Raw genomic sequence first — 57,671 nt, 5'->3', positions numbered from 1 at the left:
ATGCAGTTGGAAGGGCAGCGGGAATTCCAGGGGGGAGCAACCCGGGAAACGCCGTTGCTTACAGTGCCGTTGTTTCATGCGACGGGGCTCAATAGCGGCTTCCTGGTTCCAGCATCACTGGGCCATAAGGTCGTGATGATGCGCAAGTGGAATCGCGATGCGGCACTGCAATTGATCCATGATGAGCGCATTACCAATATATCCAGCGTTCCCGCTATCCTCATGGATTTACTGTCCAGCCCGGATTTCAATAGTTACGACACCTCGTCGTTGATCCGGGTCGCCTCTGCAGGCGCGGCCACACCAAGCGGACTGCCAGAGTTGATTCGCACACGCCTGGGAGAGCCCAACCGGTCTACCGGTTATGCCATGACCGAAACGCTGGCCGTGGCGACGACCATGAGTGGCTGTGTGTATGATCTCAAACCTGACAGTGCCGGCATCCTATCGCCGATCATGGAAATGCGCTTCGCTTCAACTGGAGGCGACGTCCTGCCCCCCGGTCAGCCGGGTGAAATCCAGATGCGAGGCATTACCTGCACCACCGGTTACTGGCGAAGCCCCGAGGCGACAGCCGATGTAATGACGGGGGATGGTTGGTTGAAGTCGGGTGATATCGGCTATCTCGACGAGGATGGATTCCTCCACGTGACCGGCCGCATCAAGGAAATTGTTATTCGTGGTGGCGAAAACATTTTCCCCGGTGAGATCGAGAGTGTCGCGTACCAGCACCCTGCGGTGAAAGAAGTGGTGGTATTCGGTGTTGATGATGTCGCAATGGGCGAGGAGCTGGTAATGGTTTGCTACTGCCAGGAGGCTCTCCAGCATGCCGAGGTAGAACTGCGCGAGTTCCTGGGGTTACATCTGGCGGGCTACAAGGTACCTCGGCATATCGTATTTTCGCGGGACCCGCTACCCCGTAACGCCAGTGAAAAGCTTCACAAGCTAAAAGTGAGAGAGCGATTTATTGCTGGAAACGTATGATGCACGCTGCCCGGCTAGTATCGAGACTCATGGAAATTGCTCAACAGAACATGTGTGAATGGTTTTAGCGGCAGATACACTCAACAATCAATAATGCAACTTAGTCAGAAAACTATCTGGCACAGGAGTAATAAAAATGAACGTGACGTATATCGGATTGGGAAATATGGGCGGTCAGCAGGCAACGCAAATCGCCAAAAACAATTTTAACCTGACGGTGTTTGATGTCTTTGCGGAGGCGATGGAAAAATTTTCCGGAATAGCACGGCTGGCTTCCTCCCCGGGAGATGCGGCCAAAGGTGCCGACGTACTGGAAATTTGCGTTCGCGACGACCAGCAGGTGCTGGATACGCTGTTTGGTAGCACCGGTGCTGCCGAACACCTCCCGCAAGGCAGTATCGTCATAGTTCACAGCACGATCCGGCTGGATACAGTGAAAGATATCTCTGAGCGATTGGCGTCCAAGGGAATTCAATTCATGGACGCTCCAGTGTCACGGACCCGGGAGGATGAAGAAGGTCGTTTTGTGTTCACCATGACCGGTGGCGACCCGGCGCTGACCGAGAAGGTGAGGCCCGTTCTTGAGACCTTCTCCACTGATATCCTGAATGTCGGACCCATCGGTGCGGGAATGGCCACGAAAATCTCCAATAACCTGGTCACCTGGGTGCAGTTTATGGTGGGTAGCCAGGCAGTAAAACTCGCGAGCCACTTCGGTGTTCCGTTCGCCTCGCTGAATGCGGTGATGAAGGCAAACGGCAATATGACGCCATCGATGGAGGCCCTGTTGACCGGGCAGCAGGCTGTCAAACCGGGGGATAACCCGGAATTTGATGCCTACATGGCAAGTCAGGCCGGTATCGGTGAAAAGGATCTCCAGGTGGCCGTTGAGTGCGGTGAACTGGCAGGGTTGAACATGGCGATGGCTCTTCAAGCGCGGGAACTTGTCCGGCCAGTATTTGAGCGTCACGACGGCTAAACGTAGTGTCGGCAACAATCGTACTGGGATACTGGCGGGGGTAACGCGTCAGCACGGATGGGAACTGTCGGGTTGCTAGTCCTGTCAGATCGAGATTTGGGGAGGTATTTGTGAGTTATATAGAAGGCAAGGTAGTTCTTGTCACTGGCGCAGCCGGTGGATTCGGCAAACTGGTAGCGGAGAAAGTGGCCGCGCTGGGCGCGCGAGTAGTGCTCTCCGATGTCAATGAAGCGCAACTGGAGATCGCTTGTAGCGGCATCAATGAGGCGGGCGGCGAGGCCCTGGCGGTCCGGGCCGATGTAACCAGCACCTCAGAGATGAAGGCTTTGATTGATACTGCAGTGGAAAAGTATGGGGCCGTTGACGTACTGGTCAACAACGCCGGCGTCATGCCCCTGGCTTTTTATGCCGACCATGAAACGGCGTCAACGGCCTGGGACCGCTGTATCGATATCAACTTCAAGGGAGTTCTGCACGGGATTTCTGCCGTCTACGACCAGATGATCAAGCAGGGTAGTGGACATATCATCAACATGTCGTCCATTTACGGTAATTATCCGGTCAAGGGCGCCGCAGTTTACGGCGCGACCAAGGCGGCGGTGAACTTCCTGTCGGAGTCACTGCGCCAGGAAGCTCAGGGGCGGATCAAGGTCACCACCGTTCGCCCCACAGGTATTCCGACCACGGGTATCAGCGGCGGCATCGTTAATTTTGATGCAGGTGGCGGGATTCTCGGCGATAACGCTGTAGAGGTCGGCGAGCGCTTCGGCAAACTTTTCGATGGCAGCGCACCCGACAGCTGGAGCTCGGTGGACAATATCGAGTACTTCATCCTCGCCCCCGAGTTGCTGGCAGACCAGGTTGTGTACGCCATCAACCAGCCGCTCGGTGTATCGATTGGCGACATTACGGTGAGAGCCAGTGGTGATATGTACAACGTTTGACTTACTGCCTTATCTACATTCCGGCCGGCTCAATGCGCTATTAGCCGCGGATACAAGCTCGGCTATTTCAAAACAGTAAAGGTGAGATATGGATTCTCGGTTTGAAGGTAAAGTTGCCCTGGTCACAGGTGCAGGTGGCTTCGTCGGCGGCGCAACGGCTCGAATGCTGGCAGGTGAGGGCGCCCGCGTTATCTATACCGATCTGCGTGAAGTCCCCCCGATTCCCGAGGTTGAAGAAAAGGGTGGGCGTTTCGTGTGTCACAATGTAGCGGAGGAAGCCGCCTGGGTGGCGCTGATTGAGCAGGTCTCCAGGGACTACGGTCAGCTGGATCTGGTGACGAATATCGCTGCAATCTGCAACACCGTATCGCTTCCAGATGATACCGTTGAAAACTGGCGAATCACCCATCAGGTGAATGCAGAGAGCGTTTTTCTGTCGGCGAAACACGCGCTCCCTTTGCTCGAACAATCAGGTGGGGGCGCCATCATCAATGTGTCGTCGATAGCGGCCATGCGGGGAAGCCCGCTCACTCCAGCCTACGCAGCCAGCAAAGCTGCCGTCATGTCGCTCACCCAGAGTATCGCGGTTCACTGTGCCGACGCCGGTAACTCAGTGCGCTGCAATAGCGTACATCCCGGGGCTATTGATCCCCCCATGTTTCGTCAGGGCCTGGACGCTGAAACCCGAATGCAACTTACAGCGGAGTTTCGGGAAACCCATGGACGCTGGATGTGCCAGCCTGAGGATATCGCAAGGAGCATTCTGTTCCTCGGGTCGGATGACGCCTGCCACATCAATGGAGTTGCGCTTCCGGTAGATAACTCCGCGACTGCGTCGCTCCCCTACTGAGCAGTGGGCAGGAATCTTCCTGCCCAGGTTTCAGGCGCCAGAAGGCTACGCGGTCAACGTATCGTATAACGCCCTGCCATGAGCGGCAGGTTGCCGTAATGCTTGATGCCCGGGGATTTTTCCTGGCAGAGATAGGGAATGGCGTGAAGTACGTTCATCGCTGTGATGATAAATGAGTGCTCAGTGGACTTGCGTGGGTTGCCTGTGGGATCGTTGAAATGGTCGGCTTGTTCAAAAGTCAGACGCATTGAAGGTTCCCCATCCACCGTAATCCGCCACTGGGTTGAGTTACTGATATCGTCTGCTGAAAACCAGCCATCGCCGAGGTCGTAGGTACACCACCAGTTGAGGCGAACAATGAGCCTGTCCTGCCCGTCTACCACGCCGGTGAAGGTAGAGCGTACTCCGCCCACGGTGCCCGGTGGGATCTCCACCGAATCAATGCGACCACCGCCGGGTGATACGAAATGCTCGATATCGGCGCGGATTTCATCCAGTTCGAGTTTCAGAGCATCGGCGGTCAGAGCCACGGTCTGGTTGAAAAAGTCGGGCATCATCTCGTCGAACCATGGATGCTTGTTGGCCTTAACATCCTCGAGAGTGCGGCCTATACCCAGCATGTCGCGAATCAGTTCCGGCGATTCACCCACATCATGGAAGTCGACAAATTCTTCTACCGTGATTTTGTTTATCCCCAGTGCAAGATTACTCATGGCGATAGGGGCAACACACTGGACGAATCCGGGGCTGATGCCGCCACCGAAAACACAGGTGTTTCCCTTTTTGCAGGCTGCCTCAAGGCGTTCCACCACCTCGTCGCCGAGATACTTTGGATAAAGAAGCCCTGGCGTCAGTACTACGTGTTTTCCGGATTCAAGCATTGGGCAGACCAGGTCCAGGTCTGGCCACAAGCCCATGAAGGATACCGCGTCGGCTTCAATGGCCAGGATTTCCTCAAGGGAGTCGGTTGCGGTCACTCCGAGGTTGCCTATACCCGCCAATTCTCCTGCGTCCAAACCCACCTTCTCTGCGCTGTGTACCAGCATACCTACCAGTTCCAGTTCAGGGTGATTAGCCATAGCGCGAATGGCGATTTTACCCGTGGTGCCTGAGGCGTATTGAATGACCCGAATCTTGCCCATGAAGTTCTCCGATTGGATTTTTATGGATACAGCGGTGTAGCGGAGCGAATCTGTCGTACCAGTTATTCTAAACTGCGACTCTTGTAGAGAGTGTTCGGTCGAGTTCAGAAATCCAGCCTCAGCACGGGGGTGTTCCCAACTTGGTGATGGCATCGGTTTTCTGGGAGCCTTCGCCTGCGATAGAGCCTGCCTCGCAGATTAGTTTCCCGAAACCTTTGATCGGTCGTTTCTAAAAGAGAAACTGGACTAGATCATCTCACGGTAGCCGGGAGTAGTTGGAAGCCTTTGTCTGTGAGGAGCAAGCTGAGACTGCCACCTGAAGCCGTGGCAGGCGTTGTTGTGACGTTGCAACCTTCATTCCGGTTCAGGTGAGTCGACGCAAACAATGAGCTGAAACAACAGCCGGGCCTCCTCCAGCTTGGAAAAGATAGGGTAGGTGGGGTCGATGGCCCAGTTGGTCGTCATTGTGGTCAGGGTGCCAACGATCATGGTGGCCAGGATTTCAGGTGAGCATTCCGTTCGGGCGTCCCCCTTTTCCTGACCCGCTGCGATCATTCGTGCGAATGCGCCGATTGCGTCGCTGCTGATCTTCCCCTGCTGTTGCGGGTCGCTGGTAAACCGCGCGGGTGCCGAAATCATCAGCTGGCGGTCGACCTCCTGGTAGGCCGCAAAGCGTGTCTCGATATATTCAATCATTCCATCGAGCTGCTGTCGTGTCGTGGCATGCCCCTCCATGAGCATGGCCAGCATGGGTTCCGCCTGGCTGTACAGGCGGGAAATGCCAAGCTCTCCGATCACCGCCTGTTTGTTAGGGAAGTGGCTGTAGAAGGTGCGGCGGGCGACATCGGCTGCTTCGCAGATCATTTCAATACTGGTCGCCTCGATGCCATTCTCACTGAAGAGCAAGTACGCGGCATTTTCGATACGGGAGCGGGTTTCGAGCTTCCGCCTCTCATGACGATCAACCGGGGGAGTCTGTGTATTCATAGCACGCTATCCGAAAGTCGGTTTGTTACATTGCATACCTACTGCAATGTAATATGAATTTTTTGCAATGTTGTTGTGTTCTCCAGTTGATTAAACTACATTGTATACAACTGTGCAATTATGCGCGGTTGAGCAGTATGGATAGCTTAACTGCCTGAATTACTACTACGACTATAAAGAGAGTGTTGCTGTTATGTCCGATCGTCTCATCGTGGTGTCGTCCGACTGCCACGCAGGGCTCCATATCTCCGATTACAAGCCCTATGTCGAATCCAGGTACCAGGACCTGCTGGACGTGGCGGTGCCCGCCCAGGTGGAAATGATGCAGAAAGCCGAGGAGAGCTTCCTGATCAAGGAAATCAACGACGCCTGGCGTGCCCCCATTCAGCAGCAACTGACCGGTGCCTGGGACTACCAGGAGCGGCTGCGTATGCTGGCGGGAGATGGCATTGCTGCGGAAATCATTTTCCCCGATGGCATCACCGAAATGAATACCCCGCCCTTCGGAGCGGGGCTCGGCCTGTCCCCGCGAGACGCGGTTCCCGAGTTGCAGTGGGCGGGTGCCATGGCCCACAACCGCTGGCTGGCGGAGTTCTGCGCCAATGATCCTGCGCGCCATGTGGGCGTTGCGTCGATACCTCTGCTATTCGACGTGCAGCAGGCCGTTGAAGCGGTGCGCTGGTGTGTGGACAACGGCCTTACCTCGGTGATGATTCCGACCCTGTGGGAGGACTATGCGCCTTACCACGACCGTAAGTATGACCCGTTCTGGGAGGTTTGCGAGGACCTCGGTGTCGTGATCCATTTGCATTCCGGCCCGGCCCCTAACACGGAATATTTCGGCAAGAATTTTCCCGCTGAAGATCGCAGCGATGAACTGCCGGGGGCGATGGGCGTATTTACCTCCGAGGTGACCTGGTGGTTGTACCGCCCCCTGACCTTCATGATCTGGGGTGGCGTGTTCGAGCGCTATCCGAAGCTTAAAGTCGTGATTACCGAGGGCGGCACCCTGTATATGCTACCGCCCTGGCTGCGCCTGATGGACCACAACTACAGCGAGGTCCATTACTCGGCCAAGCTGGGTGATTTCCGCAGTCATCTCTCCCTGTCACCGAGTGAATACTTTGCGCGCAACGTGGCGATAGGCGCGTCGTGTGTACCACGCCGTGACCTCGATCTTCGCACTCAACTCGGTGACACCAAGCTGATGTGGGGTAGTGACTACCCGCACCCCGAAGGCACCTGGCCGCAGACCCCGGATTACTTCAAGGAGACCTTCAGCGGCTTTCCGGAAGACGACGGCCGCAAGATCCTGGGGGAAAACGCCGTTGAATGGTATGGGCTGGATCGTGCCAGGTTGCAGGAAGTGGCCAATGAAATTGGTCCCGACACTTCAATTTTCGCCTGAACCAGCATCGACAGGAGATCAATGATGACCCAGATTATCGAAGCCTGTGAATCGAAAACCAATACCACGCCGGACTTTCCCATGGGTTGGTTCTCTGTGGCGAGAAGCCAGGAACTCCAGGTGGGCGAAGTCCAGCGCGTGCACGCTTTCGATCGTGAGCTCGCCCTGTACCGAACCCGCAGTGGTGTCCCGGTTATCCAGGATGCATTCTGCCCCCACCTCGGTGCACATCTCGGGGTAGAAGGGCGGGTCGTGGGCGAGTCCCTGCGCTGCCCTTTCCATGGCTGGCGCTTTGACACCAGCGGCCAGTGCGTGGAGATTCCCTACTGCGAGGAAATTCCCGAGCGGGCCCGCATCAGGATGTGGCCCACCGCGGAAAAAAACAACGAGATCTATATCTGGTTTCATCCTGAGGGCAAGGATCCGCTGTGGGAAATACCGCACGTACCGGAACTTGAAAATGAGCAATGGACTGCGCCCCGGCATTCGCAGTTCGAGATTCCTATCCACATCCAGGATATCGCCGAAAACTCCTGTGATCCGGTGCATTTCCAGTACGTTCACCGCCAGCCCGGCGTTCCCGCTTCAGAGGTGACGATCGATGGGGACGGCCGCACGATGCACCTGCACGCAGATATGGAGCAGGCGGCCAACCCCAGTCACCTGCACTCCACAGTATTCCAGCCCGGGCTGGCCATCGTTAGAACCACCTATGGTCCCGGGGCGGAAATGGTCGTCTATAACAGCGCGCTGCCGATTGACCGTAACACCACGCTATTGCGCTGGCAGTTGTCGGTGAGGCGGGAGATTGAAGACCTGGCGGGTGACGACGTGATGAACGGGATCATCGAGGGGCTCAGCCAGGACTACCCGATCTGGTCCAACAAGGTGCACAAGCGCAAGCCGGTATTTTGCCGTGGCGATGGTCCCCTGGTGCAGTATCGCAAATGGGTGAGACAGTTTTATGTGGATGTGAGGGAGATCGATTGATGAAGGATTTTAGCGGCAAGGTAGCAGTTATCACTGGCGGCGCCAGCGGAGTGGGCCGTTCACTGGCTTTCGCCCTGGGGCGGCGCGGCGCAAAGATCGTGGTGGGCGATGTGGATGCCGCCGCGATGGAGCAGGTAGGTGACGATCTCGAGGCCGAGGGCATTGAGGCGCTGGTCGCCCACTGTGATGTCACCCAATTGGCGAGTAACGAAGCGCTGGCCGACGCCGCCGAGGAACGCTTTGGTGGTATCCAGCTGGTCTTCGCCAACGCGGGCATTGGTGCCGGCGAATCCGGCGCCATGTGGGATTACTCCGAGAAGGACTGGCAGTGGTGCCTGAACGTGAACCTGTGGGGTGTGATCAACGCGATCCGGGCCTTCATGCCGCGGCTGGTGACTCAGAGTGAAACGACCCACTTCGTGGTCACCGGGTCCGGCAACGGTGCGCTGCTGGTCTACCCGGATCAGCCGATCTACACCGCGACCAAAGCGGCCGTGCATACCATCACGGAAAATCTGCACTACCAGGTACAGGCGGGCAACCTGCCGGTGAAAGTCAGCGCCCTGTTCCCCGGGCCGCACATTGTGGATACCGGTCTGTTCAATTCGGGGCGGGTGCGGCCGCAAGCCTTGCAGAAGGAAACAGCAGGCAATGCTTCGGGTATCAGTTCGGTGGATGACATGAAGAAGATGGCGGCAGAGTTCGGCATTGAGCTAAAGACCACGCACCCGGACGAGGTAGCGGCGATGGCGATCGAGGGGCTGGAGCAGGATGCGTTCTGGTTGCTGAAAACGACACCGGAGACAGATGCGAAGGTTCGGGCGCGCTGCGACATGATTCTGGAGCGGAAGACGCCTGTTCCGGAACAGGTAGGAGGATAGCCGGCCAGGTCTTCGTGCCTGCCGCTGGCGCACTGACATTTTTTTCAGCCAAAAGAGCATAAAAAAGAGGAACACTATGAGCGACCAACCCACTAGCCCCCTGGGCAGCCCCGGCGACATCGTCAACTGGCCGATGCTGAAGATCACCTACCGCACCGACCCGGACAAGATTGCCGCACTGCTGCCGCCAGGAATTACGCCGGGCAAGGATCCCCACGTCAACCTCACCATCTACAACTTCCCGGTGCCGGATGTGCCGGAGTTCGGGATTGTAACTACGGTCAACGCGGACTACGACGGTATTGAGGGGGAGTACACACTGGGGTATGGCATCGACCAGGAGTCGGCCATCTTCATCAGTCAGGAGACTAACGGTCAGCCCAAATATCCCTGTACTACCGAATACTTTCGTCTCGGGCCACAGGTGACGGCGCGCTGTACCCACCAGGGCTATACCTTTGTCGAGTTCAAGGGGGTGTCCCAGGGCGAGAATATCCCCCAGGGCGAGTGGGAGCAGCACGAATGGTGGATCAAGGTCTCCCGTGCCGCCGGCGTCATGCCCGACCCTGCGCAGGGCTATGACTTCCCCCCCCATGTGGTGCATGTACGCAGCAAGTACGGCACGGCCTGGAAGGAAGATGTGCAGGGGGAACTGGTCCTTCGCGACAGCCCCTGGGATCCGTTGGCCAGTCGTCTGCCGATGAGGGAGCAGGTGTCAGCCCATTTGTGGTGGCCAATTTTCCTGGACCGGGAAATCACGCTCGCGGGCAAGCTGGATCCCGAGGGCTTTATGCCCTTCGCCGACACCATCTCCGGCTCCCGCTGGCCGGGCTTTCACGGTGGGCCGCCCAAGGGCTGAGTCAGCATCCCAGTGGTAGCGGGGCGGTGTAGCATGTCCCGCTACCCGGGGTTGTCGCAGTGCATTCCGGCCCCGCACTGGCCTGTCCCGCTCAGTGAGCAGAAAGAAACCTGTGGTGCGTTAACATAGTTGAGCTGGTGGCAGGCAGTCATCGGTGCGCTGGCGCGGGGCTTGTGGGAGGATAAATTATCCGGGGGTCCCGATAATCAGAAGGAGAGAAGCGCCCATGCCCGCGACTGCCACCGTTCCTGAAAGTCATCGCCACATACTGGAGACTGCCGTATTTGCCTACGTCAGTACTGTCCGCCACAAGGACCAGCTGATTTCCACCAACCCAGTGGGGTTCGACTGGGACGACGAAACTTTTCGCTTCAGTACGCTGAAAAGCCGCGTGAAGTACCGCAACATGCTGGCCGACCCGCGCCTGTCAGTCTGTGTAATGGACCCCGGCGCCCCAACTCGATACATCGAGCTCCGGGGGCACGCGGAATTGGAGGACGACCCCGAGGGGGCCCTGAACCAGAAAATCTTCCGCAAGAACATGGGCCGGGATTTTGACCTGGACGAACCCGATGCCGAGCGCGTTATTGTCACGCTGGTCTGCGAGCAGGTCTCGACCCCGCTGCTGTACGGTGGGCGCCTGGACCACATTGGCAGCTGAGGCCCAAACCCTCGTATTTACCGCCTGGCGCGTGCGAATACCTGTGCCGAATCCGCGTAAACACTGGTAGAATGGCAGCGTTGTTAAACCAATGTTTCTCTGGAGGCGTGCGTGGCACTGGATCTTGATCAGGCAGATATCGATGCAATGGGGCGGCAGGCGGCCAAAAGCAAAGCCACGCAAGACAGGATTATTAATGCCGTCATCGGCCTGATCAAGGAAAAGGGTTACGCCGCGGCCAGCTCCAGCCAGATCGCCAAACGCGCCGGGGTAACCTGGGGGGCCGTACAGCACCACTTCGGCGGCAAGGAAGAAATCCTCGAGGAAGTATTACAACGCTCCCACCTCAAGTTTCACGAGACCCTCAGTGCCAACCGTTTCACCACCGGCAGTGCGGAGCGGCGGGTGGCCAAGTACGTGGATGCCGCCTGGTATCACTACCAGGGCGAGGAGTACATGGCGACCATGGAAATCCTGCTGGCAACCCGGGGGCATGGCAAGGCGGGCAACGACCTGTCCATCAGCCGCAGCCGCAAGGCCCACCTCGACCTTGCCCGACGCATTTTTCATGACAGCGCCGCCAGTGATCGCATCTTTCAGGAAGTGATTTACCTGGTGCATTGCATGTTGACCGGTATCCTCATCGAGATGGCGCTGGAGCCCGAAAGCTTTGACCCCCGTCCGCACATCAAGCGACTCAAGATGATCGTGACGGATATGCTTTACAGCTGAAATCCCTCGCTGACCCTCCGGGTTTGACTATTAAGGCCAGCGCCCGGAAACCCTCTCTTTTCGCGTCACTACGTCCCCTTCGGCAGGGGGAAGGGACTATGATTGTGTGTAACGAATGCCCACACTTTTCCGGATGATGAACTCCCCAGGCGCTGCCCGTACTGGGGGATGAGAGGACAGGAGATACGCTGATGTCAGAGAAAGACACTCGCGCTATTCGCGCGCACAAGGCATCCATCGCCAATGCCATGGCGGGGAACAAGGAAGACTGGCTGGCTCTGTTCGCAGACGATGCGGTGGTGCACGACCCGGTGGGGCGCTCGCCGCACGATCCGGAGGGGGCCGGTTTTCGCGGCAAGGCGCGCATCTCCGAATTTTGGGACATGATGATCGGTCCCGGAAACCTCACCATCATTCCCCACAAGCGCTATCCCTGTGGCGAGGATGTCGTGGCCGTGGCCATGACGGCTGCGAACAATATCGAAGGCCTGAAAACCTTTATCGAGATGATCGCAACCTACGAGGTCAACGAGGCAGGCCAATTGCAAAGTCTCAAGGTGTACTGGGACGTTGACGCCCTGGCGGACCAGCTTCCGCCAGAACTACTTGGCTGATTGCGGCGCGATCAGGCCGTCCCGCCGTCCCGCATGGCTATCGTGATGCGCCGGAACCGGCCGTCGTCTATCTCGTAGGTGCCGGTCAGTTCCAGGGTCAGCGTCTCGCCGGCAGACAGTGAGGCACCCATAAAGTCGTCGACCTGGTCGCGTGCTGTCAGTTTGTCCGTGATATCCACCGTCGCCGTGTCACCCTCTATGACGATCCGGGTGGGCTCCATCCTGTCTTCGAATACTGTCACCAGGTATCGGTAAGTCTCCAGCACCGCATCTCGCCCTTGCATTACTCCCTGGGCGGAATGCAACTCGACGTCGGGGTGATAGAACGCGGAGAGCTTTTCCGGGTCCTCGCCGTTGTAGGTCTGGTAGTAACGCCGCATTAATGCCTCGGACATGGTCAACTCCCCAATTCGATCTATGATTCAGCAAGCCTGAACATAGTGTGCGACCGGGGGGGCCACAAGTGCCGCGGGGCTGGCATCGCCCCGTGAGGGTGGTGTTGCCTCGCCTGGTTCAATTTTCGGCGCCTGTCATAGCGCCAGCTGTAATGCCCTTTCCTGTCAGCAGGTGATTTGCGTCTCGCAGGATTGTGGGTACTATTCAGGCAATCACAATAATAAGGATAACAGCGGATGACAAAGAGACTGCTCGTTGCATTGTGCCTGCTGGTCTTCGCTGGCGCAGCACTGGCCCAGCAACGCCTGATCAGCAGCCTGGGGCGGATAGAGCCCGCCGGCGGCCTGATCCGGCTGGCGGGGCCGTCCGGCCTGAGTTCGGTACTGATGGAGCTGCGGGTCGACGAGGGTGATAGCGTCGAGGCCGGCCAGGTGCTCGCCGTGCTCAACGAGTACCCGGTGCGCCAGGCAGACCTGCGGCGCCTGCAGGCGGAGTTGGAAAACGCCCGCAGCCAGTTGGCCCGGGAAAAGGCCCTGGCGTCCAAGATGGCCTCCGCCGCCTCCAAACTGGAGGGCCTGGAACTCGAGGTGAAAGCGGCCCAGGCCGCCGTTAGCGCGGCCGAGGGCATGCTTGACCTGGCGCTGGTACGGGCGCCGATCAGTGGCCAGGTGCTGTATGTGCATACCCGCCCGGGCGAGCGGGTAGGGCCCGAGGGGGTGCTGGAACTGGGCGACACCAGCCGCATGTACGCCGTCGCCGAGGTCTACGAAACGGACATTCTCAACGTCAAGCCCGGGCAGCGCGCTTCGGTCCGCAGTCCGGCACTGGCCGAGCCGGTAGCGGGTACCGTGGAACGTATTGGCCTCAAGGTCGGCCGCATGGTTGTGCTGGGCATGGACCCGGTGGCCGAGGCCGATGCCCGGGTGATCGAGGTGGATATCCTGCTCGATGAGCCGGAGACCGTGCGCGCCCTGACCAACCTGCAGGTCGAAGTCGAGATCACTCCGGGATGATTTCGCCACTGAAAATCGCCTGGGCGCAGATCACCTTCCAGCGCCTGCGGCTACTGGCGGCCCTGTTGGGGGTAGCCTTCGCAGTGATCCTCGTTTTCGTCCAGCTGGGCTTCCAGCGCGCCCTGTACGACAGTTCCGTGCGCTGGCACACCGCCCTGGGCTACGACATCGCCTTGATCAGCCCGAAGGCGACCTACATCGTCAATCCGCCGGGGTTTCCCCGCAACCGGGTGTACCAGGCCCTGGGAGTGGCGGGTATCGCCTCGGTGACCCCGGTGTATATCGGCATCGCCGAGTGGCGCAATCCGCAGGACCCGCTGCAGGCGCGCAACATCTATGTGATGGGTTTCGACCCGAGCGACCGGGGTTTTGCACTGGCCGGCGATGAGCGCCAGATCGCCCGTCTGCGGATGCCCGACCGGGTACTGTTCGACCGCCTGTCGCGCCCGGAGTTTGGCCCGGTGGCGAACCAGTTGATATCGGGTCGCACGGTGACCACGGAGATCAACAACCGTGATGCGGAGGTGGTGGGCCTGTACGAGCTGGGCACTTCGTTTGGTATTGATGGCAGCATTGTCACCAGCGACCTCAACTTCCGCCGTATCTTTCCCGACCGCTCGGCTTCGCGGGTGGAGCTTGGGCTACTCAATATCGAGCCGGGTGCCGACCTGAAGGTGGTACAGGAGGCGGTGCGCTCGGCGTTGCCCGGTGATGTCCGTGTGCTGACGCGCGCCGAATTTATCCAGCACGAGGTGGATTACTGGAGCAACAGCACACCCATTGGCTACGTGTTCGGCATGGGCGTCGCCATGGGGTTGGCAGTGGGGCTCATCATTGTATACCAGATCCTGTTTTCCGATGTGCAGGACCACCTCAAGGAGTACGCCACCCTCAAGGCGATGGGCTACTCCCAGGGCTTTCTGTCGCGCATCGTGCTCAACGAGGCCGTGCTGCTGGCCCTGGTCGGGTTTGTGCCGGGCCTGCTGCTCAGCCTGCTGGTCTACACCCAAGCCAGTACCGCGACCAATCTGCCGGTGGAAATGACGCCTATACGGGTGGCCCTGGTGCTGGCGCTGACGGTCGGCATGTGCGCCTTTTCCGGGCTTCTGGCCCTGCGCAAACTGCGGGCGGCAGACCCGGCGGAGCTGTTCTGATGGCCACTTCGCAGCATCCGGTGCATGTAGCGGGCGTGTCCTACAGTTATCGCTCGGACCTTTCCCAGCGCCGTGTACTGCACGAGGTGAGCCTGGATATCCAGACGGGGGAGATCGTGATCCTCACCGGTCCTTCCGGTTCGGGCAAGACCACGCTGATTACCCTGATGGGTGCCCTGCGGGCCTGTCAGAGCGGCGAGCTGGAGGTGCTGGGCCACCAGCTACACGGCGCCCCCCAGCGGCGCCTGACCGAGGTGCGGCGCCAGGTGGGGTATATTTTCCAGCAGCACAACCTGCTCGACTGCCTGAGCGTGGCGGAAAATGTGGTCATGTCCCTGCAGCTGGCGGAGCCCCGTCTGTCACGCAAGGAAGCCCGCGAGCGGGTGGCCAGGGTGCTGGGGGAAGTCGGGCTGGAAGAGCATATCGATAAATCGCCGGCGGCCCTGTCGGGCGGGCAGAAACAGCGGGTGGGCATCGCCCGGGCGCTGGCCGCCAGGCCGCAGCTGATTCTCGCCGACGAACCCACCGCGTCACTGGACAAGGACTCCGGGCGCAATGTGATCGAGCTGATCCAGCGCCTGTGCCGCGAAGAGGGCACCAGCGTCGTGCTGGTCACCCACGACAACCGGATCCTGGACGCCGCCGACCGTATCCTGCACCTGGACGACGGCGAGATTCAGCCAGTCAGCCATGCGGTGGCATCCAGCGCCAGCCGGTTATTGCGCCTGCTGGATCGTCACGACCCGGCGGCGGCCCGCTACCTGTCGGCCTTTGCCTCGGCCCTGACCCGGGTAGCGATGGCCGACGCCCACTTTGACGAGGTGGAAGCCCGGGTGATACGCGACATTCTCAACCAGCAGTCGGGCCTGGCCGGGTCTGAAGTAGACCTTGTCATGGAGCTGGCCCAGAGCCAGGTGCGGGCGCGCTTCGCGGCCTCGGCCGACGGCGAGGGCTTTTCCGAGACCCAGTGCCAGCGCTTTGTCGACGCCATGTATGCGGTGGCGGAAGCAGACGGAGCCATCGGGGTCGAGGAAGAGGCCGAGATCCTGGCGGTGGCGCGAGAGCTTGGCTTCAGCGAGACCCTGCTGGCTCACCGGCGCGAAGCCCGGGCCTGACCGTTCCCGCTAGCGGCCGGCAGCGACATCCCATCCTGAGGGCCCCGCTCCCAGCACGCGGATGTCACCGATGTGGGCCCGATTGAGTTTGCTGCGGTGGCACATGCGCCACTCGCCCTGCTCACAGCGCCACTGGTCGTGATAATCCCCCAGGGTCGAGAAGGTCAGTTCGGCGAATTCGCCTGTTCCCTTGTGCAGGTCGCTGACATAGGCCCGGCTGCTGGCGGTCTCGCCATTCACCTCGATCAGCACATTGCCCAACAGGTGCTGGGTGGGGCCGCAATCGTCCAGGAATGAACGCATATTGGCCACCAGTTGCTCGCGTCCGCCCAGCTTGCCGGCGCCGAGATCTGCCGTGATGTCGGCGGTGGTGAGTTGCGTCAGCGCGCCCCAGTCACGGGCGTCCATGGCACGCGCGAAAGCGACCAGCGCGCGGTAGATGGCGCGTTCAGCCAGCAGGGTTTCCAGGGTCATTGTCGTTCTCCAGTCGGGTCGTCTCCCAAGGCTGGCCCGCGCGGGCGGTGCTGGCAAGATGCCGATGGGAAATGGAGCCGCGGTGTCTGCTATGACGCACCAGGTCCGCGATTTGTCGCCACCAGTGGCCACAATTCCAGCTCGATGCGTCGATTGGCAGTGCGGCCTTCCTCGGTGGCGTTGTCGGCCACCGGGTGGCTGTCGCCAAAGCCGCGTACCACCAGGCGCTGGGTGTCGACACCGTGGCGATTGAGGTAACGACCCACCGCCCGGGCACGCTCGCGCGACAGCTGCAGGTTGTAATTCGGGTCGCCCTGGTTGTCACTGTGTCCGGCGATGAGCACCAGGCTCAGGTCGTATTCGCGCAGCAGGCTGGCGAGTTCATCCAGGGTGGTCTGGATCGCGGGGGTCAGGCTCGCGCTGCCGGTGTCAAAACTGCCGGAGCCGGGCAGGACCAGGCGGATGTGGTCGGCTTCACGGCGCACCTGCAGGCCGCCATGCTGCAGGGTTTGCAGTTTGGCGGTCTGGACGTCGAGGTAATAGCCCACAGTATCGTCCGGCAGGGCCTTGTCGGCCTGCGCGGTGGCCCGGGCCAGCTGGCTGGCGACTTCTGCGTCACTGCTGGCGCTGGCCAGTCGGGGCTCGGCCGGGCGGCTGGTTGTGGCGCTTGACGTGCTACGTGAGTCCGCCTGGCCGCCGCGAGGGAGATCCAGGTTGCTGCAGCCGGCGAGTGTCACCAGGAGGGCGCCGGTGGCAGTGAGAAGGCGAACAGCGGCGAGGTGTTTCATTGCGGACAAGCGCGGGCTTCCTGTGGGGGGTATGGAACGGCGCCATTCTACGCCAAAAACCGGCTGCGGGTAGGCCCCTTTCGCCCGCCGCGTTCAGGCCGTTCCGCTGGCGCCCTGGTTGTCTTTCAGGTAGCGCCGGAAGGCCCGTGCCGGCAGGGGGCGACTGTAGAGATAGCCCTGGCCCAATTGCACCCCATTGGCGGCCAGCCACTGGGCCTGGTGTTCGGACTCGATGCCTTCGGCCACCATGTTCAGGTGCAGGGAATGGGCCATCTCGATGATATGCACGATGACCGAACTGGTGACCGCGTGGGTTTCGATGGCGTCGACGAAGGCCTTGTCGAGCTTCAGGGTATCGAGCTCAAAGCTTTCCAGGTAGGACAGGCTGGAATAGCCGGTGCCGAAGTCGTCCACTGCCAGCTGGTGGCCGCGCCGCCGCAGTTCGCTGAGCAACTGGCGGGAATCGTCGCTATCCACCAGGCCGCGCTCGGTGAGCTCCAGCTTGAGGGCGGAGGCCGGCAGGCCGGCACCCGACAGGGCGCTGTCCAGTGCGTTCAGCAGGCGGCTGTCCTCCAGGTCCTGGGGCGACAGGTTCAGGTTGATGGTAAAGCCCTCGTGTTCCCTGAGCAGGCGGCCCAGCTCGCTCACCACCTTCTCCAGCAGCATCAGGGTCAGGTCGGTAATCATGCGGCCGGATTCGGCCAGTGGAATGAACACCTCCGGGCTGATGTTTTCACCGCCGGCCCGCTGCCAGCGGGCGAGCGCCTCGGCGCCTGTGCAGCGGCCGCTTTTCAGGTCCACGATGGGCTGGTAGACCACATCGATGGCGCCGCTCTCGATGGCACTGCGCAACTCGGCGCCGAGGCTGAGATGGCGGCGGGAAACGCGCAGCACCACCAGCACCCAGAGCGCCGCCAGCAACAGGCCGAGCAGGGAAGCCGTCATCAGTGAGGGCAGGTAGCGCTTGACGAACTGGCCGGAGGGCTGCACCGCCACCACGTCCATCGGAAACACCGTGTCGAGGGAGAAGCGTGCCAGGATACGACCGGACTCCCCCGCGATGGTGAGGCCGGGTTTGAGGGTTTCCGGCGAGGGCAGGTCGGCGTCGGCGGGCACGCTGATCATGCGCAGTCCCTCCACCCAGAGCCCGGCCTGTTGCTCGAGCGGTGTGCCGGTGTCCAGCAACAGGCGGGGGTCGATGGCCACGTCGTGGTCGCCCAGGCGCATCAGGAACAGGGCGACGCCGCCCACTGTGGTATCGGGGCCGGGCCACCAGGCCACCACGCCGTTGTCATAGATGCGGCTGGCCGCTGGCGGCGTGAGTGCGGCGCCCTGCACAAAGCCGACGCCGCAGCGGCGCTCTGCCGCCTGCCAGTAGCCAATGGCGCGGATATAGGGGCGGGCGATAGCCTCGTCCTGCAACTGGGCGATGTGCCCGGCCGAGCAGCGCGGCAGCGTTGACTGGTTGAGGCTGTCCAGCAGTCCCCGGGCGTCCAGCAGGGCATCTTCCGCCCGGTGACCGAGGTGTTCGGCCACTGCGCCCAGGCGCTGCTCCTCCGCCACCACCGATTCGCGCCAGAGATACCAGCCCAGCACGGTGATAAGGGCAATGACGCCGGCCATGGCGGTCAGCAGGGCAATCAGGACGGCCCGCTCGCGGCGGGCGGTGGCGTGGTGGTGTGGTCGAGCCAAGTGGCGTGTTGTCCGGGGCAATGGAAGTGCCTACCTTAGTGCCCGGGGCGGCGCAGGACAATGCCGCTGTTCACCTAAAGTGGGAGGGCGGTCACAGCTCGGTGGCCCGATTCCAACTCCGGTGGGCCGCGATGGTAGACTGTTGAACCGACTGTTCATGGGGCTGTCTCCATCCGCAATTCACGTCACACCTTCCTGGGAGTATTGCTCTGGCTGGCGGCCCTGTGTGCGCCTGCGGCAGTAGCGGCCCCCGACGATCTTGGCGCTGAGCTGCAGGCGCTGGAGACCCTGGTCTGGCGCGACCCCTGGGCGGCCCGGGAGCGGCTGCAGGCGCTGGCACCCGGGGTGCCGCAGAGCGATGCCGGGATCAGGGCGCTCTACTACCAGCAGCTGGCCCTCGCCCTCCAGTACCTTTACCTGAATGAGGAATATGACGCCGCGGTGGCGGCGGGTCTGCAAGCCGTAAACGCGGATACGCCGCCTCACGTTCGCCTGTTCCTGGCGCTGTTCGACGCGGTCCGGGTGCGGCGGGAGGGGGATTACACCCGGGCGGCGGACATGATGCTGGCAGCCGCGTCGCGGGCGCGAGAGGTGAACGACCAGTTCCTCTACGTGTTCGCCCTCGCCGAACTCGGTTTCACCCAGGGCATGGCGGGCAAGAGTGAGCAGGCTTTCCCGCGCCTGCAGGCGGCTCACACCGCGGCGGTTGCTGCCCAGGACCGGTTCCTGTTGGCCCTGGTGAATGAATCCTACGGCTCGGTCTACGGTTACGTGGGCGAGTACGATCAGTCCATCACCTACTACCGCAAGGCACTGGAAGAGTACGCCGCCATTGGCTATTCCGTGTACGAGGCCGAGGCTACCTACGGCATCGCCATCTCCTACCGCTACGCCCGGCAGTGGGACAAGGCGCTGGAGATGTTTCGCCATTACCGCCAGCTCACCGAGGTCAATCACAGCGAGCACGGCCGCTACTCTTCCCTTTACGGCGAGGGCATGACCTACGCCGAGATGGGAGATTGCGCCCACGCCCTGCCGGTGATTGCCGAGGCCCTGGCGGCCGGCACCCCGGAGGATTTCAAGGCCGAACTCTACAAGCGCCAGGCGGTCTGCCTGGCGCGCGCCGGAGACGCCGAGGGCGCCGCAGCTGCCGTCGCCGCAGCGCGGGCGGTATTCGACAAACTGCAGGTGTTCGAGGGGACACACTGGGAGCTGGAAGTGGATCGCGCCGCTGCGGAGGTGGCTGCGGAGCTGGGTGACATGGCGCGCGCCTACGAGCTCATGCACCAATACCACGAGCAGATGATGACCCTGCAGCAGGAAAATGCCTCGGAGCGGCTGGTGACCCTGCGAGTCGAGATGGAGAATGCCCGCAAGGATCACGAAATCGCCCTGTTGCGGGAAGAGGCCCGCATCGATGCCCTGGAGTTGGAACAGCAACGCCGCAGCAACCAGTTGCAGCGCATGACCACTTTTTCCTGGATCGGTGTGACCGTAATGGTGCTGATTTTCCTCGCCTGGCAGATCCGCCACACCCGCCGCTTGCGGGAAATTTCCAGTCGCGACGCGCTGACCGGGCTGTACAACCGGCGTTTTATATTTCAGCGCCTGCAAGACCTCACCGCAGACCTGCCGCTGGACCGGGCCGAGTTGTCTATCGTTCTGGTGGATGTGGACGACTTCAAAATGATCAACGACTGCTATGGGCACCCGGTGGGCGACCGCATTCTGCAGGAGCTGGCCGCGCTCGGCGGCCGCCTGTTGCGGCCCGGTGACGAGATGGCGAGAGTGGGTGGGGAAGAGTTTCTCTGCCTGTTGCCACGCACCTCGGCAAACAATGCCCGGATGGTGGCCCAGCGCCTGCTGGAGAGCGTGCGTCACCACCACTTCGAGGTGCCCGGCCCGGGGCAACTCCAGGTTACCGTGAGCGTTGGGGTGGCCAGTTTTGGCGCGGGGTGCACGGACGCCGATAGTCTCTACGCGGCGGCCGACAGCGCCATGTACCGCGCCAAATCCGGCGGTAAAGACCAGCTCTACGCCTTCGCCTAGTCCTCTGTACCCTTGTCAGGCCATGGTGTCTGCTATAGACTGCTACCGGTGGCACAACATTGTGCCCGCTGTTGGAGTGGTGGTCAGCCGCCCTCCCTGCAAAGTAGAACGAGCGCTGATACACGCTGCGTTGTCAGTGCCGGTAACAGGAATAATAACGAATGTGGCAGTCTTTTCGCGTGGCGCTTTGCGCCGCCTTCCTGAGCCTTGTGGCGGCCTGTGGTGTACGGGACGAGGTCACTGTGTTGCACCTGGCACACACCCTCGACACCGGGCACACCGTGCACAAGGCCATGGTACATCTCGGCGAGCAACTGGAGCGCTACAGTGGGGGTACGATGCGTGTGGCCCTCTATCCTGGCGGCCAGCTGGGCAATGAACGCGAACTGATCGAACTGCTGCAGATCGGCAGCCTGGCCATGACCAAGGTGTCCGCCAGCCCGCTGGAAGGTTTCGTACCGCAGATGCAGGTATTCAACGTTCCCTACGTGTTTCGGGACCAGGCCCACTACCAGCAGGTGCTGGACTCCGCCGTCGGCCGCGAGCTGCTGGATGCACCACTGCCGGTGCGGCTCAAGGGCCTCGGTTACTACGATGCCGGCAGCCGCAGTTTTTACACCGTGAAGCAACCGGTAAACACACCGGACGACCTCGCCGGATTGAAAATTCGGGTGCAGGAGAGCAAGACGGCCCTGCGCATGGTGGGGGCCCTCGGCGGCTCGGCCACACCGATTGCCTGGGGTGAGCTGTACACCGCGCTGCAGCAGGGTGTAGTGGACGGCGCGGAGAACAACCCGCCGAGCTTCTTCCTCTCAGGTCACTACGAGATCTGCAAGTACTACACCCTCGATGAGCACACTGCAGTTCCCGACCTGCTGCTGATCGGCACGGTGGCCTGGAATTCACTGACCAGCGAGCAGCAGCAGTGGTTGCAGCGCGCGGTGGACGATTCGGTCACCTTCCAGCGCCAGCTATGGGCGCAGGACAGTGCCGCGGCGCTGGCCGCGGTGGAGGAAGCCGGGGTGGAAATCATCCGCCCGGACAAGGCCCTGTTCCGGGAGCGGGTGGCCGCCATGCAGGCGGGTTACCGGGGCACGCCCGTGGGTGACCTGATCGCGCGCATTGCGCAGGTGGGGAGGTAGTCGTGCTGGAGTTTGTCGATCGCCTGTTCCGCTGGTTGCTGTCTGCATTGATGGCCCTGCTGGTGGTGTCCGTCACCTGGCAGATCCTGTCCCGTTACCTGCTCTCCGAGCCCAGCTCCTGGACCGAGGAGCTGGCGCGCTTCCTGCTGGTGTGGATTGGCATCCTGGGCGCGAGTTACGCCTACAAAGTGAAGATGCACCTGGGCATCGACCTGCTCGCCCAGCGTCTGAGGGGAGGCAAGGCCTTCGCACTGGACGTGTTCGTCAACGCGGTCGTCGCCGGCTTTGCCCTCGCCGTCATGGTGGTGGGCGGCAGCAAGCTGGTGGCCATGACCTGGGAACTCAACCAGGTCTCGCCAGCGCTGGGCCTGCCCATGGCCTGGGTGTATACCGTGGTGCCCCTGAGCGGCGCACTGATTACGATCTACGCGGCAGAGAACTGCCTGCACGGCTGGCGCGAGTATCGCGACGGCAACACGCATGGCAGAGGGAGTGTCTGACAATGGTTGAACTGGCACTGGTCCTGACTTTTGTGCTGCTGCTGACGCTGGGTGTCCCGGTAGCCTTCTGTATTGGCGTGGCGACCATGCTGGCGATGCTGGTGTCGATTGACCCCGGCCCCGCATTGACCACCATTGCCCAGCGCATGGCGGGCGGTATCAACAGCTTTGCCCTGCTGGCGATTCCCCTTTTCATCCTGTCCGGCCTGTTAATGGGGCAGGGCGGCATCGCCCGGCGACTGATCAACTTTGCCAAGTGCCTGGTGGGCATGGTCCCCGGGGGACTGGCCTTTGTGAACGTGATTTCCTGCACCCTGTTCGGCGCCATTTCGGGCTCCGCGGTGGCGGCTACCTCGGCGGTGGGGGGGTTCATGGTGCCGGCCATGGACGAGGAAAAGTACGAGCGGGAATTCAGCGCGGCGATTACCGCCACCTCGGCCACCACCGGCCTGCTGATTCCCCCCAGCAACATACTCATCGTGTATGCAGTGGCCAGTGGCGGGGTGTCCATCGCAGCCCTGTTCCTGGGTGGCTACCTGCCTGGCATGCTGGTGGCTCTGTGCCTGATGGCAGTGTGCGCACTCTATGCCAAGCGTCGCAATATGCCGGCGGGTGGTACCGTCCCAGCGGCTGAAGTGCTGCGTCACACCCTGGCGGCGGCTCCCAGCCTGTTCCTCATCGTGCTGGTCATAGGCGGCATCATCGGCGGTATCTTTACCGCGACCGAGGCCGGGGCCATCGCTGTGTTGTATGCGCTGGGTCTGTCGGTGCTGGCGTACCGTGAAGTGGCCATTACCGAGTTGCCCGGCATCCTGCTGAAGGCGACGGAAACAACGGCTATCGTCATGCTGCTGGTCGGAACTTCCATGGCCATGTCCTGGCTTCTGGCCTTCCAGAACGTGCCGGTGCTGGTGGCCGAAGCGCTGCTGGGCTTCAGCGACAACCCGTTGATGATTCTGCTGATGATCAACCTGGTACTGCTACTGGTGGGTTCCTTCATGGACATGACCCCGGCGGTGCTGATATTCACCCCGATCTTCCTGCCGGTTGCGGTACAACTGGACATGTCGCCCCTGCACTTCGGTATCATGATGGTGCTCAACCTGTCCATCGGGTTGTGCACACCACCGGTTGGCAGTGTGCTGTTTGTCAGCTGTGCCATAGCCCGTACCTCCATTGCCCGCATTATCAAGCCGCTGATGCCCATGTATGCCGCGATGTTCGTCGCCCTGCTGCTGGTCACCTATGTGCCCTTTTTCAGTGAGGCGCTGCCGCGCTTCTTTGGTCTCTACGAATGAACGATTTGGTGAACAACAGGCCCCGTGTGGCCGCGATCGGCGAATGTATGCTGGAGCTTTCGGGCGTTCCGGGCCAGGGCGCGAGCCGCACCATGACCCTCGGGTACGGTGGCGATACCCTCAATACCGCGGTGTACATGGCGCGCCTGGGAATGGACGTTGACTATGTCACTGCCCTGGGCGATGACCAACACAGCCAGTGGATGCTGGACGCCTGGCAGGCGGAGGGGGTGGGTGTTTCCCTGGTGACGCGCCTGCCCGGGCGGGTGCCAGGGCTGTATATGATCGACACCGACCCCGACGGTGAACGCCATTTCAGTTACTGGCGCAGCGCGGCACCGGCCCGTGAATTATTCGACGACGATGCCCGGGTCGAGGCGCTGAGAGCCGCGCTGAGCGGGTATCGACTGGTCTACCTTTCCGGCATTACCTTGTCGCTATACCCGCCGGCGGCACAGGAGAAGCTGTTCGCGCTACTGGCCGGGTTGCGCCAGCGCGGAGTGAAGGTTGCCTTCGACGGCAATTACCGTCCCGCCGGCTGGCCCGACGGCGAAGCTGCCAGGCGGGCCTTCAGCCGGGCCTGTGAGACTTCGGATATGGTATTGCCCACGTTCGAGGACGAGCAGGCATTGTTCGGCGATGCCGGCCCGGGCGTTACCCTGGCCCGGATAGCGGCCGAGGGGGCAGGTGAAATTGTCCTGAAGCAGGGCCCTGCCGGCTGTCGCGTGAAAGATGCCGAAGGGGAGCAGGTGGTGGCGGCGCAGCGGGTTGAAACCGTGGTAGACACCACGGCGGCAGGTGACTCCTTCAATGCCGGCTACCTTGCGGGGCGATTGTCCGGCCTCGCGCCTGCCGACGCATCCCGGCAGGGGCATGCCCTGGCCGCCCGGGTCATCCAGGTTCGCGGCGCGATCCTGCCCCGGGAACAGATGCCGGATCCGGTAAATAGTGAGGCGGGCCAATGAAGCGAGCACACCGGAATTATGCCTTGTCCCGCCGTCACTTTTTGCACCTGGCTGTGGCGGGTGCTACAGGCGCGGCGCTGGCGGGTTGCACAGCGAGTACCGGGGCAGGGGTTGCCGCAGAAGCGGCGGACGGGTGGGCCCGGGCCCGGGAGATCAGTGAGACCATTGCCACCGCCACATTTCCGGACCGGGATTTCGATATCCGCGACTTCGGCGCCGAGGCGGGTGGTCAGGCCGACGCCACGGCAGCCATTACCCGTGCCATAGCCGCCTGCCACGAGGCAGGTGGCGGTCGCGTTGTTGTGCCCGAAGGCGTATTTGCCTGCGGGCCGATACACCTGCGCTCAAATGTAAACCTGCACCTCGTGGAGGGGGCGGAGCTGTCCTTCAGCACCGACCCGCAGCGCTACCTACCCAGGGTGTTCACCCGCTGGGAAGGGATGGAGCTGATGAACTATTCCCCGCTGGTGTATGCCTACGGGCAGGAAAACGTGGCAGTTACCGGTGCCGGCACACTTCAGGGCAATGCCAATGACCAGACCTGGTGGCCCTGGAAGGGGCCGAACAGTGAGCAGCACTGGGACCTGATCGAGGGGCAGGACCAGGCGCCGGCCCGGGCGCGGCTGGAGCAGGAAACCGAGGCGGGGTTGCCGGTGGCAGAGCGCCTTTACGGCGAGGGAAGCTGGTTGCGTCCCCCGCTGGTGCAATTCTATCGCTGCAAGCGCGTATTGCTGGAAGGTGTCACCCTGAAGGATTCACCCTTCTGGTTGATTCACCCGGTCCTCTGCGAGGATGTGGTGGTGCGGGGTGTTACCTGTTCCAGCCACGGCCCCAACTCCGACGGCTGTAACCCGGAATCCTGTCGCAGGGTGCTCATCGACAACTGCCGCTTCGATACCGGTGACGACTGTATCGCGATAAAATCCGGTCGGAATGCCGACGGGCGCAGGATTGCGGTGCCCTGTGAGGATGTGCTGATCAGAGGCTGTCACATGGCGGCCGGTCACGGCGGTGTGGTCATCGGCAGCGAAATTTCCGGCGGGGTGCGCCATGTGTACGCCGAGAATTGCGAAATGAACAGCCCGGACCTCGAGCGCGCCCTGCGGATAAAAACCAACTCTGTGCGCGGAGGCGTACTGGAGCATCTGCGTTATCGCAACATTCATGTCGGGCGGGTCAAGGATGTGCTGGTGATCAACTTCCACTACGAGGAAGGTGATGCCGGTGACTTCGAGCCCCTGGTGCGGGATGTGGAAGTGAGCAACCTGGTGGTGGAGAATGCCGACCGGGTGTTCCAGGTGCGTGGCTTTGCCCGCAACCCGGTGCGGGATGTACGCCTGGAAAATGTTATGGTGCGTCGCGCAGGGACCATCGGTATTGTGGAGCACGTCACGGGCCTCGAGGTCGATCAGGTTACGATTAATGGCAATGCCTGGCGGGGTCCCGCCGTCTGACAGGTGAACAGGAGCGAGTGCGTTGAGTAAAGAATCCACCAGTCCCACGATCAATGACGTGGCGCGTATCGCGGGTGTTTCCAAGCGCACCGTTTCCCGGGTGCTCAACGATTCGCCCAAGGTGAACCAGAAGACCCGGGAGCAGATCCAGAAGGTCATAAAACAACTCAAATACGTGCCCAGCCCCCAGGCACGCGGCCTGGCGTCCAGCCGCTCCTACATGCTCGGTTTGCTGTACGACGATCCCAATGCGCTGTTTATCCACGCTGTGCAGCGGGGCATTCTCAGCGTCTGCGTGGCGGAGGGCTACGAGCTGGTGGTGCACCCCTGCGACCACCTGGCTCGCAACCTGGTGTCCGGGGTGAAAAAATTCATCACCCGCTCCAAGCTCGACGGGGTGGTGATCCTGCCGCCGCTGTCCGCCAACGAAAAACTGGCCGCGGCCCTCGACGCCGAGGGCTTTCACTATGTGCGTCTGGCGGCGCTGCCTGTGGACCGGCCCGAGCGTATCGTGATTTCTGATGATCGTGCCGTCATGGTCGACCTCGCCCGGCATTTCGCCGAACTCGGGCACCGTGATATCGCCATGATCACGGGGCCCAAGTATCGCCTGGCATCGGAGGTGCGGTTTGAGGGTTTCCGACAGGGGCTGGAGGATTTGGGCCTGGACTTGCCCCCGGACAACATCGTGGAGGGTGACTTCACCTACGAGTCGGGTATCGATGCCGGCATGCGCCTGTTGGACCGTCCCGAACCGCCCACCGCCATTTTTGCCAGTAATGATGAGATGGCGGCAGGGGTGATTCACGCCGCCTGGCAGTTGGGCATCAAGGTGCCGCAACAGCTTTCGGTGGCGGGTTACGACGACAGTCCGCTGGCATCGAAGATCGTACCGCCCCTCACTACCTTCCGTCGCCACAATGAGCGTATGGCCGCTCTCGCCGTAAAGAAGCTGTTGGCCAGTATCGCCGGGCGGCCTGATGAAGCGTCGGAACTCACCCATGAATTCGCGCCGGAATTGATCTTGCGCCAGAGCAGCGGGCCGGTTCGCGGTTAGCCCTGTCCGGGCGTTTTTCTCCGGGGGTTAGTGCCCCTGCTTCTTTATGTCTCACTGTAACTACGGTTCCGAAAGTTGTGGGGCCGGGGCCCATCAATGGCCTTTATGTCGAAAAATGGCCCCTGTTTGAAGAAATGATTGCCAGCGGTGGCATTGCGGGGGTATATTCTTGCTACCGGTGGCAGTGTGTAGGTTGTCGCTGCTGCGCAGGTCCGGTTGAATCTGCGGCTTTCGCGGGAAGCCGCACTGCTAACAGGGGCGTGGTCTGGGGGTAAGTGTTGGGCGGGACCCCCGGCAAACGGACCGCTTCCCTTTTTGACCCACAGTCGACAGCGGCTGTGGGTTTTTTTATATCCTGGAAAACCTTCTCGATTCCGGCTTTGGGCCCTCTCAATCCCCCGTCTCCCTTGAATTTTCGTTCCTTCGCCTGTACTCTATGCTACCGGTGGCACAAGAGCGATAAAGAGACGATACAAAGGCGACACGCCACCACCCGAACAGCCGTGCAATAACTGGAGCGCACCAGGTGAAAATAAAACGACACACTTCCGCGGGGTTGATGCTGGCGCTGCTACCCCTCATGTCCACTGCTGCAACGGTGCCGCTGGCGACTGTTGAGGTAGCCAACCCCTCGAATTTCCAGCGCAATGATGAGCCCCTGTCCCTCAGCTTTGCCTCCCTTGGCGTGAAGGAGAGCACGGCGGCCAGCTCGCTGGTGGCGCTGGCGGGTGAGCAGGTATTGCCGAGCCAGACGCTGGATACCGATGGTGACAAAAAGGTTGATAGCCTGCTGGTGTTGCTGGACCTGAAAGGCGCGGAGCGGCGTCAGATCCGGGTGGTCAGCGATGCCCAGCTGGCAGCGAAACAACGCTACGCCAAGCGCACCCAGGCAGAAATATCCCGCAAGGAAGGCGGGCACTGGCAGGGGCGTGAATATATCGGCGGCGACTTCGTGAATGTACAGGAGCTGACGCCGCCCCCCGAGCATACCGACCACTCCTGGTACATCCGCTATGAAGGGCCCGGTATCGAATCCGACAAGGTCGGCTACCGGGTCTATCTCGATGAGCGCAACGGTTTCGATATCTTCGGCAAGAAGGTGCCGGAACCGGTGCTGCAGCGTGTGGGGCTGGATGGCTTTGATTCCTACCACGAGCCTTCGGAGTGGGGGCTGGACGTGCTCAAGGTCGGTGCCTCCCTCGGTATGGGGGGCTACGGCTACTGGCAGGATGACGCGGTGCAGCGGGTGTCCGATGTATCCGGCTGGACCGCGAGCATCAAGGAGAACGGTAACCTGCAATCGTCCTTTACCATCCACTACAAGGACTGGAAAGTGGCCGGCAAGACGGTGCAACTGCGCAGTACCCTGACCATGCAGGCAGGAAGCCGGTTGGTGAAGGTGGCTCTGGAAAGCTCCGAGCCATTGGACAACCTGGTCACCGGAGTGGTGAAGCACCCGGGCACCGTCACCGTGAAGGGCGACCTGGATATCACCGGAGAGGCGTTCTCCTACCTGGGTACCTGGGGCAAGCAGAGCCTGGACGGCGGTGAGCTGGGCATGGCGGTGCTGTTTCATCGCAATGATCTCAGGGAACTGGCGGAGGACGAGGCAAACCACGTTGCCGTTCTGGAACCCCGCGGCACCCGTCTGGAGTACTATTTTCTGGCTGCATGGGACGGTGAGCCGGGTGGTATTACCAGCGAGAAGGCCTTTGTCGATTACCTGGATCGGGAGGCGGAACGCCTGACTATCACTCCACGAGTACAGGTGTCGAGCGCTTATGGCGCTGGGGAGAAGCAGTTCCCGATCACTGCGAACGCGGCCCTGGGCTGGGCCCAGGTGCTGGTGGATTCCGAAATCGCCCGCCACGGCCGGCAGCTGGCCCACGGTGGCTGGGATGACCTGCGTGCGCGCCCCGCAAACTGGGAGTACACCACCGGCCTGCTGATGCAGGCCTATGACGCCCTCGGCCTGGCCCTGGACCAGCGTGCCTACAGCACCATGGCGGAGGGGGTGATCGCTTCCTTCGTGGCGGAGGATGGCAGCATCCACAGTTACGACAAATCCAGTTACAACATCGACAGTATCAACAGCGGCAAAATGCTGCTGCGTTTGTATGAGCGAACCGGGGAGCCGCGCTATCGCGCGGCGGCCACCCGTTTGCGGGAACAACTGGAAGAGCACCCCCGGGTGAGCGCCGGAGCGTTCTGGCACAAGCAGCGTTACCCGTACCAGTTGTGGCTCGACGGAGTCTATATGGGCATGCCTTTCCTGGCGCACTACAGCCAGTTGTTTGAAGAGGGGCACAGCATCGACGAGGTGGTCAGGGAGTTCGAGATCAGTCGTGACCAGTTGCGCGACCCGGAGACCGGCCTGTACTGGCATGCCTGGGATGAAAAAAAGCAGCAGGTTTGGGCCGACAAGGAGACGGGCCGCTCGGCGTATTTCTGGGGTCGTGGCCTCGGCTGGCTGGCCATGGCGCTGGTGGATACCCTGGACTATATACCCCCGGAGGATACCGCGCGACGCCAGCTGCTGATCGACATGACACGGCAGTTGGCGGACGCTTTGCTTGAAGTACAGGACGAGAGCGGCACCTGGTACCAGATACTGGATATGCCCGATGCGACCGGGAACTATCTCGAGGCCTCCGGTAGCAGCATGTTTACCTACATGCTCGCCAAGGGAGTAAACAGGGGCATCCTGCCAACTTCCTACCGTGACGCTGCGATCAAGTCCTACGAGGGACTGGTGCGGGAATTCGTTGAGCCGCACCCGGATGGCAGCGCCAGCCTGACCCAAATCTGCCAGGTGGCCGGCCTCGGCTTTGGTCGCGACGGCAGCTACCGTTATTACATGAGCGAGAAGGTTATCCCCGACGACCCGAAGGGTCTCGGTCCGTTCGTTTTCGCCAGCATTGAAATCGCTCGCCTGCTGGGTTAGCGGGCGAACAGAGAAAGGAGACAGTTTATGAGTACCGAATACAGCGTCCGCTTTGCAACCCATCCGGATGATTACAAGGGCTACGACACCGAAACCCTGCGCAAGCATTATCACGTCAGTAACCTGTTCCAGCAGGACAAGATCTCGCTGACCTACACCCACTACGAGCGGCTGATTGTCGGCGGCATATTGCCGGTCACCAAGGCGTTGCCGCTGGAAACCATCGACCCGCTCAAGGCCGAGTACTTTCTGCACCGCCGCGAGTTGGGGGCGATCAACATCGGTGGGCCCGGCACGATTACCGTCGACGGCAAAGTGTATGAGGTGGGTTATCGCGAGGCCATGTACCTCGGTGCCGGTGACAAGCAGGTGGAATTCGCCAGTGTCGATGCAGGTAAGCCGGCCAGGTTCTATATCAATTCGGCGCCGGCGCATCACAGCTACCCCGACAAGAAAGTCGGTATGGCCGATGCCGACGCCATGACCCTCGGTTCCGGTGAAACCTGTAACGAGCGCACGATCAACAAATTGCTGGTCAACACCGTGGTGGAGACCTGCCAGTTGCAGATGGGGCTCACTGAATTCCATCCGGGCAGTGTCTGGAACACCATGCCCGCGCATATTCACGACCGCAGGATGGAAGCCTATTTCTATTTCGAGCTGCCGGAGGACCAGGCTGTCTGCCACTTCATGGGGCCAAAGGAAGAGACTCGCCACATCTGGATGGGCAACGAGGAGGCCGTGGTTTCGCCGCCCTGGTCCATGCATACCGGCGTTGGTACCAGCAGCTACGTATTTATCTGGGGCATGGCCGGGGAGAACCTCGACTACGGTGACATGGACCACTGCCAGCCGCACGAGCTGCGCTAGGAGGCACCGTGAGCACTCTGTTCAACCTCAGTGGCAAGCGGGCGCTGGTTACCGGCGCTACCCACGGTCTCGGACTTGCCATGGCGCGTGGGCTCGGCGAGGCCGGCGCTACAGTCGTCATCAACGGTCACTCCTCCCAGGAGAAAATCGACAGTGCAGTCACAGAGCTGCGTGCCGCCGGTATCGACAGCCACGGCTATCGGTTCGACGTAACGGATGAGAACGAGGCGGAAACCGCCGTGGCAAAGATCGCCGCGGAAGTCGGCGCGATCGATATCCTCGTCAACAATGCCGGTATCATCAAGCGCGTACCGATGCTGGACATGGATCTCGCCGAGTGGGAGCAGGTGATTCGTACCGACCTCACCGGGGTGTTCGTGATGAGTCGGCCGGTTGTGCGCCGCATGATCGATAACGGTGGCGGCAAGGTCATCAACATCTGCTCGATGATGAGCGAACTCGGCCGCAATAGCGTGGGCGCCTATGCCGCTGCCAAGGGCGGGCTGAAGATGCTGACCCGCAACATGGCCACCGAGTGGGCCAAGCACAACATTCAGGTCAACGGTATCGGCCCGGGCTATTTCGCCACCAGCCAGACCGCTCCCATTCGCGTCCCCGGCAACCCGTTCAACGAATTCATCCTGCACCGGACGCCGGCCAACCGCTGGGGCGATCCCGATGACCTGCAAGGCACCGCGGTGTTTCTCGCCTCCCGTGCCAGCGACTTCGTCAACGGCCAGATCGTCTACGTGGACGGTGGCATCCTGGCCACCATCGGCAGACCTGCGGGAGAAGACTGAGTGACGGGTTCTGCACCGGCTCCGGCCACGGTTCTGCAGTTTGGCACCGGCGTATTTTTACTGGGCTTCGTCGACTGGATCATTCAGCAACTCAATGAGCGCGCTGAGTTCGATGGCCGGGTGCTGGCGCTGAAGGCACGTCCGGGGAGCAGCGCGTCGTTGGCGCCGCTCAATCAATACAGCGGCCGGTTCGAGATCTGGTTGCGCGGTTACCGCAACGGCGAACTGATCGACGAGGTGCAGCCCGTGAACTGCGTCCAGGGCGCCGTCAACCCCTTCGCTGATTACGCCGTGGCACTGGAACAGGCCGCCAGTGACGAGTGGCGCTGGGTGGTCTCCAACACCACTGAAGCAGGCATCCGCTACACGGCCCAACAGGCGCCACAGGATGCCGTACCGACAACCTTTCCTGCGCTGCTCACGGCCATGTTGCACCACCGGTTCGTCCACTACCGGGGCGCCGGCGAACGCGGTGTGACCGTGCTGTGCTGCGAGCTGATCGAGGACAACGCCTCGACCCTGCGGGACATCGTCCTGCGTCATGCCGGTGACTGGAACCTGCCTGCGGATTTTAGCGACTGGCTGCAGGCGTCCTGTGCTTTCTGCAACACCCTGGTCGACCGTATCGTCACCGGCGAGCCCGCCAGCGCCCCACCCGCGCGGACCCTGCCGTCGGATGCTCCCCTGATCGAGGCCGAAGCCTTCTACAGTTGGGTGATCCAGGCACCGCCAGCGGTGTGGGCCCGGCTGCCGGTGGAGAGGGCGGGGCTGGACGGGGTGCAGTTTGTCGACGATCTCAAGCCCTGGCGCGAGCGCAAGGTGCGAATTCTCAACGGCGCCCATACCGCCGGGTTTGCGCTCAGCCTGATGCTGGGAGTGCCCACGGTGTTCGACAGCATGTCGAACCCCCTGCTGCGACGCTACCTCGAGCGCCTGATCTACGATGAGGTCTGTCCCACCCTGGCGGGAGAGGACATCGAGGTCTACGCTGCCGCCATCCTTGAGCGCTTTGACAATCCCCATGTGGAGCATCGCTGGGAGAATATCGCCCTTAATGCCCTGTCCAAGTGGCGGGCGCGCTTGCTGCCGACGCTGCTGGACGCAGCCGCCGGTCGCGACAGCCTGCCTCCCTTGCTGGTGCTCTCTCTGGCGGCGCTGCTGTGTTTCTATCGCGGCCAGTGGCAGGGGCGGACTCTGCCTGTGCGTGACGATGAGGCTGCCGTGGCGGAGTTGCGGCGGTTGTGGCAGAGCGGTGCGGAGCCTTCGCTGGCGATTGCTGCGATTCTCGACAGCGATGTGATCTGGGGTGAGAAATTGCCGCCGGTTTCAGGGTTGGTTGATGCTCTTAGTGACGTTATCAGCCGGATGGAATGTGATGGGGTGGAGTCTGTGCTTGAAGCCTGTCTTGCCAAAAGCTGAATTCCACTTTCTACCTGGTCGCTCGGGATCTTGGGAGTTCTAAACCCGCGCGCGCAGCACCCGGAGTCCTTCCGGGACACGCTGTAAATACGTCCATGTACGCTTCTACTGCGGATGGCCGCCCCCGACCTCCATGCCTCATAGAGTCCCAGAAGGACTCCGGGCGCCGCACACGCTCCCATTGAGGGTATTCAGGATGGTGACTTCGCATCCCTAAACCAGAACAACGCTCCAGAGCAGGGTGTGAACTGGGGGTGTCTTCCGGGACCTTCAGCGGCCTGGACGGTCGCTGACTCGGCATCCATGCCTCATAGAGTCCCGGAAGGGTACCGGGCGCTGCGCGCGCTCCCTTCGAGGGTATTCAGGATGGTGACTTCGTATCTGTAAATCCGAACCACGCTCTGTCGCAGGGTGTGAGCTGGGGAGCGTTTTCCGGGACCTTCAGCGGCATGGATGCCGCTGAGGAGCCTACATGGATGTATTCACGGCGTGTCCCGGAAAACGCTCCCCAGATCGCGCCCGTCCTACGGAGTGCTCGCCAAGGGGGTCTGAAACGCCTTCACGGTAAATTTTAAAAATTGTTTCTAAAGCCGATACGATTGTTTGGCCAGGTTATACGCCAGATCTACCGCCAACTCCGCAGCTTCCTCTTCCTGCAGCCGATGATCTGCCACCAGTTCCGCCAGGAAGGCGCAGTCCATGCGCCGGGCCACATCGTGGCGGGCCGGGATGGACAGGAAGGCCCGGGTGTCGTCGTTGAAGCCTGCGGTATTGTAGAAGCCCGCGGTTTCCGTTGCCTGCTGGCGGAAACGGCGCATGCCTTCCGGGCTGTCGTGGAACCACCAGGGCGGGCCCAGGCGCAGGCAGGGGTAGTGGCCGGCCAGGGGTGCCAGTTCCCGGCTGTAGCTGGTTTCGTCCAGGGTGAACAGGATGATCTCCAGTGCCGGTTCCCTGCCGTACTTGTCCAGCAGGGGCTTCAATGCCCGTACATAACCCGTGGGGGAGGGGATGTCGGCGCCCTTGTCGCGGCCGAAGCGCTGGAACACGAACTCATTGTGGTTGCGGAAGCTGCCCGGGTGAATCTGCATCACCAGGTCGTCTTCAAGGCTCATACCTGCCATCTCGGTGAGCATCTGGCCGCGGAACAGTTCCGCTTCCCCGGCGCTGTGGCGGCCGCTGCGTACAGTGTCGTAGAGGGCTTCTGCTTCGCTGCGGCTGAGGTTTGCGGTTGTGGCACTGGGGTGGCCGTGGTCGGTGGCGGTGGCGCCCATCGACTTGAAGAAGGCGCGGCGTGCGCGGTGGGCGTTGAGGTAACCCGTCCAGGTACTGGTGTCCTCGCCGGTGAGCTCGGCGAACTGGGCGAGATTGTCGGTGAAGCCCTCGTAGTCCGGGTCGGTCACCGCATCGGGGCGGTAGGTGGTAATGACCCGTCCTCCCCAGCCGCTATCCCGGATGGTTCGGTGATGAGCCAGGTCGTCCAGGGGGCCCTCGGTGGTGGCCAGTAGTTCGATGTTGAAACGGTCGAACAGCGCCCGGGGGCGAAATGCGTCGGTGGCCAGTTTTTCGTTAATGCGGTCGTAATAGGCGTCGGCGGTGCCGCTGTCGAGGCGCTGCTGGAAGCCGAATACTTCGGAGAATACGCTGTCGAGCCACATCCGCGATGGGGTGCCACGCAGCAGGTGGTAGTGATCGGCAAAGCGCTGCCAGATCTTGCGGCCGTCGGTTTCGACCTCGGCGCCGTCGACGGTGGGTACGCCCAGGGACTCCATGCTGACGCCCTGGCTGTAGAGCATGCGGAACACATAATGGTCTGGCGTGATGAACAGCTCGGCGGCGTTGGCAAAGGGCTCATTGGTGGCGAACCAGGCCGGGTCGGTGTGGCCGTGGGGGCTGATAATGGGGAGGTCCTTCACGTTCTGGTAAAGCGCCCGGGCCACGGCGCGGGTGCCCGCATCGGCGGGAAAGAGGCGGTCGGGATGCATTGTTAGAGTATGTGACATAGAGAGTAACCTGCTTGCGGAGGCGTGTTGCCAGAATTATTGCTACCGGTGGCATAGTACGGTATCGTTGCCGCCATGGCAAGCGCAGCAATGCCCCCTAACCCCGCTGCGTCCCTGCTGTAAACCCGCTTCCGGGGGCCCTGTTTATGAACGTCATACGCATCAATGTCGCTGACAATGTCGCCATCGCGGTCAACGAAATCCCCGCTGGCAGCTTGGTCAGTGTGGGCGGTGTCAGCGTGGAAACCCGCGCTGCTATCCCGGCCATGCACAAGGTCGCCATACAGCCCATCGGCTGCGGTCAACCCATCTTCAAGTATGGCCAGGTGATCGGATTCGCCGCTGGTGACATCGCCGCCGGGGAGCACGTCCACGTCCACAACTGCCGGATGGGTGAACTGGAGAAGGATTACGGCTTCTGCCGCCACGCGGTGGCCCCGGCCTGGGTTCCCGAGGCAGAGCGAGCGACCTTCATGGGCTATCGCCGGGCGTCGGGGCTGGCGGGTACCCGCAACTACCTCGGCGTCCTGACCACGGTGAATTGCTCCGCTACCGTGGCACGCGGCATTGCCGCCCGGGGCGAGCAGTTACTGGCGGGCGGGGAGTACCCGGGGGTCGACGGCATCGTGGCCCTGACGCACAGTTCGGGCTGCGGCATGCAGGGTGACGACGAGGGCTACCAGACCCTGCGTCGCACCCTGGAAGGTTACGCCCGTCACCCCAATTTCGCCGGCGTGATGCTGGTGGGGCTGGGCTGTGAAACCCTCCAGATCCGGCGGGTGATGGAGGAGAGCGGGCTGGCGGATTCGTCCCGGTTCCGTGCCTTCACCATTCAGGACAGCGGCGGCACCCGGGCCGCTATCGAGCGCGGGGTGTCGGTGCTGGCGGACATGTTGCCGGCGGCCGATGGCTTTCGGCGCGAGCCCATTCCGGCCAGCGAATTGACCCTGGCGGTACAGTGCGGCGGCTCGGATGCGCTTTCCGGCCTGACGGCCAACCCGGCCCTGGGTGAAGCCGGAGACTGGTTGATCCGTCACGGGGGCACAGTGATCTACTCGGAGACCCCGGAAATCTACGGTGCCGAGCATTTGCTCACCCAGCGCGCCGAGAGCGTCCCGGTAGCGGAAGCGCTACTCGAGCGGATTCGGTGGTGGGAGGAGTACACCCGGATCAACGGCGTGGAACTCGACAGTAATCCCTCGCCTGGCAACAAGGCCGGTGGCCTGACCACGATCCTGGAAAAATCACTGGGCGCCCAGGCCAAGAGTGGCAGCACACCCCTGACGGGTGTCTATCGCTATGGCGAGCGGGTCACCAGGCCGGGCCTGGCCTTCATGGACAGCCCCGGCTACGATCCGGTCTCGGTGACCGGACAGGTGGCCTCCGGCGCCAACGTCATCTGTTTTACCACCGGGCGCGGCTCGGCTTTCGGTTTCAAGCCGGTGCCCTGCCTCAAGCTCGCGAGCAACCAGCGACTCTACGACCACATGGGCGAAGACATGGACATCAATTGCGGTGATATTGTCACTGGCGACAGCGACGTCCAGCGCAAGGGAGAAGAAATCTTCCGGCGGGTGCTGGCCGTAGCCTCCGGTGAGCGCACCGCCAGTGAGCAACTCGGCTATGGCGACAGCGAATTCAATCCCTGGAAAATTGGCGCCACGGTCTGAGCTGTGCCTGTATTTGTTGCTCCAATGGCTTAGTATTGGGGTGCCTATCGCGTCAGCCGACAATGGGGGATGAGGGTGACCAGCAGGACTATTGGCCTAGTAGCGCACGACCACAAAAAACAGGACCTGATCGACTGGGCCCTGTCCCGGCGCGACTGGCTGGCCGGCCATCGCCTGGTGGCCACCGGCACGACGGGCGGCCTGTTGGCGGATGCGCTGGGCCAGGCGGTGCACCGCTACAACAGCGGCCCCCTTGGGGGCGACCAGCAGATTGGCGCGCTCATCTCTGAAGGTGGCCTGGATGCCCTGGTGTTCTTCTGGGACCCGCTGTACCCCGCTCCCCACGACCCCGACGTCAAGGCCTTGCTGCGCCTGTGCAGCGTCTGGAACGTACCGGTGGCCTGTAACCGGGCCAGCGCTGACCTGATGTTCGGCGGCCAGTCACTCGACAGCGATACCTATCACCGGGACATACCGGTCTACTGAGGTGCTGCCGGCTGTCGCCAGGTGCCTGCTGCTGGCCATGCTGATGGCGGTCGCGGGATGTGGCGGTTACGAAGTCAAAAACCTCGCCAAGACCGACATCGACCTGGTGGCCGACGAGGTCATCATCGAAAGCCGCCGCCTGGTGCGGGAACTCACGGTCAAGCTGTACCGGCGCAATCCAGCGGAACTGCACAAGATCCCCGGCATGACCATCGAGGGTCGGGTAGCCCTGTTGAAGGTGAATGAGCGGGAGCTTGATTTTCCCGAGTTGCAGGGGCGCCAGGGCATCGACGCCATGAATCTCGCCTTTGCCCCCGATTACAGGGGCGACCGGGTCTTCGCCCTGGTGGCTGGCCTGGGGGGAATGTTGCGCCAGTCCTATGGCTATCGCCCGGAGTTTTTCCTGCCTGACAGCCTCAACGCCGAGGCCCTCGCCACCAGCGCACGCAATGTCGAGGTCCTGGTGTGGAAGCTCAAGAATACGCGGCGCCCGGACGGCAGCCTCTACCTCATCAGTCACGAGAATGGCGGGGTCGTGGACAACCTCAGCTTCGAGCGCCTGTTTGGCAAGCTGATCGCCCTGCAGGACCTGCTGGCCCGGGTCGCGGCCGACGCCGATGACCGCCTGATCACCAGCGCCGTGCATACCGCGTCAACAGTGTTTATTCCGCTGCCTATCTGAACGGCCGGATCAATCCTCCGCGGAAGCCGCATAATCCATGGCGAAGCCCACCAGGGTGCGTACCCCCACCAGCAGCGCGTCTTCCTGAATGTCGAAGTAGGGCGAGTGGTTGGAGGGACGCTCGTTTCGCGGCACGCTCGGGTCGCCCACGCCCAGGTGCAGGAACAGGCCGGGAATGTGGTGCTCGAAATAGCCGAAGTCCTCGGCACCGGTAATCGCCGGCCCCTCCTTCACGCGGTCTGCGCCGGCTGCCCGCTCCAGGGTGGGCATCATCCGCCGCAGCAGGACAGGGTCGTTCACGGTCACCGGGGCTGCCTCGGTGATGGTGATCTCCGCGGTGGCACCATTGGCGCTGGCCACCGCTTCTACGGTCTGGCGCAGTTTGCGATGCAGGTCGTCGCGTACGTCCATGTCGAAGGTCCGCAGGGTACCCGCCATTTCCACGGTGTCGGGAATGATGTTGCCGCGCACGCCGCCGTGAATGCTGCCGATGGTCACCACGACGGGGCCGCGGGTGACATCCAGGTGGCGGCCGGGAACGCCCTGCAGGGCGGTGGTTACCTGGGCCGCGGTGTAGATGGGGTCGACGCCCAGCCAGGGGGAGGAACCGTGGGTCTGGCGCCCGGTAATGGTGATGGCCAGGGTGTCCGCCGCTGCCATGAAGCCACCGGCTCGGTAAGTGATCTCGCCAGCATCGTTGGGCCAGACATGCAGGCCGAGAATGGCCTCCGGCGCGTCGTCTCCCTCCAGCACGCCTTCCGCAATCATCATCGCAGCACCGCCCTGCTCATCGCCGGGCGGTCCTTCCTCCGCCGGTTGGAACAGGAACTTGACGGTGCCTGCCAGTTGTTCGCGCTGTTCTGCCAACACCTTCGCTGCCCCCAGCAGCATGGCGATGTGGGCGTCGTGGCCGCAGGCGTGCATCACCGATACCTCGGCACCGTTGTACTCGCCCCTGGCCTGTGACGCGAACGCCAGCCCGGTTTGCTCCTGCACCGGAAGGGCATCCATATCGGCGCGCAGTGCGATCACCGGCCCTGGCTTGCCGCCGACCAGAGTGCCCACTACACCGGTGTGAGCGATACCGGTCTCCACCGAGTCCAGGCCCAGTTCACGCAGGGTATCTGCGATCTTTTTCGCCGTCTGGAATTCACGGTTGGACAGCTCCGGGTGCTCGTGAAAGTGGCGACGCCAGGCGATGACGCTGTCCTCGCTGGCCTCGAGGGCGGCGTTGAGGTCAGCGTCGCTTGCGCTGGCGGAAACGGTGGTCAACAGGCTGGCTGCCACGAGTGGCAGGGTCAGCAGAGGGGGAAGGTAACGCATGGGGTTGGCTCCAGGGCGGGTGATCGGGGTGGAACGGAATTACAGCCGGGCGTTGCAGCGTTCGCGGAAGGTATCCGGAACCGGGATGACGCAGCTCTTTTCGTAGTCGAAGAACAACAGGGTGGTGGCGACGCGCGCCATCTCCTGCTCCCGGCTGGTGTTGCTGATACGGTAGACAAACTGGAAACTCTTGCGGTCGAAATCGCGGATGCCAAGTTCAATGTGCAAGCGGTCGCCGTAGCGCGCCTCCGACAGGTACTGGACCTCCGAGTGGGCCATGATCAGGCCCGCGTCCTCGAAAGCGACCGCGTCGCTGTAGCCCAGCTCCTTGATAAAGCGCAACTGGGCTTCCATGGCGATCGGGAGAACCCGGTCCGCGCCCAGATGGCTGGCGGCGTTGACGTCCGTGTAGAGGACCTCGTAATCGGTGTGAAACAGGAACTGGTCCGGGAGTGTGATGGTCTTTCGTGACATATCGAGGTTCGGGCTGGTAGCAAACCGTCGAGCATGGCAAAGCAGGCCATGGTGGTCAATCCGGTCAACCGGCGGCAGGGCTGATTACATAGTTGAACTGGGCTTTGCTATCGCGACGCCAGCCCCTCCAGGGGGGTACGGTGAGGGCCGGAGTTGGCTACCATGAGCCGCTAATAATTCCCCTGCGACCCGGAAACCTGTTGCATGAGTAAAGCCCTGACCCACCTCTCCTCTCCCTGCCGGATCGGCAAACTGCAGCTGAAGAACCGCATGGTGGTCACTGCCATGGGTACCAACCTCGGTGCCGAAGACGGCAGCCCGAGCGAGCGCCTGCACGCCTTGCACGAGCGCCAGGCAAAGGGGGGGGCGGGACTGATCGTGCTCGGGTCGGTGGGGGTGAGCTGGCCCAGTGGTGGCAACCAGCCCTGGCAGGCAGCGATCTCCCGGGACGAGCATATACCGGCCTGGCGTAAACTGGCGGATGCCGTCCATGGCCACGGTGCCAAGCTGGCGGCCCAGTTGCACCACGGCGGCCTGGTGGCGGCCCAGGACCGCGCCGAGGGGCGCCCGATGTGGGTGCCGTCGTACCCTGAGGTAAAAACGGGCGATATGGCGGACGGTTTCCTGGAATCCGAGCTGGCCGCAATGTTCGATCCGAAAGCCCCCGAGCCCCAGCTGCACGTGATGACCAGGGACGACATCGACCAGCTGGTGGCGGATTTCGCCGCCGCTGCAGTCCGCGCCAAAACCGCCGGCATCGATGGTGTCGAAATTCACGGTGGTCACGGCTATATCATTTCGGAGTTTCTCTCTCCCCTGGCCAACCAGCGCGACGACGAGTACGGCGGCAGCCTGGAGAATCGCGCCCGGTTCCTGCTGGAGATCGTGGCGGCGGTTCGCGCGGCAGTGGGCGCGGACTATCCCGTGTGGGTCAAGATCGATTCCGGCGAGTTCGGCACCCGGGAGGGCATCAGCCTGGCGGACGCCCGGGAGACTGCGGTCATGCTGGAGCGCGCCGGTGTGGATGCGATCACCGTCAGCGCCTACCACGACACCTCGATGGGGGTGAATCACTCGGAATCCAACATACCCCACGTGCCGGAGCGGCTGGTGGCGGGAGCCACCAGTATCAAGCAGGCACTCTCCATTCCGGTCATTACCTCCGGGCGAATTGAACTGGAGGCGGCCGATAAACATATTGGCAGCGGTCACTTCGACATGCTGGGCATGGGACGTAAGCTGCTGGCGGACCCGGACTTGCCGAACAAGGTGATTGCAGGCCGTCTGGATGATATCAGGCCCTGCGTGTACTGCTATTGCTGTGTCAGCCAGATCTATGTTCTCAAACCGCTCAAGTGCGCGGTGAATCCGGAAACTGCCCACGAACTGACCCGCTCCCTGATTGCCACCAGCCGGGCGCGCCATTTCGCCGTGGTGGGTGGCGGTCCGGCCGGTATGGAGGCCGCCCGGCGACTGGCGGAAAGAGGACACCGGGTGACCCTGCTGGAGGCTTCAGACCGCCTCGGCGGCACCCTGCAGTTCGCCAGCATTGCCTATGAACCCAACGAACGCCTGCTGCGCTGGTTGCGCCGCCAGACCGAGCAATCCGCGGTGGAGGTGCGCCTGAATACCCAGGCCACGCCCTCGTTGCTGAAACAACTGGGTGTGGATGAAGTGGTGGTTGCCACCGGCGCCCGTCGCGACCTGCCGGATATCCCGGGCAAGGACCAGGATTTTGTGTTCAGCGGCGACGAGATGCGCGCCCTGGTGCTGGGGGAGGCGAACGCGGCGCTCGGGCGCAAGACCTCGGGCTTTACCCGCCTCATGACCCGCGCCGGTGCTGTCACCGGTGCCAACAAGCACCCCTGGCTGCTGCGTCAGGTGTCCCGGGCCTGGTTGCCCCTGGGTAAAAATATTGTGGTCATCGGCGCCGAACTGGTCGGTCTGGAATTGGCCGAGTACCTGGCACACCGGGGTCGCAACGTCACCGTGATCGACAGTGCCGGGCGCCCGGGCGCCGGACTCTACCTGGTACGCCGTATGCGCCTGTTGCACGAGCTGCGGGAGGAGGGCGTTGTCCTGATCAACCGCGCCCGGGATATCGAGGTGGGCGACCACCGGGTGCGTTACGTGAACTATCGCGGTCAGCAACGCAGCCTGGACGCCGACGAGGTGATTGTGGCCCAGGGCGCCACGGGTGACCTGAGCCTGGCCGAGCAGTTACAGACCCAGGGCGTTACCGTCCACAGTATTGGCGACTGTAATGGCGTGGGTTATATCGAGGGCGCCATGGAATCGGCTGCGGAACTGGTGGCCGGTCTCGACTGAGTCGCGTTAACTGTTGAGTGACAAACACTGGTGGGCTGTTGCTCCACCGCGAGGAGAATAACAATGACCGATGACCTGCAAGCCAGCCTGGATCTCGGACCCATGGACCAGGTGGGCTTTGTGTTTCACGACGTGAAAGCCGCGATCGAACGCTACCAGCCCATTTTCGGCCCGTTCAGCTATCACGAGTTTGACGCCTACGAATACAACTATCGGGGTGAAGCCGAGCCCTGCCGGCTGATTATTGCCTTTGGCCGCAGCGGAGAGCTGGAAATCGAGTTCATCCAGTGGGTGTCCGGGGGCTCCCCGCACAAGGAATTCCTCGATGCCGGTCGCGAGGGCATGCACCACGTCCGTTTCAAAGTGGATGCACTGGAGCCGAAGGTGGCTGCGGCACAAGCCCTGGGATACCGGCCGATCTGGCATACCCGGTTCGCCGAGGGGCTGGCGGTGGCTTACATGGAGCGCGAGGGCGATCCGCTGATCATCGAACTGTTCGAAGACCGACACAACGGCGAGGTGGTTCCCGATGGAATTCAGTGAACGCTATGGCCCCCTGGCGATCGTCACCGGGGCGTCTTCCGGGATCGGGGTCGGCTTCGCCGAGGAGCTGGCAGCGAGAGGGCTCGACCTGCTGCTGGTCGCGCGGCGGCAATCGCGCCTCGAAACCCTCGCCGAGCGGCTGCGCGCCGACCATGGCGTTGCCGTTGATGTGCTGGTGGCGGATCTCTCCCTGCCCCAGGCCATCGATAACCTGGCCCAGCGCGTGGCGGGCAGGAATCCCGGGTTGCTGGTGAGCAACGCGGGCTTCGGCCTCAAGGGTGCCCACGAGGCAAACGACCCGGTGGTCATGGCCGAGATGGTGCAGCTCAACTGCCAGGCCCCGCTGCAGCTCACCCACCGCCTGATTCCCTCCCTGCGGCAGCGGGGGCACGGCGGCATCGTGATTACCAGTTCGGTGGAGGGCCTGATTGGAGTCCCTTACTCCGCTGCCTACGCCGCTTCCAAGGCATTCACCAACAGCCTGGCCGAAGGCCTGTGGGGTGAGCTGTCACCTGCCGGTATCGACGTGCTGGCGCTCTGTCCCGGCAGTACCGACACTGAGGCCCACGAAAAGCAGGGCATCGACCGCAGCACGCTGAGCGGCATGATGCACCCACGCGACGTGGCCCGGGACGCCCTCGATCACCTCGCCGACGGCCCTGTGCGGGTGTGCGGTGAACAGAACCGCGCCATGTTCGATGGCCTGCTGGCCCTGCCCCGCCGGGAGGCATTACTGGCCATGGCCGACAATATCCGCAAGGCGCTGCTTTAGGCCCGGCTACCTGGGTGCACTGCTCCACGACGGCTTCACCCCTTATGTCCTGAAAAATATTTCCTCGCCGGGGGAATAAGTTCGCGTTCAGGTCCGTCAAGTGAATGAAAGTGGGGTGAAACCGCTTTGAGTGCAGGAGTGCCGAGCTGATTTGGGTACAGCCTTCCGATCAGAACGGAGGGGTGGAGCCGGCACATCCTGCCTCACTTCCAGAACGCCCGCCGTGACTGCTTCTGCAGTTGCGGCACCCGTCAGTGAGCTGTAAGGGCGAAACTGGCAACGGGACACAGGACCGGGGACCGCTAGCCCTCCGGGCCTGGACTCCAGAGCCTGCCGTCTACATGGGGCGGCAGGCTCTGCCACTCTCTTCTCCCTATCTCATTTCTAATCTTCCTGGTTTGTGTACTGATTGGTTTAAATCTGAACCTTCAGAGTCTTCAGGTGGGCGGTTTCCATCCTGATGGCGCGGTCGACCCGCGCGCTCGGTACCCGGAGCCCTTCCGGGACACGCCGTGAACCCGTCCATGGGGGCTCCTCAGCGGCATCCTTGCCGCTGAAGGTCCCGGAAGGGCCCCGCGCACCGCGCACGCTCCGCTGGCGGGCATCTCCATCTTGCAACTTCGATCAGGCTGATGAACTGGAAATTCGCGCCCGGGCTACGAAGCACGTACGTTCGGAATTTATCGCTTTCGTTGAAACAAGGTTTGGGGAGAACCTGCTGGCCCGTCTGCGAACGATTGTCAACGAGAGGAGGCGTGGAAGAGGGGGCTGACCCAATGGCCAGCCCCAGGAGGCTCAATCAGCGCCAGGCGCTGTCGATCAGCTCGGCTTCCTCGGCGGCGCTGAGGGGGATGTCGGTAGCGTTGCGATTGATAAAGTCGGAAATGGCGTCGACGTCATGGGCGCCGGCGGGCAGGTATTGATTGCCGCTGTCCAGTTCCGCCGGTTCGGCGACCTGGATTTCCGTCTGCCAGCCACCGTCAGTGCGGCAGGCTACACCGCGCCACTGCTGGTCGGCCTGCTGCAGCTGGTATTCACGGCACCAGCGTCCGTCAGTGCCGGCAAAGCTCAGTACCGGGCGCAGGTTGCTGCCGTCGGCCAGTGAAGACCACTGATCCGCGCTGGAGGGGGTGCTTTCCAGAGCCTGGGCTACCAGGTCTGCGTGCTCGCCACCGTGCTCGGCAACCTGCCACTGGGGTGCCAGTACCAGGCCAACCGATGCCACCAGCGAAGCGGCCAGGGCAAATCCCACGGCGGCGCGGCCGCGGCGGGAGGGGAAGGGGATGACTCGGCCAGTCTGGGCCACGGGTGCCAGCAACGCGGCAATCTGCGGAGGTACCGTATCGCTGCCCGGTTGATTTGCCAGGGCCTGAAGCTCCTCGTCCACGCGCCGCAGACGCTGCAGTTCGGCCGCCAGGCGAGGCTCCTGGGCCAGCCGGCGTTCCAGCGCACTCACATCCCCGGCGGAGAGTTCACCGTCGAGGTATTGCGAGAGTAGTTCCAGATCCTGAGTGGTCATATGCGTTCCGGGTCAATCGTTGTCGGCCAAATCCATACTGCTTGCCAGCTGCTTGCGGGCCCTGGCGATCCTGCTCATGATGGTGCCTACCGGCACCTCGAGGATCTCCGCGGCTTCGGCGTAGCTCTTGCCGTCTACCGCGACCAGGGTCAGCGCCAGGCGCTGGTCTGTGGGCAATTGCTCCAGGGCTTCACCCACTTCGCTTACCTGCCGTTCCTGGCTGGCAACCTGCTCGGCAGAGGGGGAGCTTTCGGGCTCCTCCGCCTGCTCGGGATACCGCTGCCGTACATCGCGTGAGCGCAACTCGTCGATCCAGGCGTTCTTGCACACGCGATACGCCCACTTTGCGGGGTGGGCGTCCTCGGGCATCCCTTTCTCGAGAACCTTTTCCACGGTGGCCTGCAAGAGATCGTCCGCATCGGCTTGACTCCCGGTGAGAGAAAAGCAGAATCTCTTCAGTCCACTCAGCTCCGCGAGTAAAGCCTCTCGCTGAGAGCTGTTGAGTGATGGCATAATATCCCTGTTATGGCCTTGACGTGTTGGCGGGGGATTTTATTCCATATACTGGAATATATCTTGTGCTGATTCGTTTTTCGTATAGGCCCATCCTATCTATTCCCCAGCAGGTGCCGCTATGCCTGACGCCAAGATTGCCCCCCTCGAGCAGCACACCGATGCCCTGGTGCAGTTGGTCCTGCGCCTGTGCCGGGCCAGTAGCCTGGCATTGGCCTTCTCAGCCTTGATTCTGTCCACGTCTGTACCCGTGAACGCCAACACGGGCTGCTGCTTCCTCGGCGGGGATGAGGTGGAGGAGGCCGTCGAGGAGGAGATCGAGGAAGAAGTGGCCGACCAGGTCGAGGACGAGACCGAAGACACCGTGGAAGACACGGTGGAGGACACCGTCGAGGAGACCATCGAAGACAATATCGAGCAGGAGATCGAAGCCAATATCGAGGATGACGTCCAGGCCAGCGTGGAGGAGTCCATCGAGGCCGGTGTCGAGGATTCCGTTGAATCGGGTGTTGAGAGCGCCGTCGAAGACAGTGTCGAGCAGGTGGTGGAATCCGGGGTCGAGGATGCCGTCGAATCCAGCGTTGAAGGCGCGGTGGAGGAATCCGTGGAGCAGGTGGTGGAAACCACCGTCGAGGACTCTGTTGAGGGCTCGGTAGAGGACAGCGTCGAGCAGGTTGTCGAGAACTCGGTGGAGGATTCGGTCGAGTCCGATGTCGAGGACAGCGTGGAAGTCGCGGTGGAAGACAGTGTCGAGGACGCCGTGGAAGCGGGCGTCGAAGACAGCGTCGAGGTAGCTGTCGAGTCCCAGGTGGAGCAGCGGGTTGAGTCCAGCGTCGAAGGTAGTGTGGAAGAGGAAGTGGCCACAACCATCGAGGATCGCCTCGAGAGCGAAATCGACGAAATCCTGGACGAGATCGAGAACAAGTTCGAGGTGAACGAAGACCGGATCCAGACCGCCCAGTGGCTGGTGATGGCCGAGCCCGAAGCCTTCGAGGAGCTGGCCGACAAGGGCTACCTGTTCGACAACGTGACCGACCTGCCGGGCATGGGCCTGCGGCTGGCGGAAGTGGCCGCGCCGTCAACCTTCGAGATTTCCGAGGTCCGCCAGGGCGTGGTCGACGTGGTGGGCTCGGGCCGTGCCGACGTGGACCTCAACCACTTTTATACCGCCGGCTCTCCCATCGAACACACTGTGGAGGGTATTCCCCCCCGCAACGCAGTGCCGTTCCCTGCCGATGTGGATGAACTCGACCTGCGTATTGGCATGATCGACAGCCAGGTCGATACCAGCCACCCGGCCCTGACCCATTCCCGGATCGAGGCCCAGTCTTTCGTGCGCTCGGGGGCCGATCTGCCGGCGTTCCACGGCACGGCGATCGCCTCCATCATTGCCGCCAGTGGCAGCGACTACCAGGGCCTGGCGCCCCATGCCGAACTGTTTGCAGCCGGTGTCTTCGAGGAAGACAAAGAGCGCGGAGAGGTGGCATCCACCGTAAGCCTGGTGCGGGCGCTGGACTGGCTGGTGACGGCGGGGGTGGATGTGGTCAACATCAGCCTGGCGGGGCCCCCTAACCGCCTGCTCGAAACCGCGTTGAATCGAGCCTCCGAGCGCGGGGTGCTGATTCTGGCCGCGGCCGGTAACGGTGGCCCGGTGGCCAAACCGATGTATCCCGCGGCCTATCCTTCGGTGGTGGCGGTGACGGCGGTCGATACCGCCGGGCGGGCGTTCCGCCTCGCCAACCGGGGTGATTATCTGGATATCGCCGCACCGGGCGTGGGGATGCTGCATGCCCGTGCCGGTGGCGGCTACGCCACCTCTTCCGGCACCTCCTTCGCGGTGCCGTTTGCCACCACGGCGGCAGCACGCTTGCGCCAGTTGCAGCCCGGGGTGAACGTGCTGGATAGCCTGTATCGCAGCGCCGAGGACCTCGGCCCTCCCGGCCGCGATGACATCTACGGTTACGGCCTGCTGAGGCCGCTGCCGGTCATCACCAGCGGTAGATAAACCGGCTGCCGACGATATTCTGGGTGTAATCGGCGGGGGCGTAGTTGGATTCGAAGTTGCCGTAGCCGGCGTAGAACAGTACGGCAGCCTTGGTCATCAAGGGCACCTCCAGGTCCAGTTGCACGCGGTGACGCCGGTCTGAGCGCTCCTCTTCGATACTCGGTGTGTCCGCAAGATAGTCCCGGTGCTCGTAGCGCCATGCCAGTTCCAGTTTCACCGACCTTTTTGCCAGATCAAAGCGATGGATGTAGCGCAGCTTGATGGCGTGCGATCGGTAATCGTAGGGGTCGCCCTCGGCGTCCTCGTCGCGGAAACGGTAGCCCAGGTTGAAGTAGCTGCGCAGCCCCCGGCGAAAGAAGTACAGGTCGCCCTCGGCTGCCTGGGTGGTGGCGTCTCGCTCATCGCTCTGGGCCAGGTTCTTTTCGGACCAGACATAGGCTCCCCGGCCGAACCACTTTTTGCCCAGGAAGCCCGAAACAGAGGGTGAAACCCGGCTGAGGTCCAGGAAGCTGTTACCGTCCAGCAGCGACTTGATATAAAACCCGGTCAGGCCGAGATCCGCACCCGGTATCTCCCGGGTCAGGTTGCCGCCGAGAATGTGGGTCTGGCGGTTCACTTCCGTGAAGTCGTGGTAGATATTCTGGTTGAAGTCGTAGGACAGGCCCACGTCGGTTTTATCCGACAGTGCTTTCTTCACAGCCAGTTCGAGGTCGAGAGTCGCGGCGTAGTCACTTTCGTTACTGCTGGCATCGAGTTCGTCGACAGCCACGTTGCTGTCATACTCTGCACCAAAACCGGCCTCTGCCGAATATTCAGCAGGGCGGCTGGTATTTTTATCGTCCGCCTGGGCGAAATGACAGCACGCGAGCGCCAGGAGGACGCCCGAGCCGGAGGGCCATCGCATTCGGGGGAAATCCTTGAATTCGAGTTGGGGCAGAAGCGAAAGACTAACCAAGTGTGGTGGTGGCCTCAAGCACTGTGTGCTTTTGTGGTGCACCATGTCACACCTGCGCGCAAGCATACGTGAAAAGGCATGTTATGACTAAAGAAACTGAGCTTGAACTTGCAGGTCCCGGAGGGCGCCGCCTGGCCTGCCTGCACCTGCCGGGAACCGGCCCCGGGGTGCTGTTCTGTGCCGGCTTCAATTCCGACATGATGGGCCTCAAGGCCCAGGCGCTGGCGGGCTGGTGCGCAGCCCGCGGCCAGCAGTTCACCCGCTTTGATTACAGCGGCCACGGGGACTCTTCCGGCGAGTTTGCCGAGGGCACTATTGGTGCCTGGTTCGAAGATACCCTGGCAGTACTGGACTCGGTCACCCGGGGGCCCCAGGTGCTGGTGGGCTCTTCCATGGGAGGCTGGCTGTCGTTACTGACCGCCCTGGCACGGCCGACGCGGGTAGTGGGGCTGCTGGGCATTGCGCCGGCACCAGACTTTACCGCCCGCCTCTATCGGGATCGGCTCAGTGATGCCCAGCGCGAGCAACTGGCGCGACAGGGCTACTGCCAGCTGCCATCGGAGTATGGAGATGAACCCTACACCATCAGCCGGACGCTGATTGAGGAAGCACAGCAGCACTTCCTGCTGGAGCGGGAAATTGACCTGGACATACCCGTTCTCCTGTTACAGGGGCAGCGGGACGAGGCAGTACCGTGGACTTTGGCCCTGGATCTGATGGCGAAGATCCGCAGCCCGGAGGTGGAAGTGCAACTGGTGAAGAATGGCGACCACCGGCTGTCGGAGCCGGAGGATCTGGAGCGGATGTTCGGTGCCCTGCAGGTACTGCTTGGGCGAGCCTCCAACTGAGCCCTCCACGGCGGACTCAGGGTTTTGTCGACACTCCCGCGCTGATCAGGCGTTTTCCCTCCAACCACTCGGTCCGCCCCCGAGGTCTTTGCATTCCTTGTGGCTCAAAATACTTCTGAATATCCCATTCGGCATGCTTTCGGGTGGTCCGTCACAGAAAGTCAGGGGCGTGTGTCGCCCGTGCCATGGTACGTTCCTGCGACAAATCGTTCTTCTGGCCGGTGGTAATTCACCGCATAGCTCAGTGCGGCGGGGGTATCGATATCCCATAGCAGGATGTCGGCGCGTTGCCCTGCCAGCAACTGGCCGCGATCGGAGAGACCCAGTGCCCGCGCCGCGTGCACGGTGGCGCCTTGCAGCGCTTCCTCGGGGCTGAGCCGGAACAGGACGCAGGCCTGGTTCATGGCTCCCAGCAGGGAGGCCATGGGCGAGGTGCCGGGGTTGAGATCGGTTGCCACCGCCATGGGAATGCCGGCTTCCCGCAGGGCGGCAAAGGGAGGCAGTTGCTGTTCCCGCAGGAAGTAAAAGGCGCCCGGCAGTATGACCGCGACGGTGCCGCTCTCGGCCAGCGCGGGTACATCCTCCGGCGCCAGGTACTCCAGGTGGTCCACCGATAGGGCGCCGTACCGGGCCGCGAGGCGTGCACCCTTCAGGTCGCTGAGCTGTTCGACGTGGGCTTTGATCGGCAGGTCCAGTTCGACGGCTCGCTGGAACACCCGTTCGCACTGCTGCGGCGTAAAGCCCACCCCTTCACAAAACACGTCGACGGCGTCGGCCAGCCCCTGGCGGGCTACCTCGGGCAACCACTCGCTGCACAGGGTATCGATGTAGGTGTCGGCGCCGCGTTCGCTGAACTCCGGGGCCAGGGCGTGGGCGCCGAGGAAGGTAGTACGCACGGAGACGGGCATTGTTTCTCCCAGCTTACGCGCCACGCGCAACATCTTCAGCTCGTCTGCCAGGGTCAGCCCATAACCCGATTTGATCTCGATGGTGGTCACGCCTTCCTCCACCAACCGTGCCAGGCGTGTGCGGGCGCTAGCCAGCAGGTCCGCTTCGCTGGCCTCCCGGGTGGCGTGCACGGTACTGAGGATGCCGCCGCCGGCACGGGCGATGTCTTCGTAGCTGGCGCCGAGCAGGCGCTGTTCGAATTCCGCTGCCCGGCTGCCGCCAAAGACCAGGTGGGTGTGGCAGTCCACCAGCCCCGGGGTGGCCCAGCGTCCCCGGCCGTCGAGGTGGTGACGCGGAGCAAGGTCCGGCAGGTCCGCCTCCGTGCCGGCGTAAAGGATGCGATCCCCTGCCAGGGCCATGGCGCCGGCGGTGATGGTGCCGTAGGGCTCACCGTCCGGCAGCAGGGTGGCCAGGCGCAGGTTGGTGATCAGCCAGTCGCACTGTTGGGTCATCGGTTCCTCCGGGTGTCATTTACCGCGTTATTTTAGTTTGTATATACAACCATAGACAAGTTAAACTCACAGGCCAATCAGGCAACAGACGCAATCGCCCATGTCGATTCCCCAGTACGCGCGTATCAAGACCGCCCTGCGCGAGCGCATTGAGCGGGGCGAGTTGAACCCCGGTGATCGGGTGCCCTCGGAAAACCAGCTGGTGGCGGAATTTGCGGTCAGCCGCATGACCGCGCGTCGGGCGCTGCTGGAACTGGCTGACGAGGGCCTGTTGCAGCGGACCCAGGGACTGGGCAGCTTCGTGGCCGACCTGCGGCCGGTGAGTTCGGTGACCCAGATTCGCAACATTGCCGAGGAGATCCGCCAACGTGGCCACCGGCACAGCTGCCGGGTGCTGGGACTGTCGGAGCTTACCGCCCCCCCGGCCCTGGCGGCACAGATGGGGCTGGCCGCGGGGGAGCCGCTGTTCCACAGCGTGCTGGTGCACTTCGAGAATGACTGCCCGTTGCAGTGGGAGAGCCGGCACGTGGCCGCGCAACTGGCTCCGCTCTACCTGCAGCAGGACTTTACCGGGGTCACGCCCAGCGCCTATCTGTCGGAGGTTGCCCCCCTCGCAGAGGCCGACCAGACCGTCGAGGCCGTATTACCGGAGGCCGAGGTCGCTGCCGCCCTCGATATGTCGCCGGGGCAGCCCTGCCTGAAAGTGACCCGGCGTACCTTTTCCCACCGGGGAGTGGTCTCCCTGGCCGAATTGCTGCACCCCGGCGACCGCTATCGCCTGGGATCACACATTGACGCTTGAAGACAAGTTTGAGGACAACCATGAACCGTAACGACCCCCACCGCGTGATCAAGGCGCCCACCGGCACAACCCTTCAGGCCCGTAGCTGGCTGACCGAAGCTCCCCTGCGGATGCTGATGAACAACCTCGACCCGGACGTGGCTGAGCACCCCGCCAGCCTGGTGGTGTATGGGGGCATTGGCCGGGCGGCCCGGGACTGGGACTGCTACGACCGTATCGTCGAGGTACTCAAGCGTCTCGGCGACGACGAGACCCTGTTGATCCAGAGCGGCAAGCCGGTGGGTGTATTCCCCACCCACGCCGACGCGCCCCGGGTCCTGCTGGCCAACTCCAACCTGGTGCCCCACTGGGCCAACTGGGAACACTTCAACGAACTCGACCGCAAGGGCCTGATGATGTACGGCCAGATGACCGCCGGTTCGTGGATCTACATCGGCTCCCAGGGCATTGTGCAGGGTACTTACGAGACTTTTGCCGCAGTGGCCCGCCAGCACTTTGACGGCCAGGCCAGGGGGCGCTGGATCCTCACCGGCGGCCTCGGCGGCATGGGTGGTGCCCAGCCACTGGCGGCGACCATGGCCGGCTTCTGCATGCTGGCCGTGGAAGTGGACGAGAGCCGCATCGACTTCCGCCTGCGCACTGGGTACGTGGACAAAAAAGCCACCGACCTCGATGAGGCCCTGGCCATGATCGAGGCCGCGAAAGCCGACGGCGAGGCCATTTCTGTTGGCCTGCTGGGCAACGCCGCCGAGGTCTTCCCGGCGCTGGTGGAGCGCGGTATCACCCCCGACGTGGTCACCGACCAGACCAGCGCCCACGACCCCCTGAACGGTTACCTGCCTATGGGCTGGAGCATGGCGCAGGCCGCTGAGCAGCGCGAGCTGGACCCCGCCGCTGTGGTGAAGGCGGCCAAACAATCCATGGCCGTGCAGGTGCAGGCCATGCTGGACCTGCAGGCCGCCGGCGCTGCCACCCTGGACTACGGAAACAACATCCGCCAGATGGCACTGGAGGAGGGCGTTACCAACGCCTTCGATTTCCCGGGTTTTGTGCCCGCCTACATTCGTCCGCTGTTCTGCGAGGGCATCGGTCCCTTCCGCTGGGTGGCCCTGAGCGGCGACCCCGAGGATATCTACCGCACTGACGCCAAGGTGAAGGAGCTGATTCCCGACAACCCCCAGCTGCACAACTGGCTGGACATGGCCCGTGAGCGCATTCACTTCCAGGGACTGCCGGCCCGGATCTGCTGGGTGGGGCTGGAAGACCGTGCCCGCCTGGGGCTGGCTTTCAACGAGATGGTGCGCAACGGCGAACTGAAAGCGCCGGTGGTCATCGGCCGCGACCACCTCGACTCCGGCTCAGTGGCCTCACCCAACCGCGAGACCGAGGCCATGCAGGATGGCTCCGACGCGGTGTCCGACTGGCCCCTGCTCAACGCCCTGCTCAACACGGCCGGGGGGGCTACCTGGGTGAGCCTGCACCACGGCGGCGGCGTGGGCATGGGCTTCAGCCAGCACTCCGGCGTGGTGATCGTGTGTGACGGCAGCGAGGCCGCCGCCAAACGTGTCGGGCGAGTCCTGCATAACGATCCGGCTACCGGTGTCATGCGCCACGCCGATGCCGGCTACGACATCGCCCTGGACTGCGCCCGTCGCAACCATCTGGACCTCCCTATGATGACCGGGAAAGGAGCTGAGGCATGAGCGCGTACGCCCTCACCATCCACCCCGGTGAACTGACCCTGGAGCAGCTGCGCCGGGTCAATCGCTCTCCCGTGATCCTGAGCCTGGACAGCACCTGCCACACCGCCATCGACGCGGCGGCGGCAACTGTGGCGCGGGTGCTGGAAGAGGGCCGGGTGGTCTACGGCATCAACACCGGTTTCGGCCTGCTGGCCAATACCCGCATCCAGCCGGATGAACTGGAAGAACTGCAGCGCAGCATCGTACTGTCCCACGCCGCCGGTATCGGCAGTTTCATGGACGAGAGCACCGTGCGCCTGATGATGGTGCTCAAGATCAACAGCCTGGCCCGGGGTTTCTCCGGCATCCGCCGTGAGGTGATCGAGAAACTGATTACCCTGGTGAATGCCGAAGTCTATCCCGCCGTGCCCCGCAAGGGCTCGGTAGGCGCCTCTGGTGACCTGGCGCCACTGGCTCATATGAGCGCTGTGCTGCTGGGTGAAGGCGAGGCGTTGTATCGCGGCGAACGAATCAGCGCGCCCCGGGCCCTGGAAATCGCCGGCCTGGATCCGGTACAGCTGGCCCCCAAAGAAGGCCTGGCCCTGCTCAACGGCACTCAGGCCAGTACCGCCTTCGCCCTGCAGGGCCTGTTTGCCGCGGAAACGGCGCTGAAGAGTGCCACGGTGATCGGCGCCATGGCAGTGGAGGCGGCCCAGGGTTCCCGCACGCCCTTTGACGAGCGCATTCACGCCATTCGCGGGCACCGCACCCAGCAGGACATGGCGGCCTGCTACCGGGCCCTGCTGCTCGACGACAGCGAGATTGGCCGCTCCCACGAGGACTGCGAAAAAGTGCAGGACCCGTATTCCCTGCGCTGCCAGCCCCAGGTCATGGGTGCCTGCCTGCAGCAGATCCGCTTCGCCGCGCAGACCCTGCTGGACGAGGCCAATGGTGTTTCCGATAACCCGCTGGTATTCAGTGACAGCGGTGACATCCTCTCCGGCGGCAACTTCCACGCCGAACCGGTGGCCATGGCCGCCGACATGCTGGCCATAGCCCTGGCCGAGATCGGCTCCCTGTCCGAGCGCCGCATGGCCCTGCTCATCGACTCCTCCCTCAGCGGGCTGCCGCCCTTCCTGGTGGAAAACGGCGGCGTGAACTCCGGTTTCATGATCGCCCAGGTAACCTCCGCTGCCCTCGCCAGCGAGAACAAGACTCTGGCCCATCCGGCGTCCATCGACTCCCTGCCGACCTCAGCCAACCAGGAAGACCACGTGTCCATGGCGACCTTCGCCGGCCGCCGCCTGGCGGATATCTTCGAGAACGTGGCCGGTATCCTGGCGGTGGAATGGCTGGCCGCGGCCCAGGGCCTGGACTTCCGTCGGCCCCTGACGGCCAGCGAGCCGCTGGAGGGTGCCCATGCCCTGCTGCGCGGGGCGGTGCCTTTCTACGACAAGGACCGCTACTTTGCGCCGGACATCGCTGCGGCAACGGCCCTGATTGCGGCCGGTGAGCTCGCCGCCGGCCTGGATGAGACCTTGCTGGGCTTCTGATTCCGGCTCTGGCCACCCGGTCCTGGAGGGGGAGATTTGAACCCCCGGGCCGGGGTTGGCATCCTGTGTGCTTGCGCCATTAGTCAGGCGTTCTGACTCGCCAGAGTGCACCGACCTGGTGCAATCTGCGTGATCGCGCGAAAAATTGGGCGTACTGATGCGTTCCCGGGCACCCAATGTGTCCCAATCGTCATCTACTTTCCGTTATAGTACGCCCCCGCTGACCGCACCCTTTCCGGGTCTGCCAACGACAACACAGGAGTTACTTTTCCATGGCCATCACCCTTCCCGAACTGCCCTACGCAATGAATGCTCTGGAGCCCCACATCTCCCAGGAGACTCTGGAGTTTCACTACGGCAAGCACCACGCCACCTATGTCGACAAGCTGGGCCCCCTGATCGAGGGCACTGATCTGCAGGACGCTGACCTGGAAACCATCGTCAAGAAGTCCAGCGGCGGCGTGTTCAACAACGCGGCCCAGGTCTGGAATCACACGTTCTACTGGAACTGCCTGAGCCCCAACGGCGGCGGCGAAGCGACCGGTGCGGTGGCAGAGAAGATCACCGCTGCTTTTGGCTCTTTCGAGAAGTTCAAGGAAGAGTTCACTGCCAGCGCCATCGGCAATTTCGGTTCCGGCTGGACCTGGCTGGTAGAAAACAGCGACGGCTCTGTGGCCATCGTTAACACCAGCAATGCTGAAACCCCGCTCACCGGCGACGCCAAGCCGCTGCTGACGGTGGATGTATGGGAGCACGCCTATTACATCGACTACCGCAACGCACGCCCCAAGTACATGGACGCCTTCTGGGCGTTGGTCAACTGGGACTACGTGAACGCCAATCTGGCGTAAGCATCTGCAGTGATAGCTGAGTGGCGTGAGCTGCTCGGTGAGTAAAGAGGGCCCCCGACTGGAGAGATCTGGTCGGGGGCTTTTTTCAGGGTTACGAGAACGGTCCTTCTATCCTGCCTCGGGAGTGCAATAGCCGCGCGCGCAGTACCCGCAGCCCTTCCGGGACACGCCGTGAACCCGTCCATGGGGGCTCCTCAGCCGGGGCGCCGGACCGTGCCATCCATGCCGCTGAAGGTCCCGGAAGGGCTACGGCCACTGCGCGCGCTCCGCCGGAGGTACACTCTGGCTCCCGACTCTGTACTTTGTGAGCCAGATTCCCGCGCTGCAGGAGGGTGTGAGCTGTGGGTGCGCCTCCCCGGACCGTCAGCGGCCATGGACGGCCGCTGTCGAGCGAGCCATGGATGGCAGTGTTCTAGCGTGTCCGGGGAGGCGTGCGCACAGATCACGCCCGGCCTACGGAGTGTCTGACTGTAATGTACCCACGCGATCAGGCTCAGTGTTTCTTATGTCCCTCTCGGCTCAGTTGCCAGATTCCTTCAGCGCAAAATCCAGCGCCCCGGTCACCGCCGCCACCTGCGCCAGAATGCAGTTCTCCGCGTCCACCAGCGGACTGTCGGGATAGACTTCGGTGGTAGTGCGATAGGGCGCGTCGGTCAGGCCCATGCACAGGCCGAGCTCCCGGGCGGCATAGTTGATCACGCCGTGCTGCTCCAGCGGTTCGCCGATCAGTCGGCCACCGGCATCCGCAGGGGCGATGTGGGTTACCTGTCCCACCGTGTCGATCACCGCCTTCTGGAACGCCGGGGCGGGGCAGGCCGATTCGCCGACCAGGTAGAAACCATCGGGAATGTCCCAGATACCCTGGTCGATCCCGTCCCGCGCCGACAGGGCCGGCCGGAACTCACTGTTGTCCGTGTCCGTTGTCTCGTGCAGGTCGATGTGTACCAGGAACTCGCAGGCCATTTGCTCCAGCAACTGTATGACCGCTGCGGCTTCCGCTGACGGACTGTCGGCGCGGAAGGAGCGGTTGGGGTCCACCGCTTCCGGGTTCCAGCGGTTGATGGTTTCGTAACCCCAGGGGCTGATGGCCGGCAACACCAGCAGGTTCAGCCGGTCCGTGTAACGGCTGGCCTCTGTGGAGAGGAATCGCAGTGCGCCCTGCACACCACTGGTTTCATAGCCGTGTACCCCGCCTGTCACCAGCGCGTTGGGCTTCGTCGGGTCCCATTCTTCGCTGCGTACGGCAAACAGCGGGTAGCGCTCTGGATCGATGGGCAGGGCGCCGTATTGTTCGATCGTGAAACCAGCCGGCAGGTCCTGCAGACGGGTGAGGACCTCCTCGGCAAAGGAACGCTGGACCACTTGCTGGTCAAGCCAGGCTTTTTTTTCCGCCTCGCCCCAGGGTTGGCCGGGGGTGCCGATGGGGTAAGTCTCTGTGCTGTGCATTGCGTTTTCTCCGGGCCCGGAGTGCGGGCGGTGAATGTGTGCGGATGGTACTACGTCGGCCGTCATTCAGCCCGTGCAATGAAAAAAATCCTGAAACGGGAATAGTTGGCTCAGCTTTCAATTGCCAGATTCTGGTTTCGGGTTATTCTGTTCATTCTGGACAAAGAATATTTTCAGGTCGTTCCATGAACCGCATTCAACACACACAGAGCTATTGTCGCTGGCAGCATTCGCTGTCGGCCGGCCTGTGCTGTTGCGCGTTCACTGTGAGCGTGGACGGTACCACCGCGGTGCGTAAACAGACGATGCGCCCGGTCGGCATTAAAGCGCCCATGAACACCTGACCCAAGCTCAAAGCGAAGGAAGGTGTTACGCCTTCCCTCTTTTCACACCAGAAAACCCGGAAGGCAAACCTTCCGGGTTTTTGCGTTATGGGGCCCCGGAAAAACAACAAACGCCATTCGACAGGGAGGATACAACGATGAAATGGCAAGCGTGGCGGCAATTACGGGAGTTCCCGCCACTGGTGTGGATAATCCTGGTTGGCAGCTTCTTCGGGCGCGGTACCTATTTCATGGTGTGGCCGTTCCTGGCGATCCTGCTCTACGAGAAATTCGCCCTGGGCGCGGCCCAGATCGGCCTGATCCTCAGTGCCTCG

Annotated in this window: 52 protein-coding genes (2 of these 52 running past the window's edge); 38 read left to right on the top strand and 14 right to left on the bottom strand. The window is 62.4% G+C overall.

What is annotated here, in order from left to right:
- From FV139_RS00980 to FV139_RS00965, 4 genes are all read left to right on the top strand, one after another.
- Positions 1–984: the 3' portion of a class I adenylate-forming enzyme family protein gene (locus FV139_RS00980; protein WP_187276333.1), read on the top strand. The gene continues 732 nt to the left of window position 1, outside the view; 984 of the gene's 1,716 nt are visible here — the last part of the coding sequence; its start codon lies off the left edge, out of view; the stop codon is at positions 982–984.
- Positions 985–1,120: 136 nt separating this feature from the next.
- On the top strand, positions 1,121–1,963 hold the full coding sequence (locus FV139_RS00975) for an NAD(P)-dependent oxidoreductase (RefSeq protein WP_148066376.1): 843 nt from the start codon (positions 1,121–1,123) through the stop codon (positions 1,961–1,963).
- 110 nt (positions 1,964–2,073) lie between these two features.
- Entirely contained in the window at positions 2,074–2,907 is an 834-nt protein-coding gene (locus FV139_RS00970) for an SDR family oxidoreductase (protein WP_148066375.1), read from the top strand.
- An 88-nt stretch (positions 2,908–2,995) separates the two neighbouring features.
- Complete coding sequence (locus FV139_RS00965; protein WP_148066374.1) at positions 2,996–3,757, top strand: SDR family NAD(P)-dependent oxidoreductase; 762 nt, start codon at positions 2,996–2,998, stop codon at positions 3,755–3,757.
- Positions 3,758–3,810: 53 nt separating this feature from the next.
- Here the strand turns inward: FV139_RS00965 and FV139_RS00960 are convergent, their stop codons facing one another.
- Positions 3,811–4,899: an NAD(P)H-dependent amine dehydrogenase family protein gene (locus FV139_RS00960; protein ID WP_187276332.1), complete on the bottom strand. Its 1,089-nt coding sequence runs from the start codon at positions 4,897–4,899 to the stop codon at positions 3,811–3,813.
- 354 nt (positions 4,900–5,253) lie between these two features.
- On the bottom strand, positions 5,254–5,886 hold the full coding sequence (locus tag FV139_RS00955) for a TetR/AcrR family transcriptional regulator (RefSeq protein WP_148066372.1): 633 nt from the start codon (positions 5,884–5,886) through the stop codon (positions 5,254–5,256).
- Positions 5,887–6,079: 193 nt separating this feature from the next.
- On the opposite strand from FV139_RS00955, the gene FV139_RS00950 reads away from it, so the two are divergent.
- From FV139_RS00950 to FV139_RS00920, 7 genes are all read left to right on the top strand, one after another.
- Positions 6,080–7,294 carry an amidohydrolase family protein gene (locus FV139_RS00950; RefSeq protein WP_148066371.1) on the top strand — a complete coding sequence of 405 codons (1,215 nt, stop codon included), beginning with the start codon at positions 6,080–6,082 and terminating at the stop codon, positions 7,292–7,294.
- Positions 7,295–7,318: 24 nt separating this feature from the next.
- Positions 7,319–8,284, top strand: coding sequence for a Rieske 2Fe-2S domain-containing protein (locus tag FV139_RS00945; protein WP_148066370.1), 966 nt, complete (start codon positions 7,319–7,321; stop codon positions 8,282–8,284).
- Positions 8,284–9,165: an SDR family NAD(P)-dependent oxidoreductase gene (locus FV139_RS00940; RefSeq protein ID WP_148066369.1), complete on the top strand. Its 882-nt coding sequence runs from the start codon at positions 8,284–8,286 to the stop codon at positions 9,163–9,165. The genes FV139_RS00945 and FV139_RS00940 overlap by 1 nt, the downstream gene beginning before the upstream one ends.
- Before the next feature lie 76 nt (positions 9,166–9,241).
- Positions 9,242–10,024 (top strand): acetoacetate decarboxylase family protein, encoded by a 783-nt coding sequence (locus FV139_RS00935; protein ID WP_148066368.1) that lies wholly within the window; start codon positions 9,242–9,244, stop codon positions 10,022–10,024.
- Positions 10,025–10,250: 226 nt separating this feature from the next.
- Positions 10,251–10,685: a pyridoxamine 5'-phosphate oxidase family protein gene (locus FV139_RS00930; protein WP_148066367.1), complete on the top strand. Its 435-nt coding sequence runs from the start codon at positions 10,251–10,253 to the stop codon at positions 10,683–10,685.
- Between the two features lie 111 nt (positions 10,686–10,796).
- A complete protein-coding gene (locus FV139_RS00925) occupies positions 10,797–11,417 on the top strand; it encodes a TetR/AcrR family transcriptional regulator (protein WP_148066366.1) in 621 nt (206 codons plus the stop codon).
- Positions 11,418–11,608: 191 nt separating this feature from the next.
- Positions 11,609–12,031: a nuclear transport factor 2 family protein gene (locus FV139_RS00920; RefSeq protein ID WP_148066365.1), complete on the top strand. Its 423-nt coding sequence runs from the start codon at positions 11,609–11,611 to the stop codon at positions 12,029–12,031.
- Between the two features lie 11 nt (positions 12,032–12,042).
- Here the strand turns inward: FV139_RS00920 and FV139_RS00915 are convergent, their stop codons facing one another.
- Positions 12,043–12,426: a nuclear transport factor 2 family protein gene (locus FV139_RS00915; protein WP_148066364.1), complete on the bottom strand. Its 384-nt coding sequence runs from the start codon at positions 12,424–12,426 to the stop codon at positions 12,043–12,045.
- Positions 12,427–12,663: 237 nt separating this feature from the next.
- Here FV139_RS00915 and FV139_RS00910 point away from each other — a divergent pair, with 237 nt between their 5' ends.
- The 3 genes from FV139_RS00910 to FV139_RS00900 are packed head-to-tail and all read left to right on the top strand — an operon-like array spanning position 12,664 to position 15,709.
- Positions 12,664–13,440 carry an efflux RND transporter periplasmic adaptor subunit gene (locus FV139_RS00910; RefSeq protein WP_148066363.1) on the top strand — a complete coding sequence of 259 codons (777 nt, stop codon included), beginning with the start codon at positions 12,664–12,666 and terminating at the stop codon, positions 13,438–13,440.
- A complete protein-coding gene (devC, locus tag FV139_RS00905; protein WP_148066362.1) occupies positions 13,437–14,594 on the top strand; it encodes an ABC transporter permease DevC in 1,158 nt (385 codons plus the stop codon). The genes FV139_RS00910 and devC overlap by 4 nt, the downstream gene beginning before the upstream one ends.
- Positions 14,594–15,709, top strand: a complete 1,116-nt coding sequence (locus tag FV139_RS00900) for an ATP-binding cassette domain-containing protein (RefSeq protein WP_148066361.1) — start codon at positions 14,594–14,596, stop codon at positions 15,707–15,709. The genes devC and FV139_RS00900 overlap by 1 nt, the downstream gene beginning before the upstream one ends.
- Before the next feature lie 9 nt (positions 15,710–15,718).
- Here the strand turns inward: FV139_RS00900 and FV139_RS00895 are convergent, their stop codons facing one another.
- From FV139_RS00895 to FV139_RS00885, 3 genes are all read right to left on the bottom strand, one after another.
- Positions 15,719–16,183 carry a nuclear transport factor 2 family protein gene (locus tag FV139_RS00895; RefSeq protein WP_148066360.1) on the bottom strand — a complete coding sequence of 155 codons (465 nt, stop codon included), beginning with the start codon at positions 16,181–16,183 and terminating at the stop codon, positions 15,719–15,721.
- Between the two features lie 89 nt (positions 16,184–16,272).
- The gene (locus FV139_RS00890; protein ID WP_235898526.1) at positions 16,273–16,971 is read right to left on the bottom strand and encodes an OmpA family protein; all 699 of its coding nucleotides are present in this window, start codon (positions 16,969–16,971) and stop codon (positions 16,273–16,275) included.
- 93 nt (positions 16,972–17,064) lie between these two features.
- Complete coding sequence (locus tag FV139_RS00885; protein WP_235898469.1) at positions 17,065–18,663, bottom strand: EAL domain-containing protein; 1,599 nt, start codon at positions 18,661–18,663, stop codon at positions 17,065–17,067.
- 204 nt (positions 18,664–18,867) lie between these two features.
- Between FV139_RS00885 and FV139_RS00880 the strand changes: the two genes are divergently transcribed.
- The 11 genes from FV139_RS00880 to FV139_RS00830 all read left to right on the top strand — a co-directional run bounded on the left by FV139_RS00880 (position 18,868) and on the right by FV139_RS00830 (position 33,161).
- Positions 18,868–20,712, top strand: a complete 1,845-nt coding sequence (locus FV139_RS00880) for a tetratricopeptide repeat-containing diguanylate cyclase (RefSeq protein WP_148066358.1) — start codon at positions 18,868–18,870, stop codon at positions 20,710–20,712.
- 161 nt (positions 20,713–20,873) lie between these two features.
- Positions 20,874–21,854 (top strand): TRAP transporter substrate-binding protein, encoded by a 981-nt coding sequence (locus FV139_RS00875; RefSeq protein ID WP_148066357.1) that lies wholly within the window; start codon positions 20,874–20,876, stop codon positions 21,852–21,854.
- Between the two features lie 2 nt (positions 21,855–21,856).
- Positions 21,857–22,354, top strand: coding sequence for a TRAP transporter small permease (locus tag FV139_RS00870; protein ID WP_235898468.1), 498 nt, complete (start codon positions 21,857–21,859; stop codon positions 22,352–22,354).
- A gap of 2 nt (positions 22,355–22,356) precedes the next feature.
- Positions 22,357–23,652 carry a TRAP transporter large permease gene (locus FV139_RS00865; RefSeq protein WP_407946777.1) on the top strand — a complete coding sequence of 432 codons (1,296 nt, stop codon included), beginning with the start codon at positions 22,357–22,359 and terminating at the stop codon, positions 23,650–23,652.
- A gap of 8 nt (positions 23,653–23,660) precedes the next feature.
- Entirely contained in the window at positions 23,661–24,617 is a 957-nt protein-coding gene (locus tag FV139_RS00860; RefSeq protein ID WP_235898467.1) for a sugar kinase, read from the top strand.
- A 23-nt stretch (positions 24,618–24,640) separates the two neighbouring features.
- A complete protein-coding gene (locus FV139_RS00855; protein ID WP_235898466.1) occupies positions 24,641–26,071 on the top strand; it encodes a glycoside hydrolase family 28 protein in 1,431 nt (476 codons plus the stop codon).
- Between the two features lie 22 nt (positions 26,072–26,093).
- Entirely contained in the window at positions 26,094–27,128 is a 1,035-nt protein-coding gene (locus tag FV139_RS00850) for a LacI family DNA-binding transcriptional regulator (RefSeq protein WP_148066354.1), read from the top strand.
- A gap of 526 nt (positions 27,129–27,654) precedes the next feature.
- Complete coding sequence (locus tag FV139_RS00845) at positions 27,655–30,072, top strand: glycoside hydrolase family 88 protein (RefSeq protein ID WP_213003989.1); 2,418 nt, start codon at positions 27,655–27,657, stop codon at positions 30,070–30,072.
- A 27-nt stretch (positions 30,073–30,099) separates the two neighbouring features.
- Entirely contained in the window at positions 30,100–30,942 is an 843-nt protein-coding gene (gene kduI, locus FV139_RS00840) for a 5-dehydro-4-deoxy-D-glucuronate isomerase (RefSeq protein ID WP_148066353.1), read from the top strand.
- An 8-nt stretch (positions 30,943–30,950) separates the two neighbouring features.
- Positions 30,951–31,742, top strand: coding sequence for a gluconate 5-dehydrogenase (locus FV139_RS00835; protein WP_148066352.1), 792 nt, complete (start codon positions 30,951–30,953; stop codon positions 31,740–31,742).
- On the top strand, positions 31,743–33,161 hold the full coding sequence (locus FV139_RS00830) for a tagaturonate reductase (protein WP_148066351.1): 1,419 nt from the start codon (positions 31,743–31,745) through the stop codon (positions 33,159–33,161). It begins immediately after the preceding gene.
- A gap of 584 nt (positions 33,162–33,745) precedes the next feature.
- Here the strand turns inward: FV139_RS00830 and uxaC are convergent.
- Positions 33,746–35,161 (bottom strand): glucuronate isomerase, encoded by a 1,416-nt coding sequence (gene uxaC / locus FV139_RS00825; RefSeq protein ID WP_148066350.1) that lies wholly within the window; start codon positions 35,159–35,161, stop codon positions 33,746–33,748.
- Positions 35,162–35,307: 146 nt separating this feature from the next.
- On the opposite strand from uxaC, the gene FV139_RS00820 reads away from it, so the two are divergent.
- The 3 genes from FV139_RS00820 (at position 35,308) to FV139_RS00810 (ending at position 37,999) form a co-directional block, all read left to right on the top strand.
- Positions 35,308–36,831, top strand: coding sequence for a UxaA family hydrolase (locus tag FV139_RS00820; protein WP_148066349.1), 1,524 nt, complete (start codon positions 35,308–35,310; stop codon positions 36,829–36,831).
- 69 nt (positions 36,832–36,900) lie between these two features.
- Complete coding sequence (locus FV139_RS00815; RefSeq protein ID WP_148066348.1) at positions 36,901–37,317, top strand: methylglyoxal synthase; 417 nt, start codon at positions 36,901–36,903, stop codon at positions 37,315–37,317.
- A 1-nt stretch (position 37,318) separates the two neighbouring features.
- Positions 37,319–37,999 carry a hypothetical protein gene (locus tag FV139_RS00810; protein ID WP_235898462.1) on the top strand — a complete coding sequence of 227 codons (681 nt, stop codon included), beginning with the start codon at positions 37,319–37,321 and terminating at the stop codon, positions 37,997–37,999.
- Positions 38,000–38,008: 9 nt separating this feature from the next.
- On the opposite strand, the gene FV139_RS00805 is transcribed toward FV139_RS00810, so the two are convergent.
- Together FV139_RS00805 and FV139_RS00800 are read right to left on the bottom strand one after the other, a co-directional pair.
- Positions 38,009–39,322, bottom strand: a complete 1,314-nt coding sequence (locus FV139_RS00805; protein WP_148066347.1) for an amidohydrolase — start codon at positions 39,320–39,322, stop codon at positions 38,009–38,011.
- A 39-nt stretch (positions 39,323–39,361) separates the two neighbouring features.
- Positions 39,362–39,796, bottom strand: coding sequence for an acyl-CoA thioesterase (locus FV139_RS00800; RefSeq protein ID WP_148066346.1), 435 nt, complete (start codon positions 39,794–39,796; stop codon positions 39,362–39,364).
- A 204-nt stretch (positions 39,797–40,000) separates the two neighbouring features.
- Between FV139_RS00800 and FV139_RS00795 the strand changes: the two genes are divergently transcribed.
- From FV139_RS00795 to FV139_RS00785, 3 genes are all read left to right on the top strand, one after another.
- Entirely contained in the window at positions 40,001–42,124 is a 2,124-nt protein-coding gene (locus tag FV139_RS00795) for an FAD-dependent oxidoreductase (protein WP_148066345.1), read from the top strand.
- A 63-nt stretch (positions 42,125–42,187) separates the two neighbouring features.
- Positions 42,188–42,667, top strand: a complete 480-nt coding sequence (locus FV139_RS00790) for a VOC family protein (protein WP_148066344.1) — start codon at positions 42,188–42,190, stop codon at positions 42,665–42,667.
- The gene (locus FV139_RS00785; protein WP_148066343.1) at positions 42,654–43,439 is read left to right on the top strand and encodes an SDR family NAD(P)-dependent oxidoreductase; all 786 of its coding nucleotides are present in this window, start codon (positions 42,654–42,656) and stop codon (positions 43,437–43,439) included. The genes FV139_RS00790 and FV139_RS00785 overlap by 14 nt, the downstream gene beginning before the upstream one ends.
- A gap of 799 nt (positions 43,440–44,238) precedes the next feature.
- Here FV139_RS00785 and FV139_RS00780 read toward each other — a convergent pair.
- Together FV139_RS00780 and FV139_RS00775 are read right to left on the bottom strand one after the other, a co-directional pair.
- Complete coding sequence (locus FV139_RS00780; protein WP_148066342.1) at positions 44,239–44,958, bottom strand: anti-sigma factor family protein; 720 nt, start codon at positions 44,956–44,958, stop codon at positions 44,239–44,241.
- 12 nt (positions 44,959–44,970) lie between these two features.
- A complete protein-coding gene (locus FV139_RS00775) occupies positions 44,971–45,471 on the bottom strand; it encodes an RNA polymerase sigma factor (protein WP_148066341.1) in 501 nt (166 codons plus the stop codon).
- A 121-nt stretch (positions 45,472–45,592) separates the two neighbouring features.
- Here FV139_RS00775 and FV139_RS00770 point away from each other — a divergent pair, with 121 nt between their 5' ends.
- Positions 45,593–47,476: a S8 family serine peptidase gene (locus FV139_RS00770; protein WP_148066340.1), complete on the top strand. Its 1,884-nt coding sequence runs from the start codon at positions 45,593–45,595 to the stop codon at positions 47,474–47,476.
- Here FV139_RS00770 and FV139_RS00765 read toward each other — a convergent pair.
- Entirely contained in the window at positions 47,460–48,380 is a 921-nt protein-coding gene (locus FV139_RS00765) for a surface lipoprotein assembly modifier (protein WP_148066339.1), read from the bottom strand. The two genes, FV139_RS00770 and FV139_RS00765, sit on opposite strands and share 17 nt — an antisense overlap.
- Before the next feature lie 134 nt (positions 48,381–48,514).
- On the opposite strand from FV139_RS00765, the gene FV139_RS00760 reads away from it, so the two are divergent.
- Entirely contained in the window at positions 48,515–49,279 is a 765-nt protein-coding gene (locus FV139_RS00760; RefSeq protein WP_148066338.1) for an alpha/beta hydrolase, read from the top strand.
- 161 nt (positions 49,280–49,440) lie between these two features.
- On the opposite strand, the gene hutI is transcribed toward FV139_RS00760, so the two are convergent.
- Positions 49,441–50,679, bottom strand: a complete 1,239-nt coding sequence (gene hutI / locus FV139_RS00755) for an imidazolonepropionase (RefSeq protein ID WP_148066337.1) — start codon at positions 50,677–50,679, stop codon at positions 49,441–49,443.
- A gap of 100 nt (positions 50,680–50,779) precedes the next feature.
- Between hutI and hutC the strand changes: the two genes are divergently transcribed.
- From hutC to FV139_RS00735, 4 genes are all read left to right on the top strand, one after another.
- Positions 50,780–51,481, top strand: coding sequence for a histidine utilization repressor (gene hutC / locus FV139_RS00750; protein ID WP_148066336.1), 702 nt, complete (start codon positions 50,780–50,782; stop codon positions 51,479–51,481).
- Between the two features lie 20 nt (positions 51,482–51,501).
- The gene (gene hutU, locus FV139_RS00745) at positions 51,502–53,184 is read left to right on the top strand and encodes a urocanate hydratase (RefSeq protein ID WP_148066335.1); all 1,683 of its coding nucleotides are present in this window, start codon (positions 51,502–51,504) and stop codon (positions 53,182–53,184) included.
- Positions 53,181–54,716 carry a histidine ammonia-lyase gene (gene hutH / locus FV139_RS00740; RefSeq protein WP_148066334.1) on the top strand — a complete coding sequence of 512 codons (1,536 nt, stop codon included), beginning with the start codon at positions 53,181–53,183 and terminating at the stop codon, positions 54,714–54,716. Before hutU ends, hutH begins: the two co-directional genes overlap by 4 nt.
- Positions 54,717–54,988: 272 nt before the next feature.
- The gene (locus tag FV139_RS00735; RefSeq protein WP_148066333.1) at positions 54,989–55,567 is read left to right on the top strand and encodes a superoxide dismutase; all 579 of its coding nucleotides are present in this window, start codon (positions 54,989–54,991) and stop codon (positions 55,565–55,567) included.
- Positions 55,568–56,086: 519 nt separating this feature from the next.
- Here the strand turns inward: FV139_RS00735 and FV139_RS00730 are convergent.
- Positions 56,087–57,013 carry a M14 family metallopeptidase gene (locus FV139_RS00730; protein WP_148066332.1) on the bottom strand — a complete coding sequence of 309 codons (927 nt, stop codon included), beginning with the start codon at positions 57,011–57,013 and terminating at the stop codon, positions 56,087–56,089.
- A gap of 481 nt (positions 57,014–57,494) precedes the next feature.
- On the opposite strand from FV139_RS00730, the gene FV139_RS00725 reads away from it, so the two are divergent.
- Positions 57,495–57,671 carry the 5' portion of an MDR family MFS transporter gene (locus tag FV139_RS00725; protein ID WP_148066331.1) on the top strand. 1,095 nt of this gene lie beyond the right edge of the window, so the window shows 177 of its 1,272 coding nt (coding positions 1–177); the start codon lies at positions 57,495–57,497; the stop codon falls past the right edge of the window.

Origin of the sequence: Parahaliea maris, from assembly GCF_008064665.1 — a bacterium.
Taxonomy (GTDB): Bacteria; Pseudomonadota; Gammaproteobacteria; order Pseudomonadales; family Halieaceae; genus Parahaliea; species Parahaliea maris.
This window is presented reverse-complemented; position numbering and strand designations above follow the sequence as displayed.

What these genes read in the sequence shown, in the direction of transcription:
- FV139_RS00775 (WP_148066341.1), bottom strand. Translation starts at nt 45,471, where the DNA reads ATGCCATCACTCAACAGCTCTCAGCGAGAGGCTTTACTCGCGGAGCTG.
- devC (WP_148066362.1), top strand. Translation starts at nt 13,437, where the DNA reads ATGATTTCGCCACTGAAAATCGCCTGGGCGCAGATCACCTTCCAGCGC.
- FV139_RS00820 (WP_148066349.1), top strand. Translation starts at nt 35,308, where the DNA reads ATGAACGTCATACGCATCAATGTCGCTGACAATGTCGCCATCGCGGTC.
- FV139_RS00815 (WP_148066348.1), top strand. Translation starts at nt 36,901, where the DNA reads ATGAGGGTGACCAGCAGGACTATTGGCCTAGTAGCGCACGACCACAAA.
- FV139_RS00795 (WP_148066345.1), top strand. Translation starts at nt 40,001, where the DNA reads ATGAGTAAAGCCCTGACCCACCTCTCCTCTCCCTGCCGGATCGGCAAA.
- FV139_RS00910 (WP_148066363.1), top strand. Translation starts at nt 12,664, where the DNA reads ATGACAAAGAGACTGCTCGTTGCATTGTGCCTGCTGGTCTTCGCTGGC.
- FV139_RS00765 (WP_148066339.1), bottom strand. Translation starts at nt 48,380, where the DNA reads ATGCGATGGCCCTCCGGCTCGGGCGTCCTCCTGGCGCTCGCGTGCTGT.
- FV139_RS00730 (WP_148066332.1), bottom strand. Translation starts at nt 57,013, where the DNA reads ATGCACAGCACAGAGACTTACCCCATCGGCACCCCCGGCCAACCCTGG.
- FV139_RS00875 (WP_148066357.1), top strand. Translation starts at nt 20,874, where the DNA reads ATGTGGCAGTCTTTTCGCGTGGCGCTTTGCGCCGCCTTCCTGAGCCTT.
- FV139_RS00770 (WP_148066340.1), top strand. Translation starts at nt 45,593, where the DNA reads ATGCCTGACGCCAAGATTGCCCCCCTCGAGCAGCACACCGATGCCCTG.
- FV139_RS00865 (WP_407946777.1), top strand. Translation starts at nt 22,357, where the DNA reads ATGGTTGAACTGGCACTGGTCCTGACTTTTGTGCTGCTGCTGACGCTG.
- hutI (WP_148066337.1), bottom strand. Translation starts at nt 50,679, where the DNA reads ATGACCCAACAGTGCGACTGGCTGATCACCAACCTGCGCCTGGCCACC.
- FV139_RS00890 (WP_235898526.1), bottom strand. Translation starts at nt 16,971, where the DNA reads ATGAAACACCTCGCCGCTGTTCGCCTTCTCACTGCCACCGGCGCCCTC.
- FV139_RS00760 (WP_148066338.1), top strand. Translation starts at nt 48,515, where the DNA reads ATGACTAAAGAAACTGAGCTTGAACTTGCAGGTCCCGGAGGGCGCCGC.
- FV139_RS00915 (WP_148066364.1), bottom strand. Translation starts at nt 12,426, where the DNA reads ATGTCCGAGGCATTAATGCGGCGTTACTACCAGACCTACAACGGCGAG.
- FV139_RS00920 (WP_148066365.1), top strand. Translation starts at nt 11,609, where the DNA reads ATGTCAGAGAAAGACACTCGCGCTATTCGCGCGCACAAGGCATCCATC.
- hutH (WP_148066334.1), top strand. Translation starts at nt 53,181, where the DNA reads ATGAGCGCGTACGCCCTCACCATCCACCCCGGTGAACTGACCCTGGAG.
- FV139_RS00735 (WP_148066333.1), top strand. Translation starts at nt 54,989, where the DNA reads ATGGCCATCACCCTTCCCGAACTGCCCTACGCAATGAATGCTCTGGAG.
- FV139_RS00800 (WP_148066346.1), bottom strand. Translation starts at nt 39,796, where the DNA reads ATGTCACGAAAGACCATCACACTCCCGGACCAGTTCCTGTTTCACACC.
- kduI (WP_148066353.1), top strand. Translation starts at nt 30,100, where the DNA reads ATGAGTACCGAATACAGCGTCCGCTTTGCAACCCATCCGGATGATTAC.
- uxaC (WP_148066350.1), bottom strand. Translation starts at nt 35,161, where the DNA reads ATGTCACATACTCTAACAATGCATCCCGACCGCCTCTTTCCCGCCGAT.
- FV139_RS00805 (WP_148066347.1), bottom strand. Translation starts at nt 39,322, where the DNA reads ATGCGTTACCTTCCCCCTCTGCTGACCCTGCCACTCGTGGCAGCCAGC.
- FV139_RS00785 (WP_148066343.1), top strand. Translation starts at nt 42,654, where the DNA reads ATGGAATTCAGTGAACGCTATGGCCCCCTGGCGATCGTCACCGGGGCG.
- FV139_RS00930 (WP_148066367.1), top strand. Translation starts at nt 10,251, where the DNA reads ATGCCCGCGACTGCCACCGTTCCTGAAAGTCATCGCCACATACTGGAG.
- FV139_RS00945 (WP_148066370.1), top strand. Translation starts at nt 7,319, where the DNA reads ATGACCCAGATTATCGAAGCCTGTGAATCGAAAACCAATACCACGCCG.
- FV139_RS00935 (WP_148066368.1), top strand. Translation starts at nt 9,242, where the DNA reads ATGAGCGACCAACCCACTAGCCCCCTGGGCAGCCCCGGCGACATCGTC.
- FV139_RS00950 (WP_148066371.1), top strand. Translation starts at nt 6,080, where the DNA reads ATGTCCGATCGTCTCATCGTGGTGTCGTCCGACTGCCACGCAGGGCTC.
- FV139_RS00940 (WP_148066369.1), top strand. Translation starts at nt 8,284, where the DNA reads ATGAAGGATTTTAGCGGCAAGGTAGCAGTTATCACTGGCGGCGCCAGC.
- FV139_RS00955 (WP_148066372.1), bottom strand. Translation starts at nt 5,886, where the DNA reads ATGAATACACAGACTCCCCCGGTTGATCGTCATGAGAGGCGGAAGCTC.
- FV139_RS00965 (WP_148066374.1), top strand. Translation starts at nt 2,996, where the DNA reads ATGGATTCTCGGTTTGAAGGTAAAGTTGCCCTGGTCACAGGTGCAGGT.
- FV139_RS00790 (WP_148066344.1), top strand. Translation starts at nt 42,188, where the DNA reads ATGACCGATGACCTGCAAGCCAGCCTGGATCTCGGACCCATGGACCAG.
- FV139_RS00780 (WP_148066342.1), bottom strand. Translation starts at nt 44,958, where the DNA reads ATGACCACTCAGGATCTGGAACTACTCTCGCAATACCTCGACGGTGAA.
- FV139_RS00895 (WP_148066360.1), bottom strand. Translation starts at nt 16,183, where the DNA reads ATGACCCTGGAAACCCTGCTGGCTGAACGCGCCATCTACCGCGCGCTG.
- FV139_RS00900 (WP_148066361.1), top strand. Translation starts at nt 14,594, where the DNA reads ATGGCCACTTCGCAGCATCCGGTGCATGTAGCGGGCGTGTCCTACAGT.
- FV139_RS00960 (WP_187276332.1), bottom strand. Translation starts at nt 4,899, where the DNA reads ATGGGCAAGATTCGGGTCATTCAATACGCCTCAGGCACCACGGGTAAA.
- hutC (WP_148066336.1), top strand. Translation starts at nt 50,780, where the DNA reads ATGTCGATTCCCCAGTACGCGCGTATCAAGACCGCCCTGCGCGAGCGC.
- hutU (WP_148066335.1), top strand. Translation starts at nt 51,502, where the DNA reads ATGAACCGTAACGACCCCCACCGCGTGATCAAGGCGCCCACCGGCACA.
- FV139_RS00975 (WP_148066376.1), top strand. Translation starts at nt 1,121, where the DNA reads ATGAACGTGACGTATATCGGATTGGGAAATATGGGCGGTCAGCAGGCA.